The sequence below is a fragment of the Ktedonobacter racemifer DSM 44963 genome (assembly GCF_000178855.1).
Lineage (GTDB): Bacteria > Chloroflexota > Ktedonobacteria > Ktedonobacterales > Ktedonobacteraceae > Ktedonobacter > Ktedonobacter racemifer.
Map to the genome: position 1 here is coordinate 114,258 of NZ_ADVG01000005.1, position 57,671 is coordinate 171,928.

General features: G+C 53.4%; 53 protein-coding genes and 4 pseudogenes (1 of these 57 only partly in view). 25 read left to right on the forward strand and 32 right to left on the reverse strand.

The window, feature by feature from the left end; genetic code table 11:
- The 5 genes and pseudogenes from KRAC_RS54550 to KRAC_RS54565 form a co-directional block, all read right to left on the reverse strand.
- Positions 1–172, reverse strand: a pseudogene (locus KRAC_RS54550) (transposase family protein) (its annotated part extends 59 nt beyond the left edge of the window); the annotation flags it as partial.
- A 518-nt stretch (positions 173–690) separates the two neighbouring features.
- Complete coding sequence (locus tag KRAC_RS54555) at positions 691–1,074, reverse strand: hypothetical protein (protein WP_420795886.1); 384 nt, start codon at positions 1,072–1,074, stop codon at positions 691–693.
- Complete coding sequence (locus tag KRAC_RS77715; RefSeq protein ID WP_244422608.1) at positions 1,065–1,298, reverse strand: hypothetical protein; 234 nt, start codon at positions 1,296–1,298, stop codon at positions 1,065–1,067. Before KRAC_RS77715 ends, KRAC_RS54555 begins: the two co-directional genes overlap by 10 nt.
- 26 nt (positions 1,299–1,324) lie before the next feature.
- Positions 1,325–1,720, reverse strand: a complete 396-nt coding sequence (locus tag KRAC_RS54560; RefSeq protein ID WP_007921867.1) for an IS1/IS1595 family N-terminal zinc-binding domain-containing protein — start codon at positions 1,718–1,720, stop codon at positions 1,325–1,327.
- A gap of 56 nt (positions 1,721–1,776) precedes the next feature.
- Positions 1,777–3,036: a GAF domain-containing sensor histidine kinase gene (locus KRAC_RS54565; RefSeq protein WP_007921869.1), complete on the reverse strand. Its 1,260-nt coding sequence runs from the start codon at positions 3,034–3,036 to the stop codon at positions 1,777–1,779.
- Positions 3,037–3,344: 308 nt separating this feature from the next.
- Here KRAC_RS54565 and KRAC_RS54570 point away from each other — a divergent pair, with 308 nt between their 5' ends.
- A complete protein-coding gene (locus KRAC_RS54570; protein ID WP_007921871.1) occupies positions 3,345–4,037 on the forward strand; it encodes a restriction endonuclease in 693 nt (230 codons plus the stop codon).
- A gap of 359 nt (positions 4,038–4,396) precedes the next feature.
- On the opposite strand, the gene KRAC_RS54575 is transcribed toward KRAC_RS54570, so the two are convergent.
- The 10 genes from KRAC_RS54575 to KRAC_RS54625 all read right to left on the reverse strand — a co-directional run bounded on the left by KRAC_RS54575 (position 4,397) and on the right by KRAC_RS54625 (position 12,232).
- Positions 4,397–5,257 carry an SDR family oxidoreductase gene (locus tag KRAC_RS54575; protein ID WP_007921873.1) on the reverse strand — a complete coding sequence of 287 codons (861 nt, stop codon included), beginning with the start codon at positions 5,255–5,257 and terminating at the stop codon, positions 4,397–4,399.
- A complete protein-coding gene (locus KRAC_RS54580; protein WP_157508244.1) occupies positions 5,245–5,472 on the reverse strand; it encodes a hypothetical protein in 228 nt (75 codons plus the stop codon). The genes KRAC_RS54575 and KRAC_RS54580 overlap by 13 nt, the downstream gene beginning before the upstream one ends.
- Positions 5,473–5,691: 219 nt before the next feature.
- Positions 5,692–6,501: a DUF4386 domain-containing protein gene (locus KRAC_RS80560; RefSeq protein ID WP_007921875.1), complete on the reverse strand. Its 810-nt coding sequence runs from the start codon at positions 6,499–6,501 to the stop codon at positions 5,692–5,694.
- A 384-nt stretch (positions 6,502–6,885) separates the two neighbouring features.
- Positions 6,886–7,863 (reverse strand): NAD(P)-dependent alcohol dehydrogenase, encoded by a 978-nt coding sequence (locus KRAC_RS54590; RefSeq protein WP_007921877.1) that lies wholly within the window; start codon positions 7,861–7,863, stop codon positions 6,886–6,888.
- Between the two features lie 259 nt (positions 7,864–8,122).
- Positions 8,123–8,446, reverse strand: coding sequence for a DUF4389 domain-containing protein (locus tag KRAC_RS54595; RefSeq protein WP_007921880.1), 324 nt, complete (start codon positions 8,444–8,446; stop codon positions 8,123–8,125).
- A 12-nt stretch (positions 8,447–8,458) separates the two neighbouring features.
- Positions 8,459–9,582 (reverse strand): IS630 family transposase gene (locus tag KRAC_RS70445; RefSeq protein ID WP_420795783.1). Its coding sequence is split into 2 segments (ribosomal slippage): positions 8,459–9,168 and positions 9,168–9,582, totalling 1,125 coding nucleotides; the frame shifts between segments, so codons are not numbered across the junction.
- Between the two features lie 85 nt (positions 9,583–9,667).
- Entirely contained in the window at positions 9,668–9,946 is a 279-nt protein-coding gene (locus KRAC_RS54610; RefSeq protein WP_007921883.1) for a hypothetical protein, read from the reverse strand.
- Between the two features lie 75 nt (positions 9,947–10,021).
- Positions 10,022–10,729 carry a DUF4386 domain-containing protein gene (locus KRAC_RS54615; protein ID WP_007921885.1) on the reverse strand — a complete coding sequence of 236 codons (708 nt, stop codon included), beginning with the start codon at positions 10,727–10,729 and terminating at the stop codon, positions 10,022–10,024.
- Between the two features lie 120 nt (positions 10,730–10,849).
- Entirely contained in the window at positions 10,850–11,431 is a 582-nt protein-coding gene (locus tag KRAC_RS54620; RefSeq protein WP_007921886.1) for a hypothetical protein, read from the reverse strand.
- 504 nt (positions 11,432–11,935) lie between these two features.
- Positions 11,936–12,232: a hypothetical protein gene (locus KRAC_RS54625; protein WP_157508246.1), complete on the reverse strand. Its 297-nt coding sequence runs from the start codon at positions 12,230–12,232 to the stop codon at positions 11,936–11,938.
- Positions 12,233–13,138: 906 nt separating this feature from the next.
- On the opposite strand from KRAC_RS54625, the gene KRAC_RS73250 reads away from it, so the two are divergent.
- Complete coding sequence (locus tag KRAC_RS73250; protein ID WP_007921890.1) at positions 13,139–13,642, forward strand: hypothetical protein; 504 nt, start codon at positions 13,139–13,141, stop codon at positions 13,640–13,642.
- 229 nt (positions 13,643–13,871) lie between these two features.
- On the opposite strand, the gene KRAC_RS54640 is transcribed toward KRAC_RS73250, so the two are convergent.
- Together KRAC_RS54640 and KRAC_RS54645 are read right to left on the reverse strand one after the other, a co-directional pair.
- On the reverse strand, positions 13,872–14,021 hold the full coding sequence (locus KRAC_RS54640) for a hypothetical protein (protein WP_157508250.1): 150 nt from the start codon (positions 14,019–14,021) through the stop codon (positions 13,872–13,874).
- Positions 14,022–14,150: 129 nt separating this feature from the next.
- On the reverse strand, positions 14,151–14,867 hold the full coding sequence (locus KRAC_RS54645; RefSeq protein ID WP_007921892.1) for an IS6 family transposase: 717 nt from the start codon (positions 14,865–14,867) through the stop codon (positions 14,151–14,153).
- A gap of 176 nt (positions 14,868–15,043) precedes the next feature.
- On the opposite strand from KRAC_RS54645, the gene KRAC_RS74235 reads away from it, so the two are divergent.
- Genes KRAC_RS74235 through KRAC_RS54670 form a run of 5 tightly spaced genes read left to right on the forward strand, consistent with a single transcriptional unit; the run spans position 15,044 to position 17,129 of the window.
- Entirely contained in the window at positions 15,044–15,559 is a 516-nt protein-coding gene (locus tag KRAC_RS74235) for a helix-turn-helix domain-containing protein (protein WP_007905169.1), read from the forward strand.
- Positions 15,556–16,035: a hypothetical protein gene (locus tag KRAC_RS74240; RefSeq protein ID WP_244422345.1), complete on the forward strand. Its 480-nt coding sequence runs from the start codon at positions 15,556–15,558 to the stop codon at positions 16,033–16,035. The genes KRAC_RS74235 and KRAC_RS74240 overlap by 4 nt, the downstream gene beginning before the upstream one ends.
- A 14-nt stretch (positions 16,036–16,049) precedes the next feature.
- Positions 16,050–16,391, forward strand: a complete 342-nt coding sequence (locus tag KRAC_RS77725) for a hypothetical protein (protein ID WP_244422610.1) — start codon at positions 16,050–16,052, stop codon at positions 16,389–16,391.
- Positions 16,392–16,396: 5 nt separating this feature from the next.
- Positions 16,397–16,597, forward strand: coding sequence for a hypothetical protein (locus KRAC_RS75045; protein WP_040448482.1), 201 nt, complete (start codon positions 16,397–16,399; stop codon positions 16,595–16,597).
- 4 nt (positions 16,598–16,601) lie between these two features.
- Complete coding sequence (locus KRAC_RS54670) at positions 16,602–17,129, forward strand: transposase (RefSeq protein WP_007921896.1); 528 nt, start codon at positions 16,602–16,604, stop codon at positions 17,127–17,129.
- Between the two features lie 145 nt (positions 17,130–17,274).
- On the opposite strand, the gene KRAC_RS54675 is transcribed toward KRAC_RS54670, so the two are convergent.
- Positions 17,275–19,155 (reverse strand): sensor histidine kinase, encoded by a 1,881-nt coding sequence (locus KRAC_RS54675; RefSeq protein WP_157508254.1) that lies wholly within the window; start codon positions 19,153–19,155, stop codon positions 17,275–17,277.
- A 222-nt stretch (positions 19,156–19,377) separates the two neighbouring features.
- On the opposite strand from KRAC_RS54675, the gene KRAC_RS54680 reads away from it, so the two are divergent.
- A complete protein-coding gene (locus KRAC_RS54680) occupies positions 19,378–19,668 on the forward strand; it encodes a hypothetical protein (protein ID WP_007921900.1) in 291 nt (96 codons plus the stop codon).
- Between the two features lie 82 nt (positions 19,669–19,750).
- Here KRAC_RS54680 and KRAC_RS54685 read toward each other — a convergent pair whose 3' ends face one another.
- Positions 19,751–20,290, reverse strand: a complete 540-nt coding sequence (locus tag KRAC_RS54685) for a DsbA family protein (RefSeq protein WP_007921901.1) — start codon at positions 20,288–20,290, stop codon at positions 19,751–19,753.
- Between the two features lie 423 nt (positions 20,291–20,713).
- On the opposite strand from KRAC_RS54685, the gene KRAC_RS54690 reads away from it, so the two are divergent.
- The gene (locus KRAC_RS54690) at positions 20,714–21,283 is read left to right on the forward strand and encodes an elongation factor P (protein ID WP_157508256.1); all 570 of its coding nucleotides are present in this window, start codon (positions 20,714–20,716) and stop codon (positions 21,281–21,283) included.
- A 186-nt stretch (positions 21,284–21,469) separates the two neighbouring features.
- The gene (locus tag KRAC_RS54695; protein WP_007921903.1) at positions 21,470–21,724 is read left to right on the forward strand and encodes a ubiquitin carboxyl-terminal hydrolase 14; all 255 of its coding nucleotides are present in this window, start codon (positions 21,470–21,472) and stop codon (positions 21,722–21,724) included.
- Positions 21,725–21,848: 124 nt separating this feature from the next.
- Here KRAC_RS54695 and KRAC_RS54700 read toward each other — a convergent pair whose 3' ends face one another.
- From KRAC_RS54700 to KRAC_RS74245, 5 genes are all read right to left on the reverse strand, one after another.
- On the reverse strand, positions 21,849–23,003 hold the full coding sequence (locus tag KRAC_RS54700) for a Kelch repeat-containing protein (protein ID WP_007921904.1): 1,155 nt from the start codon (positions 23,001–23,003) through the stop codon (positions 21,849–21,851).
- A 120-nt stretch (positions 23,004–23,123) separates the two neighbouring features.
- Complete coding sequence (tal, locus tag KRAC_RS54705; protein ID WP_007921905.1) at positions 23,124–24,257, reverse strand: transaldolase; 1,134 nt, start codon at positions 24,255–24,257, stop codon at positions 23,124–23,126.
- Between the two features lie 98 nt (positions 24,258–24,355).
- The gene (locus KRAC_RS64465; RefSeq protein ID WP_007921906.1) at positions 24,356–26,011 is read right to left on the reverse strand and encodes a pentapeptide repeat-containing protein; all 1,656 of its coding nucleotides are present in this window, start codon (positions 26,009–26,011) and stop codon (positions 24,356–24,358) included.
- Between the two features lie 9 nt (positions 26,012–26,020).
- The gene (locus KRAC_RS64470; protein ID WP_338010169.1) at positions 26,021–26,512 is read right to left on the reverse strand and encodes a universal stress protein; all 492 of its coding nucleotides are present in this window, start codon (positions 26,510–26,512) and stop codon (positions 26,021–26,023) included.
- Between the two features lie 343 nt (positions 26,513–26,855).
- Positions 26,856–26,996: a hypothetical protein gene (locus KRAC_RS74245; RefSeq protein WP_007921909.1), complete on the reverse strand. Its 141-nt coding sequence runs from the start codon at positions 26,994–26,996 to the stop codon at positions 26,856–26,858.
- A gap of 351 nt (positions 26,997–27,347) precedes the next feature.
- Here KRAC_RS74245 and KRAC_RS54720 point away from each other — a divergent pair, with 351 nt between their 5' ends.
- A complete protein-coding gene (locus tag KRAC_RS54720) occupies positions 27,348–27,905 on the forward strand; it encodes an Hsp20/alpha crystallin family protein (RefSeq protein ID WP_007921911.1) in 558 nt (185 codons plus the stop codon).
- Positions 27,906–28,052: 147 nt separating this feature from the next.
- On the opposite strand, the gene KRAC_RS54725 is transcribed toward KRAC_RS54720, so the two are convergent.
- On the reverse strand, positions 28,053–28,739 hold the full coding sequence (locus tag KRAC_RS54725; protein ID WP_007921912.1) for a BON domain-containing protein: 687 nt from the start codon (positions 28,737–28,739) through the stop codon (positions 28,053–28,055).
- A 129-nt stretch (positions 28,740–28,868) separates the two neighbouring features.
- A pseudogene (locus tag KRAC_RS80565) lies at positions 28,869–29,640 on the reverse strand (aldo/keto reductase).
- Between the two features lie 440 nt (positions 29,641–30,080).
- Here KRAC_RS80565 and KRAC_RS54735 point away from each other — a divergent pair.
- The 10 genes from KRAC_RS54735 to KRAC_RS54780 all read left to right on the forward strand — a co-directional run bounded on the left by KRAC_RS54735 (position 30,081) and on the right by KRAC_RS54780 (position 45,946).
- Positions 30,081–31,754 carry an FAD-dependent oxidoreductase gene (locus KRAC_RS54735; protein WP_007921913.1) on the forward strand — a complete coding sequence of 558 codons (1,674 nt, stop codon included), beginning with the start codon at positions 30,081–30,083 and terminating at the stop codon, positions 31,752–31,754.
- Positions 31,755–31,823: 69 nt separating this feature from the next.
- Positions 31,824–33,803 (forward strand): outer membrane protein assembly factor BamB family protein, encoded by a 1,980-nt coding sequence (locus KRAC_RS64475; RefSeq protein WP_007921914.1) that lies wholly within the window; start codon positions 31,824–31,826, stop codon positions 33,801–33,803.
- An 838-nt stretch (positions 33,804–34,641) separates the two neighbouring features.
- The gene (locus tag KRAC_RS54745) at positions 34,642–35,298 is read left to right on the forward strand and encodes a nucleotide exchange factor GrpE (protein ID WP_007921915.1); all 657 of its coding nucleotides are present in this window, start codon (positions 34,642–34,644) and stop codon (positions 35,296–35,298) included.
- 147 nt (positions 35,299–35,445) lie between these two features.
- The gene (gene dnaK, locus KRAC_RS54750; protein ID WP_007921916.1) at positions 35,446–37,344 is read left to right on the forward strand and encodes a molecular chaperone DnaK; all 1,899 of its coding nucleotides are present in this window, start codon (positions 35,446–35,448) and stop codon (positions 37,342–37,344) included.
- Between the two features lie 158 nt (positions 37,345–37,502).
- Positions 37,503–39,425, forward strand: a complete 1,923-nt coding sequence (locus tag KRAC_RS54755; RefSeq protein ID WP_007921917.1) for a DUF505 domain-containing protein — start codon at positions 37,503–37,505, stop codon at positions 39,423–39,425.
- Positions 39,426–39,479: 54 nt separating this feature from the next.
- Positions 39,480–40,472 carry a DnaJ C-terminal domain-containing protein gene (locus KRAC_RS54760; RefSeq protein ID WP_007921918.1) on the forward strand — a complete coding sequence of 331 codons (993 nt, stop codon included), beginning with the start codon at positions 39,480–39,482 and terminating at the stop codon, positions 40,470–40,472.
- A 15-nt stretch (positions 40,473–40,487) separates the two neighbouring features.
- Entirely contained in the window at positions 40,488–40,844 is a 357-nt protein-coding gene (locus tag KRAC_RS64480; protein WP_007921919.1) for a chaperone modulator CbpM, read from the forward strand.
- 79 nt (positions 40,845–40,923) lie between these two features.
- Positions 40,924–43,542, forward strand: a complete 2,619-nt coding sequence (gene clpB / locus KRAC_RS54770; RefSeq protein WP_007921920.1) for an ATP-dependent chaperone ClpB — start codon at positions 40,924–40,926, stop codon at positions 43,540–43,542.
- A 176-nt stretch (positions 43,543–43,718) separates the two neighbouring features.
- Positions 43,719–44,378 (forward strand): pentapeptide repeat-containing protein, encoded by a 660-nt coding sequence (locus KRAC_RS54775; RefSeq protein ID WP_007921921.1) that lies wholly within the window; start codon positions 43,719–43,721, stop codon positions 44,376–44,378.
- 320 nt (positions 44,379–44,698) lie between these two features.
- Complete coding sequence (locus tag KRAC_RS54780; protein ID WP_007921922.1) at positions 44,699–45,946, forward strand: IS110 family RNA-guided transposase; 1,248 nt, start codon at positions 44,699–44,701, stop codon at positions 45,944–45,946.
- Positions 45,947–46,410: 464 nt separating this feature from the next.
- Here KRAC_RS54780 and KRAC_RS54790 read toward each other — a convergent pair whose 3' ends face one another.
- Complete coding sequence (locus KRAC_RS54790) at positions 46,411–46,650, reverse strand: hypothetical protein (protein ID WP_007921923.1); 240 nt, start codon at positions 46,648–46,650, stop codon at positions 46,411–46,413.
- 551 nt (positions 46,651–47,201) lie between these two features.
- On the opposite strand from KRAC_RS54790, the gene gad reads away from it, so the two are divergent.
- Positions 47,202–48,698, forward strand: coding sequence for a glutamate decarboxylase (gene gad, locus KRAC_RS54795; RefSeq protein ID WP_007921924.1), 1,497 nt, complete (start codon positions 47,202–47,204; stop codon positions 48,696–48,698).
- 384 nt (positions 48,699–49,082) lie between these two features.
- On the opposite strand, the gene KRAC_RS54805 is transcribed toward gad, so the two are convergent.
- The gene (locus KRAC_RS54805) at positions 49,083–49,928 is read right to left on the reverse strand and encodes a class II glutamine amidotransferase (RefSeq protein ID WP_007921928.1); all 846 of its coding nucleotides are present in this window, start codon (positions 49,926–49,928) and stop codon (positions 49,083–49,085) included.
- Positions 49,929–50,425: 497 nt separating this feature from the next.
- Here KRAC_RS54805 and KRAC_RS54810 point away from each other — a divergent pair.
- Positions 50,426–51,550, forward strand: a pseudogene (locus tag KRAC_RS54810) (IS110 family RNA-guided transposase); the annotation flags it as partial.
- 153 nt (positions 51,551–51,703) lie between these two features.
- Here KRAC_RS54810 and KRAC_RS80570 read toward each other — a convergent pair.
- Positions 51,704–51,915 (reverse strand): annotated as a pseudogene (locus KRAC_RS80570) (transposase); the annotation flags it as partial.
- A gap of 548 nt (positions 51,916–52,463) precedes the next feature.
- On the opposite strand from KRAC_RS80570, the gene KRAC_RS54825 reads away from it, so the two are divergent.
- Positions 52,464–53,039, forward strand: coding sequence for an HdeD family acid-resistance protein (locus KRAC_RS54825; RefSeq protein WP_007921932.1), 576 nt, complete (start codon positions 52,464–52,466; stop codon positions 53,037–53,039).
- 605 nt (positions 53,040–53,644) lie between these two features.
- Here KRAC_RS54825 and KRAC_RS54830 read toward each other — a convergent pair.
- Entirely contained in the window at positions 53,645–54,607 is a 963-nt protein-coding gene (locus KRAC_RS54830; RefSeq protein WP_052569380.1) for a PAS domain-containing sensor histidine kinase, read from the reverse strand.
- Entirely contained in the window at positions 54,549–55,325 is a 777-nt protein-coding gene (locus tag KRAC_RS54835) for a PAS domain-containing protein (protein ID WP_040448489.1), read from the reverse strand. Before KRAC_RS54835 ends, KRAC_RS54830 begins: the two co-directional genes overlap by 59 nt.
- 84 nt (positions 55,326–55,409) lie before the next feature.
- On the opposite strand from KRAC_RS54835, the gene KRAC_RS54840 reads away from it, so the two are divergent.
- On the forward strand, positions 55,410–57,059 hold the full coding sequence (locus KRAC_RS54840; protein ID WP_007921934.1) for an ISL3 family transposase: 1,650 nt from the start codon (positions 55,410–55,412) through the stop codon (positions 57,057–57,059).
- A 137-nt stretch (positions 57,060–57,196) separates the two neighbouring features.
- Here the strand turns inward: KRAC_RS54840 and KRAC_RS54845 are convergent, their stop codons facing one another.
- Entirely contained in the window at positions 57,197–57,631 is a 435-nt protein-coding gene (locus tag KRAC_RS54845; protein ID WP_007921938.1) for a GNAT family N-acetyltransferase, read from the reverse strand.
- Between the last annotated feature and the right edge of the window lie 40 nt (positions 57,632–57,671).

A 57,671-nucleotide genomic window follows, 5' to 3' on the forward strand; every position in this document is an offset into this window, starting at 1 on the left:
CTTTGACCATCCGACGATACCGGCTGTGCAGGCGGGTCGCTGGCTGCTGACACAGCGGACACAAAGCGCTCGGCGAGGTCGCGGTGACGTGGAGCACGAGTTGATCCTCGTGCCGTTCCATCTGGGTTAGCTCCAATCCCTCGCCCAATGGGAAGAACTGAGGTGTTTCCATGCCAGTATGGTTCTCCTTCTCTCCCTTTTTGAGAGAAAACGAACCACCTGGCAGACAATCTTACTCATCGCTTCCCAGATATATTGATGACTTTATCCCCAAAGCTGTGTCAGAGCCATCTTATGGGTCAAAACAGCAAAGTGGTCCATTGGCCTGATAAGCTGCTTGAGACAGTAGAGCTACAATCGCTGATGCGAGATGAAACCATTCTGTCACATGTTTAAGCTCGGACCAAATGTGGTCTTTTCGTCGTTTTGATCCATATCCTGTCCGGTTTTGACGAATTGCTGTTCTCATAGTCCATCCAGAAACAAACAGGACAGTGCATTTTCGTGCTGATGGACCAATGGACAGTAATTCTGTCAAAAATTGCGCCACAGTCATGTTTATGCGTCAAAAGCTGAACAATAACAATTTTAGGCATAGGTCTCAACTGGCCTGTAGAGCCAAGTGCTGGACAGGATATCCGTCAAGAGTTCGGACAAATCGATTGTCAAATCACAAAATGGGTAGTGACTCTATTGAGGAGTGGTGTAGAGAGAAGTGGTCAAGAACGCGATCCAGGACCAGGGATGGTCGGTGAGTCCCAAGGCCATGGCAGGAGTGCGTGGCTGATAGCGTCGCGACTCCGCAGGCATTGAGAGACGTAATGCGCGATGAGGGCGTATCCAGTTGTGTTCAAAAAGCTGCAGGTGGACCAGGGCATCCCAGGTAGCGTCCCGTTTGGCAAAGGCATGGGTCTTGCGGGTGAGGGCATTGAGCCGATCGCGGAGCATGCCGTTGACCCGCTCAATATGGACGGTTCCGGGTTGGGTGATCACCTCGCCCAAGGCGGCACGGATCTCAACGGAGAGCAGTTTCCCATGCTCATCACGATGCTTGATGGTCTGCGTCAAGCACACATCTGGAGGGACGACCAGTGGGGGCCGACCAGCTTCCCCGAACGTAGAGGCTGACGATAGGCTCGAGTGAGGATGGCGGCATACCCCCGCCAGCCATCGCTGCACCAGTGCAATGGGCAACCCTGCGTGCGCACTACCGTGAGGGTGACCGCTCGCTCGATGAGATCGTCACCAATGCGTCCAGTAGCGCAGGCGGCAATGAAGCGGCTGGGGCGATCTTGCACGAGGCATCCCCAGCGTTCACCAGCATCTACTTCATCGGGGGCTCCGTTTTTTTGTGCACGAAGGACCAAAACTCGTCGATTTCGACCGTCGAGAGGTGCAGGTCCTGCGTGAGGATGGCCGTCAAGGCTTCCGCATGCATGCTTGCTCGCCGCAACCATTCGCCAATCGTTTCATACTTATGGCCCGTGATCTCTTCCGCCGCCCGCAGACTTCCCCGACGCATCACGACCAGGAGCGCCTGGGCCACCTCGGCTACTGGCGTATGGAGGCGATACATCGGCGTGCCTTCCGTTTCACCAAAGAAGCGGCCACATCCACGGCACTCGTAGCGCCGTCGTCCTTTGCTGCTGCCATTGCGAATGACGTGGGGCTGTTCACATGCAGGGTTGGGACATGCTGGCAGGGATGGTATGGGTGTCATGGTTCGTCCTCCTGACCTCTATTTTACCACTTCTCTCAAGAGTCACTACCAAAACATCATGGTTTCGGAGAAACGGACAAGTCACAGGGAAGAGTAAGCGTCATTATCATCTGCGTCATCTTTTCCCCTTGTGTTTGCGCCGTCAGCGTTCCCTGGTGGGCCAGCGCGATCTGCTGAGCGATATAGAGTCCCAAGCCTAACCCCTGCGACTGCGCTCCTCTCGCAAATGGTTGGAACAAGGATCGGATCTGCTCTGTTGACATGGGTTGTCCCTGGTTTGTGATGGTGATCACGGCCCAAAGACCATCAGTGCGCTGCTCCTGGGTGATCTTGAACCGAATCGGGGTGTTCGGTTTCGCATGCGTGGTCGCATTGGAAAGCAAATTTTCAATCACTTGTTGCACACGATCAGGGTCTACCGTGGCCAAGAAGCTCGCAGGAGCTTGAACCCGAATAGGATGCTCTGACGTGTTCCAGATGGGGATCACATCTTCGATGATCTGGACCAGATCGACTGGCTGGCGATGGAGGGCAAACACCCCTTGCTTGAGGCGCTCCACATCCATCAGGTCGGACACCAGGCGATTCAAACGCAAGGTGGTCTGATCGATCACTTCTAGCTCACGGGCAAGCGTCTCCTGCCCCTCTCTCCGGGCACGCCGCCTCAGGAGATCGAGTCGTCCTTTGAGGGGAGTCAGATAATTGTGCAGATCATGGGCCATGATGGTCATTAACTTTTCCGCCTCCATCCGACGAGCGTGATCGGCAACCTCATTGGCGTAGTCCTCGCTGAGTTCCGCTCGCTGAATGACCATTCCCACCCAGTTGGCAACGGATTCCAGCGCACGCAGATCTGGTTCCTGGAAGGCATGGGGCGCGCTGGAGGAGACGAGCAACACGCCTCGACGTTCTGTCCCTACAGAAAGCGGGACGGTAATCTCTGATTTGATTCCCAACGATTCTTTCATTCCAGCTAGTTCGTGGGGATCATGCTGTGCCTGGCCCGTCAGGTACGGCTGCCCAGTTTGATAGACGTCTACGGCGCGCCCGCCTTGCTCTAAGGGAATACGATCAAGCCCAATCGCCTTTTCGTGGATGCCCATCGGCGTGACACTGGTTCCGAAGGCGATTAAGCTCTGGCTCCCGGGATCATAGAGGAACACATCGACCTTTTCCGCGTTGAATGTCTGGGCGATGAGTTGTGCGGTTTGATATATGACTTCATTTACCTCCATAGCTGGCATGGCAAGTAATTGCTGTAACAGTTGGAACAGCACGTCGGACCTGGATTGTTCGGGGAAGGGAGTTGATGACATGGCAACCTCTCCAGAGAATATTTCGCTGGTAATAAGATACTCTCTCCCTCAATCTCACTCTTTCTCCAGGCCTCTGTCGTCTTGCTTCAGTTTGTGGCCCAGCGTAAACGTAAGGTAAAAATCGGAGATATATCTGTTGAAATGGTGTCTGCTGAGGAGTTGATTATGCGAACACAGCTGACTTGCAGGAAATTTTATAGATGAGATAGCGGCCGAGGAACCTTATAATCTAAGAAGAAGTGAGAAGCATTTTTTGTTGCGCCTCAATATGTTGGGAGACTTCTCTCACGATATTTAGGAAGTTCTCGATGAAAGACGAGGGATGCTCTCGTTTCGGGGCGAATTGCCCGCCCAGAGGGCAAAAGCTGCTCACTTCGTGGATCTGGCTCACTCTTGATACTGCTCTGGAGATCGGGAAAGGGTGGGTTACCCACGTGCAGGAGGAGAGGATCAGGGACGTGGTGGTGTGCTGGCGCGCATGGGACTGGCGCTCTGGGCGTGTAACGAACAGCCTGGCGCCACCAGGATGGCATTGTTCGATCGAAACATTCTCTCTCGTTCCGCTTCTCGAACAACTCCGCGCACAGCAGATCTCCCTGCATGATCTTCAGTGGTGCCAATTTGAGGAGGTCGTTGCTGAGTTGTTGGACAAGGATGGATTTGAAGTTCAATTGGGACGCGGCTCAAAACATAATGGGGTTGATATCATCGCAATCAAAGCTGACCCCATTCACTGTGAGTTTATGTCTATTTGGCAAGCCAAAAAGCATGAAAGACACAATAAAGTTGAAGTTGGCGTCATTAAAGAATTGGCGTACACCCGTGATCAGCTCAAAGCCACGAAAGGAGTTATTGTAACGACAACGTCTCTTACGAGAGGCGCGATGACCCTCATTGAACAGGAACGCCATCGTCTCCATAAAGTAGATGGCAACGATCTCTTCACCTGGATACAAAAGACACGTTACCAAATTAACCGCAACCGCCTGCCTGATGCATAACGACGCGGTTAAATTCGTATCATAAAGAATATGCTTGTTTTTCTGATGGTTCTTATTGCTCAAGCTCAAATAGAAAATACACTCCAACTCTTTGAAGCGCTCAAAGCTGTGCCTGATCCGTTATTTGACGATGAATAGTGGGCGCTCTATTCTTTGCGCAAAATTGAATTGCGAGGCCCGAGGGCCCAGGAGGGCAGAAATACTCGGCATTGCGGCCCGCTGGGCAAGCACCTGGCAATCGCCTTACGAATCGTCTTCTGGCCGTCAGAGATCACCCCTCGGATCGGTACGGGGAGTGCTTCTTTGACTTCATGCAGTAAAGCAGAGAGGTCTCTTTGCGTACTGCTGAGCAGGGGAACCTACACGTTCACCAGCTTTGCGCTCTGCTCCCACATTTGTCGCTGGAGCGACTCGTCATAGGAGATTGAGGCTGACCGCTTGGGAATGCTCTTCACAAAGTATTGGCCGGTGACGCCTTCCACCTGGGGTGAGGAGGCCAGGTAGATCGATGTTTTCGCCCCCTCTTGCGGGCTCGTGCCAAAGCTCCCGATCCCCTTCACGAGAAGGCGAACAGCGGGCCCTACATCCCTCTGCCCGATATGCGTCGCCACGAAGCCAGGATGCAGGCAGTTGGCCGTCACCCCTGTTCCCTGCAGTCTGCGTGCTAGTTCATAGGTGAACAGCACCACAGCAAGCTTGGATTGCTCGTAGGCACGCATGGACCTGTGGTGTTCCGCCTGCAAATCATCCAGCTGAATATAGCCCGCTTCATGCGAATTAGAACTGACATTGACAATCCGTGCTGGCGCGCTGGCTTTGAGCACATTGAGCAGCAAATGGGTCAACAGGAAAGGTGCCAGATAGTTCACGGCGAACGTCATCTCCAATCCATCCATGGTTTCTCGCCGCCGTCCAGTGAAGGCCGCTCCCGCATTATTGATCAGCACATGCAGGTGCGTGTAGTGGTGCTGAAAGTTCTCGACGAGTTGTCGTATGGACTGTTGCGATGACAGGTCTGCTTGCAGGAGATCAACCGTGTTATTCCTGCTTTTCGTGGTGATCTCGCTTCTGGCTTCCTCGCCTCTGGCACGGTCCCGGCAGACCATGACGACGGTTGCACCCATCTGTGCCAGCGCCAGCGCGGTTGCTTTCCCGATACCTGAATTGGCGCCGGTCACCATGCAGATCTTCCCTTGCATACTGCTATTCACTGTTGGCATGATGCGATCCTTTCATAGCTCTCTTTCATCCGCACCACCGGTGACGTGCTGGCCTGCTCTGCCATGATCTCCTGGTCAAGCAGCCCAAAACCGCTCTCAATCAGTTCTTTCAGCCGCGTAACGAAGCCTGCGACTGGCACGCCGTCGATGATATCGTGATTCAGACTGACGGTCAGACACCGATACTTGCGGATGGCGCTGTCATGACCTTTCACCGTTTCAAATACTGATGCAGCGAAAAGAATGCCAGACACTTGATAGACGCCGAGTCTGAGGTGATCTTCTCCTTCCTGGTCGCCTGGCTGTGGCGAGGCTCGGGCTTGAACCTGGTCCAGATCATCGGGGCGGCCATTGTGCTCGTGGGCATCATCCTGACCCAGACGGCCCGCGCCAATAAGGTTATTGACGCGGGCCTTGCATACCGAACTTCGCCGCTACCGTGCGACGGGCATTCTGTCACTGGCGGTCACGTTGAATCCCCTCGCGAAGAGCCAGATCGGCAGGAGGAGTTCGAACAGGCCTCCGGGAACGAGCCCGACCAGTCCCAGGCCAGCCACCGTGTCGATGAGGCCCAGCATGTCCAGCACCGCTACCAGCAGCAACGCCACGTAGCCGATGAGACCGAGCACCGACAGCCCTCGGGGAACGAGCCTGGTCCTGAGCAGCATGTAGCTAAGCATCAAGCCGCCGACGGCGGTGTAAAGGTAGACGAGCATCAGTGTCCAGTGGCGCAACGCGACGAGAAGGGTGCCGAGCGTTTCACTATTCGCCCCGTTTGCGGTCGTTGTACTCAGGGTCACCAGCAAGAGCCCACCGAGACCAAAACCGACGACAGCTATGGCGAGTTCCGCAATCCTCATGCCCGCGTAGCCAAGAGCGAGCGCCGGATGCTGCTGTTTCAGGATCGGATACAGCGCGACTGTGATTCCGACGGTGGCGGTCCCTTCGATGAGCCCAATCAGCGTTGCTGCGATCATGAGCTGCGAGTGGTCGCTGACCTCGGCCAGGAAGTTGTGGGAGCCCAGGAGTGGTGTGATCAGCGCATTGCTGAGGATGAATGTCGCGGTCGAAATGAGAAACAGCGCTCCCACGAGCACGGCGGTTCTTCTGCTTGGGTTCATGCCTTCCTCTTTTCGTTCAAGAACATCGGGTGAACCATGTGTGTGAGAAACAATCGCTTTCATGTGTGTCTCCTCCTTCATCATGCCTTTGGGTGAAGTGGTTTGTGTTTTCGTTTGTGTCATGCGTGTTCTCCTTCTTCACGTTCTGCTGCGATGTTTTCTTGAGACATCGCATACCTACTTTCTTCCATCAAACGCCTGTGGTGAGAGCGACCGCCTTCTGGACACCCGCCGCGATCGGGTCAGGTAGCAGCAAGAGGGAGCTCTCTGTCAACGCATCATCAGGGCTTTTGGCAAACCTCAAGTATGCCTGCCAAGACTGGGACAGGAAGCATTGATGTGCGCTCAAAACGAAGGCCAACACGCTCAGTCTTGATGGTCAAGGGTGAAGAATGCCCAACATGTGGCTTCTTCCATCGACGCCTTGTACATTGGTATTCTTTTGGAAGAAAGACAGGGAGGAGCAATGGTCAGCAACTCACGCGGAGAACGGTGGGCGCGTTCAATTTATGCCACTGTGATAACGACTTTTCCTTGGGCGTGTCCTTTTTCAAGATACCGGATAGCCTCAGCAGTCTCACGTAACGGGTAACGTCTATCGATCACCGGGAAGACTTTTCCAGCTTCAAGAAGCTCTTTCATGAAAACCAAATCCTTCTGGTTTGGTTTCGCCACCCCCATGGAACCCATTTTCTGTCTCCCAATCATTGAAATCAATGGCCCCAGGAGCATGGCTTGGAATAAATGAGCATTGGAACCTCCGACCATGACATACATTCCCCTAGGGCTTAATGCACGCCTATACTCTAAAATCGAATGATATCCGTTCACGGCCAGAATCAGATCATACCGCTGCCCATTTTTGGTGAAATCTTCCTGGGTGTAATCAATGACCTGGTCTGCCCCAATCGAGTGCACCATGTCCACATTCCTCGTGCTGCACACGCCAGTCACTTCAGCCCCGAACGATTTGGCAATCTGCACCGCAAACGTCCCCACACCACCACCCGCACCATGAATCAACACCTTTTGTCCTGGCTTTATCTGTCCTTTAGCGCGAAGACCCTGCAGGGCGGTGACGGCCGCGAGAGGGACAGCCGCTGCTTGCTCGAATGTCACATTGGCTGGTTTCAACGCCACTGCATCTTCACGAGCACACACATACTCGGCAAAAGTGCCCCAACCACACGTAGTCAAATCCCCGAATATCTCATCACCTGGCTGAAGCTGCGTGACGTTCCTGCCAACCGCTTCCACTCGCCCCGCCATGGCAGCTCCGAGTATCTTGTTTTTTGGTTTGAGAAGCCCAAAGCCCATGAGGCGCATCAAGAACGGTTTCCCTCTCAGGAGATGCCAGTCAGCTGCATTGACGGATGCCGCATGAACTTGTACCAGGACTTCATGGTCCTGGGGAGTAGGTCTTTCTACCTCTTTGAGCTGAAGAACATCCGGTGATCCGTAGTGTGTGTGTACAATTGCTTTCATGGTGGCTCCACTCGCGACCTGAAACGCTTCACGGTCTCCTTGAAACTGGTCTGCTCGTGGGGTCTTTGGATCGGTCTGTGTCATAACTATGCTGCTCTTTCTACTGCTGCCAGGTCACTTTTCCTGTCCAGCAGCATTTCCAATACGACGTGAGTATTCGGCGAGAAGGCTCACTAAAGGTACGTCGATGCCTACCACGAACCCTCAGCCCGGGATGCCCGCCGACTCATACTCTCGTTCTTTGAACGCCATCTCCAGCTCACAAACTCAACCGAAAAGGTGGGTACTGGTCGGTGACCAGGACGAGTGCGTAGGCAGCGACCCGGCTATTCCAACGGATGACGCCCTCCACGAAATCGAACATCCTCCTGGGATAGTGCCCAGTGAACAGGATGGCGAACCAGGCGATAATCACCACCACGACCAGCGCAATGTTCAGGAAGAACAGCATCACGTAGTGAGGGATAGCTAGGAACCACTTCACCAGAGGAAGCCACCTGTTGAGCTCGCGCTCCGCGTCGGGGTAAGCATAGTCCAGATGCACGGACTGGTGATCGGTGGTGGAGGGGTACCGATCGTCCATCAGGGCTAGTAGTCAGTCCAGTTTGTTATTGATGGCAGGATAGAGATCATGGAGCGTGTCCCGAGCATCGTTGCAGGTAAACCGCCACGAAATGGTACAACGCAGAGCATTGCGCTCTGCCTGCAATGTCGCGATGCGCTGGCGCAACTCCGTCAGACTTCGCACTCGACGCGAGAGGCAGCCACGAGCAAAGATACCGATCTCAATTTCTGCCATGTTGAGCCAACTTCCATGTTTGGGCGTGTAATGAAACTCCACCCGCTGCAAAATGCGCCTGGCCTCTGCGGGCTCAAAGGCTTCGTAGAGAGCCGCTGCGGTATGGGTATTAAGATTATCCTGCACGAGGCGAATGTACTCGGCGTGCGGATAGACCTCATCGACCAACCATCGGATGCAGTGCGCATAATCAATCTTCGTCCGCCGCTGGGTCATCTCGACGTGACGCCAGCCCGCAAGCGGCTCGACAAAGAAAAACAAATTGGCGGTGCCCAAACGCTCATACTCATAATCGATGCGTTCAACGTGCCCTGGTTCCATCGGCAGAGGAGGCCGCACGTCGGCCTCTGGGGCCACCAGTTTCTCGTCAAAACAAACGGTTGGATAGCGTGGATCGTAGTCTTCCTCGTACAGATCGAGGACGTCTTCCATGGCCGCGACAAACTCGGCTCCTACCGTTGGAATGCACCAGTGCTCGTGTTGCCAGGGTTTGAGTTCGTTTTTTTCAGGAGCTGGCGAATGGTTTCTGGCGAGATCGATTCGACAAAGCCCAGTTCAACGACTTTGCCTGCCAGCAAGCGCAGCGTCCAATGGTCATGTCCATCAGGAACTGGACTGCACGCAATGGCAATCAAATGGGCGGCTTGTCCTCCCGTGAGTGCCTGCCGATGGCGCTGCTGCCGCTTGTCGTGCAGAACCGCTTCGAGTCCTCCTTGTAGGTACAACTGTCGAACACGAATGGAGGTATTGCGGCTGATATCGAAGGCGTCACAGATCTGTTGGTCGGTCCAGCCTTCAGCAGCTTTGAGCAAGACGCGTGCCCGGGTAAACGTGCGAGCATTGGCTTTGCCTGCATGGATGAAGGTTTGCAGCGAGGCGCGATCGGATTCGGACAACGCGACGGGAATGGGATGCTTCATGGCGGGCTCCTTGCTTTTCCATCAGTATCTCACTCCTGTCAATTCCAATTTGGACTAATCACTAGGTAAGCACCCACCCGGTTGCTCAACCGCTGCAGTTCGAGGTTCCAGTCGAATTACCAGCTGGGTACTTCCGCCGAAACACGATCATCAGCAGGGGACCGAAGAACAGCAGACCGCCAGCACTGGCCGCGACCGCTGCAGTGCTACCGTTCGACGTCCATTGCCAGGTTGCCCCGGCCACGGCCCCCAGCACGATCGCGATAGAGATGACTATGAAGATGCGGAAGAATGTGGTCAGCCGGCCAAGCGGTCGATCTGGGTAGTCGACCGAGAACTGGACGGGATACATCGCCTGTTCCATAATTGCTCCTCCTTCGTGCCCTCACTTCCAGCGAGTGGCATTATTTCACGTTGGGATTTACACTCTGGCTCCTCGTCACATCGACCGAGTGATGGGTGAGGGCTTAAAGCCTTTGACGACCAGCCAGACGCCCAGGGAAAACTCCCATAGCGCGATCGGGAGTGCGAACAGCCCTGCCAGAGGGGCATGCTGCCCGATGAGACCGAACAGCACGGCGAGGTCGCTAGCAACCAGAAGGGGCGCTCCGATGAGTCCGAGCAGGGGAAGAACCCGCGGCACCAAGCGCGACTGGTACAACAGGGAGCCCAGCAACAAGGCGTTCACGGCAGGAATGAAGCTTTGGCTGAGGAGGAAAATCCGGTCATACAGGGCGACCAGCGCATGGCCGGTGACCAAAGCATCTGCTCCGGCTCCGGCCTGCCGCAAGGTCACGACCGCCAGGAGGCACGCGACGCCAGCGAGGATGGCGCCGCCTTCCAGGACTCGCGTGCCGACGAAGCCCATCGCGACCCCTTCGTTCTGCCTCTTGACCACTGGGTACAGCGCGACGGCGGTGCCGATGCCGGCGAGGGCCACGATCATCTCCAGGATGGCGCCGAAAATAACGCCAGTATCCGGGCCAGGCCCGACGATGTACTTCGGATCATGCACCGGAACGTAGAGAAAGAGGGTCGGGATCGAGACAAAGCTGAGCAGGTAGAGCGCGCCCGCGACAAGTGCGGTCTTCCTCAGTGAGTCCATCGGGACTCGTTTCGTTGCTGTGGTTTGGTCGGTGATGATCATGTCGTTCTCCTTGTGTGGATTGGTGAGCGCCTATCGAGTGCTCCATCAGTGCCCTCCGCCGAGCAGGCCACCCGCTGGCAGCGGGTGGGGCAACCACTGCCGCCTCGGCATCGAGGCTGGCTACTTGTCGGGGTTAATTCTGGCGATGAACTCTCCCCCCATGTCGATCAGTATGAGGAGCCCGGAGTTTGCGGCTAACTTTATTTGGTCGACCGATGTCAGCCTATGCCCGTTTACCGTCTTGGCAAGGGGTACGATTCCCCCACCTATCGAGGTCATCGTAGGCACGCAGGCACCGCTAGAGATGCCCTGAGCACTGCAGAAGACGAGGAAGCCGTGATACCGAACGTTGAAGTCGCCATGGTTCTCTTCATGGGTTGGCGTGTCTGTGACGTGGTCGTGCAGGAAGGGAGAGAAGGGACCTGCGCCCTGGGGGGTGCCGGTCTGTGGCGCTATTACGTAGAAGTTGGTCGTTGGCGCGGTGGTTGGCGGGGGGGTGAGGTTGATAAACGTCATCTTGAACTGGTGTCCGTCCACCCAGACCTTCTCGAAGCAGGGTGTCGTCCCGGTAACACCGCAATTCGGAAGGCCTGCGGCCTGGGCAAAGGGAGCGGACGCCAAGACGAGTGTCAGGGCGGCGACGGCTATTGCGGCGATACGGACGAGGATAGTATTTGGGGAACGGGTCATCATGCTCATCATGTTTGTGTCTCCTTTCTTGAACGACCGTGAGGAGTTTCACGGTCTCTTTGAAACTGGTCTGCTCGTGGGGTCTTTGGATCGGTCTGTGTCATAACAATGCTCCTTGTTCTCCCGTTGACAGGACACTTTTCCTGTCCAGCACCATTTCCAATAATATGTGAGTATGCGGCGAGTAGGCGCGCCCCATGAGGTGTCTTCCTCACTCAGTGATCACACAGGAGAGGGGAGGACATCGAGGAACAAAGCATTCGTCCCAGTGTCTCTTTCATGACTCACGATTTGCTCCTGTTCTCGGCAGTTCGCTACGAAGTGTTCTGCCATGAGCAGGCGTCGGACCGTCATCACTGAGGGCTCTCAACGAATAGAGGGACACCAATTGTTCGCGCGCGTAGCGGGGCCGGATGGGGCAAGCGGCAATGATTCCTGCTTTGCCTCACCGCCCTCACCTCTCGGGCCCTAGCAATTGCGCTCCTCCTTTCGTTTGTGCATGTCGGTTTCCCGTTTTCAGGAGGAGCTCCCTGTCATCTCTCTGCACCAGGGGTGTCGGAGGTTCCCCGACCTGGGCTTGCGGCTGTTGGTGCCGGATGTGTTGGTCAATCGAATTGAGCACATTGTGTAAGGCCGTATTTTGCTGGATGGCTCTACTGCTGCTGTAATCAGCAGAGGGTGGATGGCTAGCCCAACCGCTCCTATTGCAATCTGATCGACCCAGGTCTGTGCTCCTACTTTCACGAGCAGCCCACCGTTGACACGCTGGAAGGAAATCGCGAGTGCCTTATCAAAGCCTGTGATGGTTCTCAAGGTGCTTTCCTTCTTCAGTTGAATGGTGGTCTGGTTGACATCACCAAATTGTTGTGCCTCGTACCCCTGTGCCTGGTACTCAACCACAAGCGCTTGGGCAATCGGTGGAATAGTGATCTCCTGGGTCGGATAGAATCGTGTTTCTATGGTAGTCCTTTTCCTGTTGGATGTAAGTAAGGGGTGCGTGTGGTTGCTGAGAGATCAAACCATCGTAGTCGCATCTCTTGCTCCTCGTCAAATCGAGCGAGGGGATGTCCAGTGGCATTTACTGGGGAAAACAGAAGCAGGGAAGTGCCGAAGCTGTTCCTGGTGAAAGACAAAGCAGGATTGCTCTTCTTTCTCATTCCATCATGTCACGAATGAATAGGGCTTGTCAAGAGATAAACGAATCTCATTTTTCTGTATGCTTTATGAGATTGGAAAAGTATGACGAACAGAAGAGGCCCTCATGGGACGTACTCTCTCATTCAACGTTTGTATCTGATGTCGATTCCGCTCTCTTTCCCAATTTACAACCGTCGAGTGTAGGAGGCCGCTCCCAGGACGGTTTTATCAAGCAAAGAGGAGCTGTTTGCGGAGGTTGGCCGGCGGGGACTGGTGATTTACGGCAGTCTCTTTGAGGAGTGGCAGAAGTCTGGTGTGATGGCGGTGAGCCGTCGGAAAGGGCGAGGGAGGAAGAAAGGAGTTGCGGGTGGTGGTCGCGGCAGCAGGTGGAATTGTTATGTACGCTCTGTCGCATGAAGCGGGAGCAGAAGCTGACGTCACTGGCGCCGCAATGCAATATCCCCGTCTGGGTTTGGATGTACTGGGGGAGGGATATGGTGTGAGCCTGGAGCAGGTGAAGCGCGCGAGGGAGACGTGGTTCGACTCCGCTATCCTACTCGCGTGCGGGAGGTTAGACCGAGTGTGCGGCACCTGGTGCGCCTTATCGGGAATACTGACGGGAGCTATGAGAAGCGCGAGGCGCAGCGCTGCGTCGAGGAGTGGTTGCTGTCTGAGAATGGGAGTGTGGAAGCGCTGGCCGATAGCCTCGCGCACGTCTATGATGGCGAACAACCGGCAAATGGGCCCAGGGATCTTCGGTTGACTCCTCTGCTCGTGGCACGGCAAATCCAAGGGCGAGTATTGGGGCTCAAGGCATTGTCTGCTGGCCGCACGTTTTCTGACCAATGGTGGTGGTGGGCGCGTCACGCGCACCTGCACAGCGCGGCTGACTTCTTTGCCCACCGAGGCCAATACGAGCGGGAAACGGCGGGGACTGAAGCGGCCAGGCTTTACTCTCTAGAGAATGTCGTGCAGGTGTGTTCCTCGGCATGCCTGTTTCTGGATAGATATGTTCAGGCAACCACGCTTCTGCCTCTCCAGGAGCAAAGATCACCTCATGCGCTAGCAGGGCTCGCCCTTCACTGATCACCTAGCGCGGTGAGCAACGCAAAAGCCCTCGTTCTTCCTTGTCGCATCTCCTCCTCTTGCTCTCTTTCCTTGTCTGTGGAGATGGAAGATGCGCGTCCCCTGCTGAAAGGAGCACGCGGCCCCTCCCTACTTGGTTTTGTGTCGTGTGCCAGCCATGGTGAGCGGCACTCTGCTTGTGTTGGACGACGTGCAAGCCCCATCGAGAGAGAGGGGCAGAGCCTTTGTGTCAGCGAAGCACCTGGGCGAAGATGAGGCAGCAGCGAAGATAGGTATAGTACTGGCGCCATTCTTGTGGAAGGGTCTCCAACACGCGGTCATAGGCGGCGGGTTCGATCTGCAGATGCGTACAGATGGTGGACTTGAGTGCGAGAAACACATTGAGGATATTCTTCTCGACGAGGGGTCCGATGGGTATTGTCAACTTAACGAGGAAATAGAAGAGCTTTTTGAAGAAAAGGGAGAAGGAGGAGGAAAGAAGCGGAATATTGGAGAGGATGGTGTGGGGTTAGGCGACAGTTTTCCCATTGGTCACCTCGTTCCACGCCAGGAAGCGATCCCGTATGAGGGCACGGTAATCTCTGGCAGTGAGGCGATGCCGTTTCAGACGAAAGTGATCCAGGATCGGCCCAAATGCTGAGAGAAACCGTTGGGCCTGTCCTGGGGATTTGAAGCGTCGCATGGTTCGCTCGCGTTGCCGAGTTGGTTGGTGCGAACGCTCTGCGCAATTGTTGAGTCCTTTGTGCTGACGATGTTCTACACTTTGCAGGATCTCCTTCTTCGCTGCAGCGTAGCTGGCCAGTTTGTCAGTGATGATCACCCGTGGCACGTATGGCAAGCCCTTGAGCAGTTTCCGGAAAAATTTCTTGGCTGCTTGTTTGTTCCGTCGGCTTTGCACCAGGATATCCAGGACATTTCCATACTGATCAACAGCTCTCCACAGATAATGAATCTTGCCATTGATCTTGAGATACACTTCATCCAGGTGCCACTTGTCACCCGTTTTTGGGCGACGACGTTTCAGTTCATTGGCATACGTCTGGCCAAATTTCAAACACCACTGCCTGATGGTTTCGTAGGTCAACGCCACCCCACGCTCTGCCATAATCTCTTCAACATCACGGAAACTCAAGGAGAAGCGGAAGTACAACCAGATGCAATGGACAATAATCTCAGCCGGGAAGCGAAAGCCTTTGTAGAGGGATGCAGGTGCTTGTGTTTTCATGAATGTGAGTCTATCAGAAATTGGAGCCACTCAGCAAGTTGACAATACCGCGCGCCGTGCGCCTGGAGAACTTCCGAACAAGCGATTGGGGGATACTCCGTACAGTGGGAGGCACGATCGCACTACCCAGTGCAATCGTCCAAAAGAAAGTAGGAAAGTAGCCGATATGAGAAGGTATGCAACCCATTTTCATTCGACCACTCACCGAATCCGAGCGAGCCCATATCGAGGCTCACTTACGCTCCGGCTCAGCCTTTGTGCTACGCCGTTGCCAGATCCTTCTGGCTTCAGCCCGTGGAGAGCGAGCCATCGCCATTGCGCGGCAGCTGGGCTGCGACGACCAGACAGTGCGCAATGTGATCAAAGACTTCAACGAGCAGGGGCTCGACGTGCTCAAGAAGGAGTCCTGTCGCCCTCATCGGCTACGCACCAGCATTGCCGACGAGAATCTGCCAGCCTTGCGCGATCTGCTCCATCGCAGCCCGCGCGATTTTGGTATCGAGCGCAATCTCTGGTCTCTCCCACTGGTGGCGCAAATCTGCTTGTCACAAGGACTCGTAGCTGCCCCGACCACTGCTGCCAGTGTCCGCCGCGCGCTCAAGCGCTTGGGCGTCAGTTGGAAACGAGCCAAGCACTGGATTACCAGCCCCGATCCGCAGTATGCACGAAAAAAAAGGCTCGTGACCGCTTGATCGCGTACGCTCAACCCCGCTCTGATTGGGCCATTGGCTTCCTCGACGAGGTCTGGTGGAGCCGATTTGCTCTTCCACGCCTTCACACCTGGCAAGATCCAGAGTACCCAGTCCGTTTGGTTGAGCAATCCTGGCAAAAGAATGACCCTGACCCAAAAGCATTGGCTTGCTATGGTGTCCTCTGGCAAAACGGAACCACGGAGGAACCCGTGCGAGAGCAGATGTGGCTTCGTTTTGTCACAGGACGCCCGGTGAGTGAGATCACCATCCAGTTTCTGGACTGGTGTTGTCAGCAATTGGCCGCACAAGGCAAACGTCAGTGGCTCCTCATCTGGGACAACGCCTCCTGGCATGAAAGCCGCGAGAGTGCGCACCTGGATCAGAAAACACAACCTCGCTGTCAAACAAACGGACGAAGGGGTACGGATTTTGCCTTTCCAACTGCCCACCAAAAGTCCCTGGCTCAATCCAATTGAGCCCAAGTGGGTGCATGGCAAACGCAATGTGGCCGAAACCAATGGGCTGCTTTCGGCTCACCACCTCGCTGAGCGAGTCTGTGCCTATTATGGGTGTGCATATGAGCCACATTTATCTCTTCCCGAAAAGGTTTCGTAATCTTGCACCAGGGATGCAGACGGAGTATCTTAACCCCCGTGTCATCTTGTTGCACCTCAATACGAGCACGCCCTGGGGCGAACAAGATGAGGCGTTTTTTGCCGGGTTGCAGGCGCGGGAGTTCTTTCAGCGCTGGGAACCTCTCTACACTGTCCCGCCAGCGCAAAAGCGGGACCGTGACGGTCTACGACCAGGAAACGCCGGAAAAAAAGACTGATTGAATTGGCGTGCGAGCACGCAGAAGCGGATGGGATTGTCCAACTCAATGAAGACGAAGCTGGCCCCTATCAGGCCATTCCCCAGCCTGGGGCCTCCTGGCAACGCGAAGGACATCCCGCGAGACAGCCACATGAGTATGAGCGGGGAGACACCGCCAAACTCTTGACGCTCTGCGCGGCCCGCCACTGGAGAAATCCGCGCTAAAGGGGTGCTCTCGGCTCCCAACGCAGTGTTGCATCCCTGGCTCACCGAGCAACTCACGCAGGTGTTAGCCGAGATCGAGAAGATCCACCCACGAGCAGAACTGCCTCCTGAAGAGCAGCGCCCGACCTGCGCACGCTGGGAAACGTGGCTGGGTTATCCCCCACACAATCCCGAGCCCCCCTTACGCATCGTGCTCGTGCTGGATAATCTGGCGGGGCACCTCTCGTATGATCTGGTGCGTTGGTTCTTCGAGCATGGAGTGATGCCGCTCTACACGCCCATTGGGGGGTCGTGGCTGAATATGGGCGAGTCGCTGCAACGCATCATTGTGCGCCGCGCCCTCGCGGCCCAACATCCCCAGACGGCTCAGCAGGTCATCGAGTGGTTGGAGCAAGCCGTGGCCGGCTGGAATGCTGATCCTACGCTCTTTGTCTGGAATGGCAAGCGCCGCAAGCGTCGTGAACGCGCTCGCCTGCGGCGGTTAGCCGGTTCTGGAGCAGCCATGCAAGTTTGTAAGCCAATTGGCAGTTGACCCACTAGGGGAACACTACCAAGTCTTAAGAGGCTAGAGAGCGACAATGCCTCCTCATATACACTACTCATTTACTACTCAATGATAGTTGGAGCAAGCTATTCTCCAAGCTCGCTCCAACTATCTCCTATCATAGGAGGCTTTTCTAGTGGGACGGATCCAGTTTATCAGCAGAAGACTCGACGATTGGCAGTATAAACCAGAATGTTGTGCCATGACCTGGATCACTTTGCATGCCAACGTGCCCATGATGATACTCAATAAAGGCCTTGCAAATGTAGAGTTCTAGACCTAGGCTAAGATCTAATTCATGTTGTACCGCAACCCCCTGCGTGCGATAAAATCGATCCCATACGTGCTCTTGCTCCTGTAGCGAAATGCCAGCCCCGTGACTATGTACTGAAACACGTGCCAATGCGCCCTCTCTCACGACTTGAGTACGCACGGGGCAATCTCTTGGTGAATAGGTAAGGGCATTCTTCAGGTAAATGAGAAGCACCCGACGAATACTTTTCTCGTCAGCGATAACGGGGATGACTTCGCTAGTAGGCGTAATTTCTAGAAGAATCTTATGATCTAGTATCCGCTCCTGCTGCTCTCGCACAGTTTCTTGAACAATCTGGCTCAGATCGCATCGCCTCATGTGTAACGTAAGTGTATGTGTCTGAATACTAACATCATCTAGCATATTTTGAATCATCCACTCTTGCAAACGCGCACTTTGCGCAGCTTGCTCTAAGGGCTGGCGAAAGTACTCCAATCTCTGCGCGAGTATCTCTGGATGATCCCTAGCTTGACGTTGTAAAACATCTAAACGATGCAGAGCTAACTGGAGATTGCCGATAATGGCGGTTAGAGGCGTTCTTAATTCATGGCTGGCAAGATACAGAAATTCATTAATGATTTTATCTGCTTCCTGGCGCATGAGTGCTTTGCCACGCGTTCCATTCAGTTGATTCAACGCACTGACACACTCAATCACAAATACTATCAAAGTTGCAACAGATTTCGCTAACGTGATCTCTTCAGGAGTATAGGCGTTGTCAGAATCGCTTCTGGCTATAAGCAAAATCCCCGCTAACTGCTTGTCAACAAAAAGGGGGACATGCAGTGTCAACAAGCCATTCCTATCAGAGCGCTCATAAAATGGGAGATGAATACGCGAGTATGGCAAAATGACAACCTCACCTGAATATAGTTTGGCTCTAATCTGCTCGTCATAGAAGTCAGCAAGAGTGTAACGCCCACTGTTCTCGCGCCGAATCTGTTCCTGCTCCGGCTCCAGTCCGCTCACAGCAACGTAATAGAGATGATTCTCAGGCGGCCTAAGAGAGAGAAGCATAACCAACTTACAGCGTAGTATCTGAAGCACCAGATTAGTCAATTGCTGTCCAATGTAATGCATACTTGGAGGAAGCAGGAACGGCCCTTGCTCCTCGCGTGGGAGAAGATCAACAATGGTAGGAAGATAGGTGATTGCAGTGAGCAAAGAAAGCAACGCCTGCAGGGATTGATTGCTTTTTTGATAGTGTAGTTCTTTTTGACGAAGCTCTGTCACATCGTGAAAGACGTGGATCATTCCTCTCTTTTGCTTCCTCTGATCGATCTTTTGCTTCCTCTGATCGAAAATAGGCACAGAACGAACTTGCACATATGCCTTCCGCCCTGAAGGAGTTTTGATAGATATAGTGTGCACGTCACCAGCGTCAGAGGTTTGATCTTGTACCAATGTAGTTGGACATTGATCTTCATTATGAATGACATAATGGGAGAGGAAGTGGTTATAGTCTGTTCCGAGATAGGATGTTTCTCCAGAAATTTCAAACATTGCCAGCGCTGCAGGATTGATTAGCACAATCATATTATCAGGGTCACAAATAATAATGCCATCGGCGATTGATGTGACGGCGGCCTTGAGTAAACTCATTGGCGCAACAATCTTAGATCGTTTCTGCTTTGATATAGCGCTGCAATCGTTATGCTGGTAACCCTTGTCCACTTGAAGTCCCATTCTGCTTTCGCTCATTCAGCGTAGCCATCTTTTACGAAATGAATGAACATCTTTCTATACGCTGTGTTAACAAATGATGCATTGTATTTTTTATGGAGAAAAAGCCAAGAGCTTTCTTCTTCCAGTGTGAACTTCCTACAAAAACGGGGCAATCGTTATTAACAACTGTATTTTGCTGCTGTCAATCCCAGTGTTTTTTCTTTTGCATAGGCTGGTGATAGAAGGGAGTTGAGACAGATGAACTACGCATTGATCAACTTACAAAAAATACAAGCTATCGTTAATACTCTAGCACAATACGCGGATACAGTTGATTCGCTAGAAACAAATATCAAATTGATGACTCAAGGGCCTCCTTCCGAAGACATGTTCGCATCCGCTGAACATGACGTGGAAGGCATGGAAGTGACATTTCGCGAGGCTGAAAAGCTCGCTAGAACCATTCGGGAAGAAATCGACGAACAGCGTTGGAGGATAAAAAAGATCAAAGAGAAAAAGGAAAAAGATAGGAATAAGAACCAGGCTTAAACCTGGTTCTTATTCCTATCCACATTTACCACTACACAACACATAACACGTCTCCCCTATTGCAATTAATGCACTTTCACGTCTATACGACGGCATTGATCGCCGCCAAGAGAGTTTGAAGATCATAAACACCTTCGTAACGTAGACCATTAATGAAGAAGGTGGGTGTGCCGTTTACACCACTTCTCGCTCCGCTTAGGAGATCCTTGATCACGCGATCTGCATACTTGTGCTCAGCCAGTTCCCTCACGAACCTATCCTTATCGAGGTCAAGTGCGGTTGCGTAGAGGACTAAATGCGTATCATCGAGGGCCCGCTGATGCTCGAAGAGGGTATCATGCATTGCCCAGAACTTACCCTGGGCGCCAGCGGCTTCCGCCGCTTCCGCAGCCCGCTCGGCATGGGGATGGATCTGGATGAGTGGGAAATGACGAAAGACTAAGCGTAGCTGATCTCCTAATAGTTGTAGAACCTCTTTAACAGTGAGATGGGCCATGCCACAATATGGACACTCATAATCTCCGTATTCTACTAAAGTCACAGGGGCGCTCTCTGGTCCCAACACGTGATCTTGCTTGCTTACTGGTGGAGTAAGCGTTGTAACTCCTGATCTTTGTATCATGTCGATCTTTCCTTCGTCATTGAGGTTGGATAGTAAAGACACTACACCACTTCCTGACGATTTACGCAAGGACGATTTACGAGATTGGGAGAAACCACTTGAAAAACCTCAACGTAGATCGCTTTACGAAAAGGCGTACGATTACGTGTAGCTGCGAAAGCTGCTCATATACCTTAATTAATTGTGACCTATACATAAAAGTCAGGAGTTACGCACAAAGGATATATTCTAACTCAAAGCCATAGCAGTGTTTGTTTCACCTGATCCTCATGCCCAAATTATTCTCATCTACGACGAATTACTATTTTTGACTTGCCGCTTGTCACACCTTTCTCCATGGTCATTCGTGTTGATGTCAGGAGGTATGTCTTCTACACAACAAATCTTATGAAGACGTTGTATAGTGCGGAAGCGGGGTGCTTCATGATTACAGCAAGTGACATCACCAAGGGGGTCACTATCCAGGTCGAAGGCGAACCCTATACAGTTGTCAATTTGAAGAAGGTTACCAGGGCGCAAGTTGATCCGGACATAAAGGTAAAGTTGCGCCACATACGTACACATGAATTGATTGAGCGAACCCTGGATGCGCATTATCCAGTAGATATCGTCCCGATCGATCGCCTTGCCGTCGTCTTTACCCATTGGGATGGTGAGTTCTATCACTTCGCAGACATCGGTTCCGACAATCCCGACGATCCAGATGAGTTTCAACTCCCACCAGACATGCTGGGGAATGCGGCCAAATTCATCGTTGATGATCTGGAACTCGAGATGCTGCTGCTGAACAGCGAGCCGGTTGGCGTTGAATTACCGTCCTCGGTCATCATGCGTGTGAAAAGCGTTGACATGGTTGGGCGTTTCTGGCGCGCCATCATGGAGGGGCCCGCGAGACTTGAAACGGGCCTGGCTGTCATGGTTCCCCCTATCGTCTCCCCAGGTGACCGCATCCGCGTCAACACGGAAAACGGAGAATACATGGAGCGCGTCTAAGAGATACACACATCGACTCCATCTCCAGGGTTCAGGCGACTGGACGAAGTTGCCTGAACCCTCCTCGCTGCCAAACATCCTGAAATGATGCCTGGAGAGCAGATGACATCATTGATTTATTGCAGCCTTAGTATGGTCGATAGCATACTTCCGTCCCCTCACACCGTTTCTAAGGAGAACAAAGATATGATTGCTTGTACACATCTTGATCTAGTACAAGATGTCGAGCCTCGCTCACGAGGGTGTGAAGAGTGTTTGCAAATGGGAGATACGTGGGTACACCTACGCGAATGCCTCATCTGCGGTCATGTTGGTTGCTGTGATTCTTCAAAGAACAAGCACGCAACGAAGCATTTTCACAAGACATTACATCCCATCATACGCTCCCTGGAACCCGAAGAAGACTGGCGCTGGTGTTACATAGACGAGGTGCTTTTCTAGGAGAGCCGGGGTACATCAAAGCCAAACATCTCTAAAGCCTACCCTAGCTCCCACCCAGGACGAGAAGGAGGCATACAGGCTTATCAAACACATTGTGCCTGCCAATCAGTGCATGGGACACATCTTAACGGGGCATAACAAAGATAAACCTCTCGACTGAAGCCAGGACCTTTCTGCTGGAAAACTGAATCCCGCCTGTAATGAGAACTGTCCCGTCTTGCAGGAGGGTCGCGGTGTGGCAGCTGCGTGCTTCGTTCATATCGCCACCATTTGTCCAGCTTCCGTCCAGGGGGGAGCTATCAGGTAGCATTTGATAAAGTTCCGCTGAACGAAGACTTCCAACATCAGTTGGTGACCCTTTAGAGGTCGTAAAGTAGTTTCCTCCAGCGACCAGTACAACTCCTTCCTGGAGCAGGGTGCTGGTATGCCTATGGCGCCGCTGCTGCATGCTGGCGGTCTGCTGCAGTTTGTGAGTAATAGGATAGTAGCGCTCCTCGACTGGAGTATCTGCGTGCTCAAAGAAACCAGCTAGCGCATTGGCGCTTAATCTAGTGCCCCCGCCAGCCAGGAGGACAGTGCCATCGGGCAGGAGAGTAGCGGTATGCCAGGCGCGAGCATACTTGAGCGGCAATGTATCATCCAGGGCATCATGCCCTGGATCATAGAGGTTAGACGCAAAGACAGGATTCTCCGCCTTGCCGATGAAATTCGAGCCGCTGAACAGGAGCATATACGTGTCCGCGAGCAGTGTACCGGTCCCAGCATAGCGGCAGTTACCCTTTGCCTTCTGGTGCCACGTTTCGGTAATAGGGTCAAACCGCTCGACCAGGTCGAGGCTAATCGCAGGTTCACCGACGACCCCGCCGTTGCCGTTGGCAACGAAAACCTCCCCACCAGGAAGAAGCGTGGCGGCGTGTTCTGCATGAGCGCTGATCATGTCTGGAACTCTCTTCCAGGTGTTGGTAGTAGGGGAGAATAACTCAGCAGATGCAAGGACCGGGATCCCCACACCAGATTGTGCCGCCTCGTATCCACCGGCAACGAGAACCTGCCCATCTTGCAAGAGCGTCGCCGTATGACCCCAACGTGGGTCGTTCATCGACCCAGTATGCGTCCATTCGAGCGTCTGAGGGTCAAAGATCTCGGCGGTTGACCTGGTTGGCCCCACATCCAGCCCATTCCCGCCAGCAACTAAGACTCGGCCATCTTGCAAGAGTGTCGCCGTATGGCCCCAGCGTGTCTCATTCATTCTGCTGACTGTTTCCCAAAAGCCCGTCATAACAGCTCTCCTTCTCGTTTCTTCGCTTCTATCGAGGAAAATGGATTGAACTACCTATCGACCAGTGTTCAAAAATAGACCCACTCATACTAGCCAGCAACAATATCCGCAGGCCCTCATTCACGGCCGCCCCATTACACTTTGTTTGTCTTGAGTTCCTTTATACATTGCACAGTACGAAGCAGCAAACTTCTGTATGCCCTCCTCTTGGAGTTGCTGTGTGACCTTCTCATAAGAGATGCCTATCTGCGCCAGCGATGTAAGTACATTGCTCGCCTGGGCAAGATCCCGCTCGATACTTAAATGCACTTCCCCATGATCACGAAAGTGCTCTATAGTTTCCAGCGGCATGGTATCTACGGTGTTTGGCCCGATCAGTTCTTCCGCGTACAAAACATCGCGATATGCGGGGTTCTTCGTACTGGTACTGGCCCACAGTGGGCGCTGCAACTTTCCCCCTGCTCGCGCAAGCGAGGCAAAACGTGCTGAACTAAACACCTGTCTGAACTCCTGATAGACCAGACGCGCGTTCGCAATTGCAGCTTTCCCGCTCAATGTGGCGATTTTGTGCTGCTCTAAGGGATCTCGTGTGTTTTTGATCTTCTCTTCAAGCAATGAATCAATCAGCACATCCAGGCGGCTGACAAAGAAGCTAGCAACGGATGCGAGATGTTTTATATCCAGGCCTCGCTGCAGACGAATCTCTAAGGCGCTCACATAGGCTTCCGCCACCCGGCGATAATTCTCCAGAGAGAAGATAAGCGTCACATTGACATTGATGCCCTCCGTCAATGCCTGCTGAAGCGCGGCAATCCCCTCCGGCGTTCCTGGTATTTTGATCATGAGGTTTGGGCGTGCAATCATATCCCAGTACCGACGCGTATCCTCAAGCGTTCTCGCGGTATCGTGAGCAAGTTCAGGCGAGACTTCCAGGCTGACATATCCATCTTGTCCACCCGTTGACTCATAGATGGGATACAGCATCTCGGCCACTGTACAAACATCGGTTGTCACCAACGTGTCACAAATATCTTTGGCGCTTTTACCCTCACGCATCAGCTGCTGCATCTGCTCGTCATAGGCATGTCCAGCTCGTATGGCTTTTTCAAAGGTGGTGGGGTTGGCCGTCACTCCTACAACGCCGTCTTCCTCAAGGAGACGGTGAAGTTGTCCAGACTTGATCTGGGCACGATCAATATTGTCATACCACAGGCTTTGTCCCAATGGCCTCAATTGAAGTAATGGATTGCTCATAGCCTCATCTTCTTTTCTGCTTGCTGGACTCCGTCCAAATAAACACGTAGCTCGCTTGTTAGGCGTTTCTCCAAAAAGAGCTTCAGAGTATCAGACTCTCACTTTCCCAAGAAGCGCTGGGTGAAGGTCGCAATAAAGCTGACCTCGATCAACAGACCCAATACTGCTTCTATGGCAGCCAGTCGCGCGAAGGCATCTCCTAATGACATGTTTTGCAGCAAGAAGCCACGTCCATGAAAACTGACCACGCTCAAAACGAGTGCCTCGTCCCAGCTAAGATGGGCAGAGGGGATAAATAGATAGAGACAAGTGAAGCAGAAGATAACGATGAGATAGGCAAGCAGGCTCCTTCCAGGCTTATATCCGTAGCCTGCAAGCAGGTCAAGGCAGGTTGAGAAGAGGTATGCTCCAAGCTTACTTTGCCGCCGCAAGACGATACGTTGCAAGATTTGCGCGCGGTAGGCGAAGCGCGCCGCCTCCTCATCGAGTCCCTGTGCCCGCAACGCCACGGCGAGCTGACGATTGGCTCGCACCGCTGCCTCATACTCCTCCAACCGGGTGACCCTATCTTTTCTCTTCCCCGCGTGTAGGGCCTGTCGTGCTTCGTATTCATCACCAAGCATGTCTATTTGTGCCCACTGCACGACCGCGAGATTAACGTTGCCCCATTGTGCGTCTGCCAGCGAAGGGCCAATGCGCGGCTCACCGCTTTGCGAAACATTTTTCAGTTGTGTGTCCACACCATGTGATCCGCTGAGTTTGACCCCCTCCAGGTGGGCTTTATAGAGAAACGTCCGCTCCAGGTGAGCCTTATACAGAGATGCTCCCTCCAGAAATGCCTCGTTGAGGTATGCTCCCTCCAGATGAGCCCCACTCAGGTTTGCCTTCTGCAAATAGGCCCCACTGAGGTACCCTTCCTCTAGATGTGCGAAACTGAGATTGGCTTGCTCTAGATAAGCCGAACTTAAATAGGCTTTTTCCAGGCGGGCTGCGCTCAAGTCAGCCTTCGTTAAATGCGCTCCATTAAGGTATGCCCCCTCCAGGCGCGCTGCTACGAGGTTAGCATTTTGTAAATATGCCTCGCTTAGATCGGCTTTTGCTATGTTAGCTTCCTTCAGGTTGGCATTCTTTAGAAATGCTCTAGCGAGGAATGCACGCTCCAGGTAGGCTCTGGCGAGGTTTGCCTGTTCCAGGTGCGCTTCATACAGTGAGGCACTCTCCAGGTGGGCTCCGATAAGATCAGCTTGTTCCAGGTGAGCCTCACTCAGATTGGCTCCCGTGAGCAGGACTGCGGCGGCGGCACGTTGTTCCGCGGTGGCTTCATCCCACTCTTTGCTGGTAAGACTACCGCGCAGGCGTGCCAGTGGAAGGGCGTGCAGGTCTTCAAACTTTAGATCCGCACCTCGTAGATCCAACCCCAGGTGGGGCTCTCGACCCTCATCATTGCCTTCACAGGTCCCCCTCCCTTTCATGGATATTGAAAGCAGCCACTCGACGTCCGCACGACTCAGTTTTACCCCTTTGAATGGATAACGGCAGTGTATGATGTCCGGAACTGTTGCAAGATAGCGGGATAATTGTTCCTGGCGTTCCTGCTCAATCTCGGGCTCAATATTCCAGGGTTCCTGGTGCTCTTGCCTGGTTGTATCCTTCAGGGGAGATGTAGAGAAGATAGCGTCTCGCGCTGCATTCCGCTGATTGTCACTCGCCCTTCTCGCGTCTGCTTTTTTTTCGTTTTCCTTATCAGTAGGCATGGTTCTTTCCTAAGTAACAGAACTTTCCTTCGCGTTCTCTCTTTCCTGTGTAATTATGGTTGCTTGTCCTGCACTGAGTACCAGGACCTCACAGGGCGCATTTTTCAGAACGTACTCTACAGCTGGGTCTAATTGATACCCACCACCACGTATACGCGCCGGGCTATTTGCTATCAGGATCATATCTATGGCCTGCTCTTCCGCTTCGCGTACGATTGCCACACCTGCCTGGCGTGCTTTGAGGATGCGCTTTGTTACCTTGGTGATATAGCGTTTGGCAATGACTTCAGCGCGATCCAGCAGTTCGAGTGCTCGTTTTTCATCTTCCTCGACACGAGCATCCAGGGGAAGCCAAAAGGGAACTTCAAGCACTATTAGCAGTTCAACATACCCATCTCGATACTTTGACATTTGGGTTGCCAGTGCTACTACACGATCAGTGAGAGTATCAGCGCTTAAAAGAGGAACAAGAATACGACGCAGGTGGCTCACCGACCGCACTGCTTGCGCAGCAATTCGTGTCCGCTCAGTATCCTTCGGCAGGTGCAAACATCCAACCCAACACGCCCATAATAGAGGCGAGGAACACGATGGCAATCAAGACACCAAAGACATTAATTTGTATTGGGTTCATCATAAGTGTTTTTGCCTCTGTCATTAAGTTACCTGACACTCACCTTTTACGACCCCATCTGTAACCGCAAGTTTGCTTGCGTATACGCACGCAGCTGCACGACCTCTAGAGTAATAAAAGTCAGTCCAAGAACCACGAGCATCCATGCCTGAACTCCAGCCATCATCCCACGAACGAAAATAATGATACCAAGCGGAATAATGAGCAAGCTCACCAGGAGCCGATATCGTTCACGCCATAATAGGAACCCCAGATTCCAACAGCGCGGCGCAGATTGGGACTTTCTTGGGGGGGCCCAGTGGCGGTGGTATTGTTCAGTTGAGCTGTCTCTTGCGTCTCTTCGCCGATCATAAATAAACCTCAAATATAAACGATAATACTAATGATGCATTCCAAGTCTTTTATTAGTATACTACCCTGGTTTATAAAAAATGAGCTGGAGAATAACACAAAATCGAAACAGACACCGTTTGGAGGTAGTAGTCAGGTAGCATCGTAATGAAAGGGGCATAGTGGAGACATGTGCCAGAGATGTTACGTATCCTTTTCTCCAAACGTAGTTTCCATAGAACGAAACACAAGAGAAAGCTCGACATCAGTATTCCTTGAACAAGCAAGGAGCAGGAACTATTCGAGCCTATCTCATTCGTTCTTACGTACCAAGATGAAGTGCAGAAGATTGAAAAGGAAAGGGTTTATCCTATGCTCATTCGCTCAGATCCACTACGCGGGGTGGCAAGTTTACGTCAGGCCATGGATGATGTGCTTGAGCAAAGTCTTGTGCGTCACGGATGGCCGGAAACCTTGCCACAAATGCTTCCTCCTATGGATGTGGAAGAAACTGACCAGGGCTATCACATTCGCTTGTCCGTCCCAGGTTTTAACCCAGAAAACCTTGAGGTCATTGCACAGCCAAACACACTGACTATTCGAGGAGAGATTAAGCAGGAAGAAACAGAACGGCAGAAGCGAAAGAATTTGCTGAGACGAGAAATTCGTACAGAAGCGTTTGAGCGCAACGTCACCTTTGATCGCCCACTTGATCCTGATAATATCACCGTTTCCTACGAGAACGGCATCTTGGAATTAGACATTCCTGCGCGCGAAGAGGCGAGAGCACGTCACATCAGTGTTACCAGTACCAAGCAAGCAAAAGCGATGGGAGCAGGTCAAACTGAGCAGGCAGCACAAGGTGGACAAACGAAGCAGCAGCAAGCGCAAGGTGGACAAACGAAGCAGCAGCCACGTGGACAGGGGTGAGGCTTTAGTTAAAGCGGTGTGGAAATGCGCAAGCATTTCCACATTTGTCTTGCTCAAGGTGATAGAGCTGTTCTCAATAGGCCGCTGTTAGTGGGACTCTCGTCTTATACCCCTGCATAGCAACAATATGGGGTTTCTGACAGGATCTTATCCAGTAATGGGCTCCAAGGCGGGATCAACCTCGATCTGGTTTTCAACTTCGGTGACACCGGGAGCCGACCACGCGCTCTCTTCCGCCACCAGTTTCTCCATATTCGAATGCACCTTACCACGTAGGATAACCTTACTTCCCTTAACCTCAACCTTAATATGCTTTGCGTCCGTCTCCGCATTGCGGACCAGAGCTTCTTCAATCTTTAGCTTCAGGTCACCTGGCACCGGATTGGGTTTGACCGTGATAAGATTGGTGATACCTTTGACCCCTGGTATGCGTTGAACAACATGTTCGGCTTCTCTCTTCTGGAAGTTGTATTCAACCTCACCCTTAAGTGTTACCCAGCCGTTGCTTACCCTCACATCCAGATCATCAATTGGAACGGGCACATGCCAGGCGAGGGTATCTTTCACAGATTTCGCAAGGCTATCATCGGTGCGCTGAGCGGAGCCAGCCAGGCGAACCTCAATTTCATTGATGACATCCCTGACTCCACGAACGCGGCGAGCAGCGGCCTCGGCAGCAACCTTTTGCACATATGAATCGACCCAGCCCAGCAACGTGACGACCCCATCCCTGGTAATGACGCCGATTTCATTTGCGCGGACACGTGGCTCCCACCTCAATTCATTCAGCACATCCTCTTGAATTTCTTCATCAGTACGTGGGCTAATCGCCATGGTGTGTGCCTCTTTCTCCTATTTCCACTGTAGAGTCTTCAACACCTACCGTTTCCGTTCTATCAAACAATAGTTTCAACCTGATCTTGGTGCAGCCTTCAATGCTTGCCATACATGTCATGATCCGCATTAGAGCATCTCAAGCGGCCGCTTCGCGGTTGGTGGCGGAAACGCGCTGTCAAGCATGGCTAGCTCTTGTTTCGAGAGGAAGATTTTGAGCGCTCCGCAGTTCTCCTGGGTGTGCTCTGGTGTACTGGCTTTGGGAATAGCATTCACTCCATCAAGCCGGATTACCCAGGCAATTGCCAGCTGAGTCGGCGTCACTCCGTGACTGGCAGCTACTCTCTGAAGCACGGGATGATTAAGCAGTCGACCCTGCTCAATCGGCGAGTAGGCCATGATTGGAAGATTACGCGCACGACACCAGGGCAACAGGTCATACTCGATACCACGCCGAGTGAGGTTGTAGAGTACCTGGTCGGTCGCGACGTCTGCACCATTGCGCGTGATAACAAGTTCTTCCATATCGAAGACATCGAAGTTACTGACGCCCCCAGTGGCGAATTTTACCGACACGGGCTAAATCAGCGAAAGCATCAAGTGTCTCTCTCAATGGCACAAGGCCGCGCCAGTGTAGCAGATACAGGTCGATGTAGTCTGTTCCGAGGCGCATCAGGCTTCCTTCACAGGCCGCGATTGTCCCGCCCCGTGTTGCATGCTCTGGCAACACCTTGCTGACCAAAAAAACTTCGTCGCGCCGCCCAGCAATCGCCTCGCCAACAAGTTCTTCAGCAGCACCATCAGCGTACATTTCAGCTGTATCTATCAGTATCATACCGAGATCGAGGCCAAGGCGTAATGCCGCGATCTCGTCATCTCGATGTCGCGCGTCTTCCGCCATGCCCCAGGTCCCCTGTCCAAGCACTGGAATTGCCTTCCCGGAGGGAGCTTTATCGTGCGCATGGCAACAGGCATGGTAATTCTCCTTTGTCTGGTAGACAAACTTCGCTAAGGCACTGCTGAAGAGCCTTTCTACTCTCCTGGCTTTATAAGATTCTGGTAACCAACCTTGCAGGGCGATGAAATCTTCATTCCCATCTTTACTATAAACGCATGTATATTATTTATTTACTCAAATGACAGATATCATAAATGTAAATCTTTGTCAAAGTCATAAATAGAGAATTTTCCTAAAGAGAGACCATGACTCGTGTAAGAATCGAACCTCCTAAGATCTTCAGATGCGAAAGGGAGAAACCTCTTTTGGCAACCAAGCGTGTAGTAGACTGAGAGAGAGCGATTTGTAGAGCATTAACACTATTAGTTGAACTGGGGTCAGATATGACTAAGCCTGCTCTCGTTGTAGTGGATGATTCGCCCACCACTTTGCATCAGCTTGAACATGATCTCCAACAGAAATACGGAAACCGCTTTCGCATCCTTGAAGCGACCTCGTGTCAACAAGCCATCGATCAACTTCGAGAGATGAATGTGCAAAACGAGCCAGTTGCCGCTCTCCTGGTTGATGCGGACATGCCAGAGATGCAGGGCTCAGAGTTTCTACAAATCGCACGCGCCCTCTATCCCAAGGCCAGGCGCATCTTGCTCACCACCTACGAGGATAGCCGAGCAGCCATCCAGGCCATCAGCTCCGCACTCATCGACTATTACATCATGAAACCATGGGAACCACCAGAAGCCAATCTCTATCCCGCACTCGACGATCTCCTGGCTGACTGGCTGGCTTTCTATGAAACCTCCCAGAACCAGCTACGCCTTGTAGGCCATCGCTGGTCACCCCAGATGCATGAGATTGGCGACTTCCTGGCACGTAACCGCATCCCCTACCAATGGCTCCATGTCGAAAACAGCTCGGAGGCGAATCAGGTACTGACTCAGCTAGGTCTCAGTCTGAGGAATTTGCCTGTTGTGATTTGTCCAGATGGCTCTTACCTGGTCAAACCCAGTTTAGTTCAGCTTGCGGAGAAAATCCACCTCAAGACGCATGCAGAGCAACCTTTCTATGACCTCATCATCATTGGCTCGGGGCCTGCCGGACTTGCAGGGGGAGTCTACGGCGCCTCAGAGGGGCTGCACACCCTGCTCATAGATCAGGAAGCAGCAGGGGGACAGGCTGGAACCAGTTCGAGAATCGAGAACTACCTCGGTTTTCCAGTGGGATTATCGGGAAGCGATCTCGCCTGTCGCGCCGTTATCCAGGCCAAACGCTTTGGGGCGGAGATCATCACGCCGCAAAAGGCCACAAAAGTGCGCCTGGATGGACAGTACCGTTGTGTTGAGCTAGGTGACGGCACAGAATTACGTTGCCATGTCCTCGTGCTCGCCTGCGGGGTCTCTTACCGCAGATTGGATGTACCAGGAATTGGACACCTGACGGGGAAGGGAGTCTACTATGGCGGCTCCGTTACTGAGGCCATGACTTGTATAGATGAAGACGTGTATATCGTAGGTGGCGCGAACTCGGCTGGTCAAGCCGCCATTTACTTTGCAAAATACGCTCGTCATGTGACCATGTTGGTACGTGCCGACTCGCTTGCAAAAGACATGTCCAGGTACCTCATTGATCAGATTGCGAGCACACCCAACATCGAGGTCAAAACGAGTACGCACGTCATTGCCGCCCATGGCAAACAGCACCTCGAAAGCATCACAATCTTCAATGACATCACCCAGGCTGAGCAAACGCTGCCCGCAACCTCACTCTTCATCTACATAGGAGCTGAGCCTCACACGGAATGGCTACAAGGCATAGTGCAGGTGGATGAGAAAGGCTTTATCCTGACCGGTTCGGACCTTATTCACGAAGGGCGGCTTCCAGAGGATTGGGCGCTTGATCGCGAGCCATTCCACCTGGAGACAAATGTACCTGGCGTTTTCGCCGTCGGCGACGTACGCCACGGTTCTGTCAAACGCATCGCCTCCAGCGTCGGCGAGGGAGCCATGGCGGTCATGTTCGTACATCTTTACCTGGATAACATCGCCCTCAGAACGTAGTGGTTTTCATCCAATTGTTTACTGCTCATGCGAGAAAAGTCGCTCCAGGTGCGGCTAAGGAGAGGGATCATGGAACATTCCATATTTTATAAGGAAAATGTCCCCTACCTGAGACCGGTTGAAACGCTTCAGATTGGCGATACCCCGCTATGGCCGCCGCTTCTGAATGACGACATGCTCTACATTGCTGCGCGCAACCACACGCTCTATGCCCTGGATAAGCATACACACAAGCCACTTTGGAGCTATAAAGCACAGGGAGATCTTCTATCTGCACCAACTCTGCTTGACGATGTCCTCTATATCGCATCCTCTGATCGCACAGTCTGCGCACTCGAGGCCAGGACCGGCGGTGTATTATGGTATTACCAGGCCCAAGGGGCATTACTATGCGCGCCCACCATAGCTGAAGGTGTTGCCTACTTTGTCGCAGGCCAAACACTCTACGCTTTAGACGCCGGATTAGGTGACGTACTCTGGTCTTATGACTTGCAAGAACGTGCACACGTACCTTTGACGGTAAGTAACGGCATTATCTACATAGCGGAGAAAAGCAGGCTCTACGCCCTTGATGCCATTCGCCGGGTCATCATCTGGAGTTATGCAACTCAGGATACAGTGCGCGCAGCGCCGGTCGTCGTAGATGAAATGGTGTACCTCAGTTCGCAAGATCACACGCTCTACGCGCTCAATAGTGAAACCGGGCAAAAGCTCTGGAGTTATACCACTCGGGACGCCATTCTCGCCTCGCCAGCCATTGCCTATGGGATGGTCTTTGTTGGCTCCAATGATTACACACTCTATGCTCTGGAGGCTAGATTTGGCACGCTGCGGTGGCAGTATGCGACCAACGGGCCTCTTCTCGCACCACCCGCCTTCTCAGATGAAACACTGTTTGTGGGCTCTTTCGATCACTCCTGCTATGCTCTGGACGCCCTCACAGGAGAGAAGCTCTGGAGTTACGGCACCAGAGGACCAATAGATACGTCGCCGAGCATCGCGGAAGGCATCTTGTATGTCTCTTCCACCGACACTTACCTCTACGAGTTCGCCAGCGACCGCCGATGGACCTTTACTACCGGCAATGCCATCGAATCCTCGCCAGCGACTGCAAATGGCATGGTCTACTTTGGCTCAACGGACCATAACGTCTACGCGCTTAAAGGGGAGGCTGGTGAAGTGCAGTGGAGCATAGAAACCGGCGAGGAGATCTTCTCCTCTCCCCTGGCGAATAGCACACGCGAGGTCATCTACATCGGGTCAAATGATTTTACGCTTTACGCCCTGGCCGCAAGCACAGGAGCTATCCTGTGGGATTTCCTTACCGCGGGACACATCATCTCTTCGCCTGGCGAATGGAGTGGCATGGTCTATGTCGGTTCAGCTGATCATTGCGTCTACGCCCTCGATGTAGAGACAGGCGAAGAAATCTGGCAGTATGAAACAACTGGAAACATCACTTCCTCGCCCTGCATTGTTGATGGTGTTCTCTACATAGGTTCACTTGACCAGCAAGTTTATGCGCTCAATGCCTGCGATGGAAAGCTCATATGGTCGTACATGACCGGAGGAGGGGTCCATTCTTCGCCCACTGTAGAGCAAGGACTCCTCTATGTAGGCTCACGCGACTATAAGCTCTATGCTCTGGATACCAGGACAGGAACAAAACGCTGGGAGTTCGAGACAGGCAACATTGTGGATTCATCTCCTACCGTTGCCAATGACATTGTGTATGTTGGCTCACACGATCACCATCTCTACGCATTCGATGCGCCATCGGGGAAAAAGCGTTGGCAATATAGAACAGGTGGCGCAGTAGCCTCCTCACCGAGAATAACCGATGGAACAGTTTATGCAGGCTCGGAAGATGGTAATCTCTATGCACTCGACATTCATTCAGGGGAAAAACGTTGGTGTTACCATACAGGGGGTGCGATCCATGCTTCAGTCGCAACCGATGAAGACCTTGTCTACATCGGCTCCTCTGACCACACCTTGTATGCCTTGCAGCGCATCCTCCTCCCAACGCATATTCACCTGCCAGGCTGATGTCTCGGCTATTTGGCGCCGAGACAATGGAATTCGGGAAATAGTAGAACAGAGGCATCATGTTGACGACGCGCAAGGCGATGATGCCCTGTGATCAATGAATGTGGGAAATGGGGTCGGGTCTCTCTTTCACAGGCACTCGATTTGTCACGCGCAAGGTGATGCTCCTGAAAGGGATTTTCTCGGCCTTCCTCCTCAGCACCTGCGGCGCTTCGCATGGGGTAAGGGGGTGTGGTAGCGAGAAGTCGCTTCCTCATAATATCCCATATTAAATAATTAGAAGCCATGCTATTTATAGTGGAATTATGGGTTTTGCAGATCAGCACATTTAGACACTTTATTTATGTTACTACTGACAATAATTCATAGAGATGTTTTTCATTTTATGCTATCTTTCATTTAATGAAAGGAAAAGGGCAACAGCATGGCATAGATAAATACTGATCAGTCAATTGGTGCAGGTCTCATTCCGAGGAACTATAAGGGCGATCATTGTGACACTCTTGTTTTCCAATGAACCGTCGTAACGCAGGTCCTCTCTTTTAAGACCCTCAATGACGAGAGATGCACCTAAATTTCAGTATCTAGATGGATTGCCGCGTCATCGTTATCGCAACCTCAAAGGTATTTCGGCGTAACACACAATCAAGTGAGCGAAGCTGCCAGGAAGGCGACCAAGTGCGCTTCTAAGAGACGAATATCTCAAGGGTGAGATATGGCGGCACCGTCAGCCATTACGAAGCGGTGCTCACGGTTGCTTTTTCATAGCTTGTTTGTTGTTTGGCAAGATGCCGCTGATAAGAGTCAAAAACAGTGCTCAAAAGAAGAGGGTCATGCTATGCAGTCAAACAATCCGGAACAACAGAAGGCCACAACTGGAACCACGACAGCCACCCAGGCAACCCAACAGGGTCAACCAGGGCAACAGCAGGCTCCGCCTGACGCGACGACAGCCATCCAGTCAGTTCCCCCGAGCGAAGCAGAACAGGAAGAGCATCGCAAAGCGGAAGAGTACCTGGATCAACTGCGCAGGACGCAGGCAGACTTTGCCAATTATCGACGTCGCATGGGCAAGGAACAGGTCGAGGGGCGCATCGCGGCCCAGAGTAGCTTGCTCTATCAGATGCTGCCGGTCCTGGACGATCTTGAAATAGCTCTGCGCTCGGCACCTACGGAGATGTGTCCGCATTCCTGGGTGCAGGGTCTGTTTCTGGTCGCGCGCCGACTCGAGTCAACGCTTGACCAACTGGGTGTGCAACGTGTTGGTGCCATCGGCGAACAATTCACCCCCCGCTGGCATGAGGCCATCGCGACCGAGGCTCGAAGAGATGCGCCAGAGGGGACCATTCTCGATGTACATCAACAAGGGTATATCATCGAGGACCACGTCATTCGTCCAGCCAGGGTGAGTGTCGCGGGCATCCCTCCTCAAAGACAAACGCCCACGGCGCAAGAAGGGACTGATGATGACAACAGGCAAACGCAAGCCGAATGATCAGCGGCCACGCCTCATAGGAATCGAAGGGGCGAGGTAAAAAGACAGCCTCTATGGCATTCAACAGTTCACATGAGCAGGCGACATCCGCGCTCAAGCTCCTTGTCGAGAGGAGTTGTGGACATACTACAAGAGAGTTAGGGAACAATGGCAAAGGTACTCGGTATAGACCTGGGAACAACAAACTCAGTCATGTCAATCATGGAGGCAGGCGAGCCCACCGTTATTGAGAACAGGGAGGGTGCGCGGATTACGCCCTCTGTCGTCGCGATTACCAAGAGTGGCGAGCGCCTGGTGGGGCAGGTCGCTAAACGCCAGGCTGTGACCAACCCGGAAAATACTGTCTTCTCCATTAAGCGTCTCATGGGGCGTAAGTTCGATGATCCCGAAGTGCAGCGCACGATGAAAATGGTCCCCTATAAGATCGCCAGTGCCGCGAACGGTGATGTCCGCGTTGTGATGGGAGGGCGTGAGTATAGTCCGCCAGAAATTTCGGCCATGATCCTGCAAAAGCTGAAGGTCGATGCGGAAGACAAATTGGGGGAACGCATTTCGCAGGCTGTCATCACGGTCCCCGCCTACTTCAACGACTCACAGCGCCAGGCTACCAAAGACGCGGGCACCATCGCAGGACTTGAAGTCTTGCGCATCATTAATGAGCCAACCGCGGCCTCGCTTGCCTATGGGCTGGACAAAAAACACGATGAGATCATTGCCGTCTATGACCTCGGCGGTGGCACCTTTGATATCTCCGTCCTGCAACTGGGGGAGGGTGTCATTGAAGTCAAGGCGACCAATGGCGATACCCATCTGGGTGGCGACGACTTTGACCAGCGTATCGTGGACTGGCTTGCCGACGAGTTTCGCAAGGATCAGGGCATTGATTTACGCAACGATCGCATGGCGCTCCAACGCTTGAAGGAAGCCGCCGAGCGCGCCAAGATCGAGCTCTCCTCATCGACCCAGACCGAGATTAACCTCCCCTTTATCACGGCTGACGCCAGTGGGCCAAGACACCTTGTGATGACACTTACACGTGCCAAGCTAGAAGAACTGGTGGGCGATCTGATCGAGCGCACGCGCGGCCCGGTCATGCGTGCCCTGGAGGATGCGCAGGTCAAGCCAAGTGACGTCAACGAGGATGTGCTGGTGGGCGGGCAGACCCGTATGCCAGCCGTAGTTGAGTTTGTCAAAAACATCTTCGGCAAGGACCCGCACAAGGGCGTCAATCCCGATGAGGTGGTCGCCGTTGGCGCGGCTATCCAGGGAGGTGTGCTGGGAGGCGAGGTCAAGGATGTCTTGCTCCTGGATGTTACCCCGCTCTCACTTGGCGTCGAGACATTGGGTGGCGTGACAACCAAGCTCATTGAGCGCAACACAACCATTCCTACACGCAAGAGCGAGACCTTCAGCACAGCCGAGGATAATCAATCAGCGGTAGATGTCCATGTACTCCAGGGTGAACGTGAGCTGGCGCGCGATAACAAGAGCCTGGGACATTTCCGCCTGGAGGGGATCAGTCCTGCGCCGCGTGGCATGCCACAAATCGAAGTCACCTTCGATATTGACGCCAACGGCATTCTCAACGTGACCGCACGCGACAAGGCCACGGGCCGTGAGCAAAAGATTACCATTACTGCTTCCAGTGGTCTCTCGCAAAGCGATGTCGACCGCATGGTGAGTGAAGCGGAGCAACACGCTCAGGAAGATCGCCAGCGCCGCCAGGAGATCGAGACACGTAACAATGCTTCCAGTGTGGCCTACCAGGTAGAGCGTACTCTCAAGGAGAACACGGAGAAACTCTCACCCAGTATGCGCAATGAAGCCGAGAGCAAGGTCAAGGCTGTGCGCGACGCCCTAACTGGGAGTGACATCGCACGTGTGCAAAGCAGCATGGCTGAACTGGAGAGCACCTATCAGCGCATGCAACAGGAGATTGCCAGCTATACAGGCGCTCCGGCTGGCAGCGAAGCCACTGAAGCAAGAGCGCAAGCCAGTTCTGGCAGCGAGCCAGGGACCGTCGAAGGAGAATACCGAGAACTCTAGCGACTCACCTGATTCACTTATAGATATCCTGGGGGCTGCCTCTCTAGCTTTGGAGCACCTCCAGGATAGCAAGCGCACCGTTACAGTTACAACTGAATGCAGACATACAAGATTGCTCTCTATGGATGCACTCAGGAGAGCAGGAAAGGATGTGCACTATGCTCTTAGCTTCAGCGCATCTCATCGCGTTACAAGAGCTGGCTGCCGAAGAGGCTGCGGGACACGCAACACATTCATTGGCAGAAGATGATTCTCAGGAACACATTTATCGCGAACTTGAATTGCAGGGCCTTGCCCTTCTCCAGCCTCCTCGCGCCTACCAACTCTCCTATGCCGGGCGTGAGGCGCTTGACCTCATGAGAGCAATGCATGCGGAGAACTTACTCCCTACAATAGATCGTCTCGAGCACAACTGGCGTTTTCTTGGCTCAGATATTCTGGCCGCTTTACACGCAGCAACGTTAAAAAAGGGGCAGGTTGGTCCAGTAACCGTAGATATGCTGCGTGCACGCGGCTTCACAAAGCAGGTGCAGGATACACTCGAAAAGCGTCAGCTTACCTGTCTAAATCGTTATGGCGAGGCCTGGAGGGATTTCGCTGAACACCATCGTCCACGTCTGGAGATTTATGGCGATCTCGCAAATGCGATCCGTCACATGCATCCTGGCTATGCCCAGAAACCAGCCGCTCAAATGACCGCAGAACAACTGGCGCTCATGGAAGCCATGAACCTCCTGGCCTGGTCGATTCCTGAAGGGGATAATTATGTCCTAACGGCATTAGGCCAGGCCGTCTATGATGCTTTGCGTAAAGAAGGCTATAGCCCTCTAGATGTGGCTCTTGATGAGCCATTGCTCCAGGTACTAGCAGAGTTAGCTGATAAGGGAAGCTCCGTTTTAACGCCTGAACAAATAGCCAGCCTCCAATTGCTGGGCTATGTCGATGCGGATGAAAAACTGAGCGCAGCAGGTTATGCAGCGCTCAAAGCATATTCTCTTCTACAAAAAGAGGTACCAGAAAAGACGCGTACATTCGCGATCACCGAACCTGAAGTTGAATTACTCACGACCATCGATCACCTGGTTCAGGAACATAAACCCACCAATAAAGAGGCCCTACATCGCGTGCTAGTTAATCGTATGGTCAAACGCTATCGCGCCCTGGAAGGACGCCGTGGCCGAACCTTACGGGAGAGAACGCCGTTGAAGCGTCAGGCTGTGGCGCTGCTAGAGCAGGTAAAAGAGCACGATGAGTGGTTTAACACCAATTGGGATCTCGAGGAGCTCCTCGTTGGCCTGGAGGCCTTTGACTTGCTAAGAGCTGAAATGGAAGGCCGTAATATGGGCTATCGCCTGACGTTCACAGGTCAAAAAATTGTGGAAGAGCAGGAGGGGAACACACGCGACATCAGCGCTACAGCGGTTAAAGCTCTAACGATTGCCGAAACCCACCTGGGCGTTCCTGCGCAGTGGTGGATTGAGCAGGCACGTGAAGAAGAGCTTATTGGCACTGGAGGGATCACTGCATCGGGCCGCTTTTACGCCAATCTCGCCAACCACTGCATACGAAGGCTTGCACTTACTCGAGAGGAGGCCGAACTTTTGGAGCAACTCCCCGACACCGAAGGGGAATCATGTGGTTTTGGCAGCAACAGCCGAGAAGGGCTCGACGAAGAAAAACGCAACTGGGCGCTGGAAAAGCTCGAAGCACGCGGCTTTATTGACAGACTTGTTGATTGTCAGATGATACGTACGGAGGCGGGGCAACTCCTCACCAGAGCTGTGAGCGGGGCTATGCACCTCGGGCATCCCATTACGCCAACCCTCGTGCGCGTGCTCGCCGCTATCCGGCAGGTGGGGACATTATATGTGAAAGAGCGCAAGGTCCGTATGCAGCCTCACCAGTGGGAGGAAGCAGAGCGCCTGAGCGGTTTAGGGGAATCTGAATTTCGCGAAATGCTGCACGTTGCCCGTATGGGTCAGTATGTCGGGGAAGCAACGCTCACAGAGGCAGGTCTAGATCTCCTGGCTGTCCAGGAGCTCATTGACAAAGAATATAGCGTTGCTGCGAAGAGGCCTTAGGAGGTCGATATCATTCGGATCCTCTAAAACTCCTCTTCCAGGGAGAAACAACCCATGGCTGTTGATTATAAGGACTACTATAAGACGTTGGGCGTGGACAGGAACGCAAGTCAGAAGGATATTCAAAAAGCCTTTCGCAAACTCGCGCGCCAATATCACCCTGATATCAATCCAGGTGATAAGGCAGCCGAGGAGAAGTTCAAGGAGATCAACGAAGCCAACGAAGTGCTCTCCGACCAAGAGAAACGGAAGAGCTACGACGAGATGGATAGATATTACCAGCAGTACGGGAGCTGGCCAGGTGCAGGCTATGCGGCTGGAACGGGGGCAACAGGCGCTGGTAGAGGACGCACCCACTATCGTACCGTCAGCGAAGAAGACTTAAACGACCTCTTTGGCGGCGCGTCTCCGTTCTCGGATTTCTTCGAGACCTACTTTGGTGCAGGTCCGGGAACCAGGCGATCGCGTACGGCTGGCCATACGCGCGCAGAGGCTCGAGCCCCAGCCCGCCAGGATGTCGAGGCTGAAGTCACCGTGACACTTCCAGAAGCCTATAAAGGCGCTACGCGCGTTTTAGAACTGGCCACTCCAGATGGCGGCACACGTCGGTTGGAGGTAAAAATCCCCCCTGGGGTTGACGAGGGTTCGCGCATACGGATAGCCGGTCAGGGCAGAGAGGGTCCCGCCGGACGAGGGGACCTGTACCTGCGCGTGCATATGGTACCTGATCCTCGCTTCAGACGGGAAGGGACAACACTACATACACGCGTCGATGTACCGCTCACCGAGGCTGTATTAGGCGGAGAGGTACAGGTGCCGACCCCGGATGGTCGCCACCTGCTGCTACGGGTTCCACCCGGGACCGAGGAGGGTACCGCGTTGCGTCTACGGGGCCAGGGCATGCCTGTTATGGGAGAATCCGGGAAGCGGGGCGACCTCTATGCCGATGTGCACGTGGTCATACCGAAGGACCTCACTCCAGAGCAACGTCAGCTCTTCGAAGCCTTCGCTCATTCACTTGGCTACGTTCCCCAGGCAAGCCGGTAAAAGAAAGGAGCAGCCATGGATAACCCACACATCACACGTATCGTAATACAGCCATTCCCTGTACCGCGCTCATATAGCGCGCATGAGGCTGTCACCGCGAGCCACCTCAACATGCGTGCGCTGCATTCCCTGGAAGCATTGGGCCTGGCCCAGGGCGAAGGCAGCAGTAGAAACCGGCGCTATAGCGAAGAGGATGTGCGACGCCTGCGGCGTATTCGCCGCTTGCAGCATGAATTAGGAGTGAATTTGGAGGGTGTCGAAGTCGTTCTCCACTTACTCAAGCGCCTGGCAACATTGCAGCAAGAACTGGAAGAAACGCGAAGCCAAGTGGCTCAGATACAATCTTCATCATGGCAATTTTCTGGCGACTGAGAAAACTGACTCGTGGTCATTGTAGTGCTCAACCGACAAGAATCGTTCATTTGTACACCAACAAGGGAAACGAGAGAGTATGAACATTGAGCGTTTCACCGAAAAAGCTCGTGAAGCCATCAATGAAGCTGGCCAGATCGCGAGAGCAAACAATCATAGTCAGGTTGATGTAGAGCATCTCCTTGCGGCTCTGCTCAGTCAAGAAGGCGGAGTGGTACAGCAAGTTATCGCGAAGGCAGGAGGCAACCTTGAGGCAGCGCAGCGCCTGGTTAGCCAGGAACTTGAGCGCATGCCAAAGGCGTATGGTGGAAGTGAGCCAGGCATTTCACCTCGCCTGCGCACGCTCCTGGAAGATGCATTTAAGGAGATGGGAGCCTTTCACGACGAGTATCTCAGCGTTGAGCACTTGTTGCTGGCCATGTTTAATATAAGCGATGGTGTAACGCCAAAGGCGCTAGAAGCGGCAGGGCTGACACGTGACAAGGTGTTACAGGTTCTCACGTCCATCCGAGGAGGGCAACGCGTGACCGACCAGAATCCCGAAGGGAAATACCAGGCGCTCGAAAAATATGGCCGCAATCTCACTCTGCTGGCAGGGCAAGGAAAGCTCGACCCGGTCATCGGCAGAGACGCGGAGATCAGGCGTGTCATCCAGGTCCTAAGTCGCCGCACCAAGAATAACCCGGTCCTAATTGGAGAGCCGGGCGTCGGCAAGACCGCTATTGTCGAGGGATTAGCCCTGAGGATCATGCGCAGCGATGTGCCAAAGACACTGGTCGGCAAACAGATTATCGCTCTCGATCTCGGCGCACTCATCGCTGGCGCCAAGTATCGCGGTGAGTTCGAGGAACGACTTAAAGCCGTGCTCAAAGAGGTAATCGACTCCAACGGCAACATTATCCTCTTCATCGACGAGCTTCACACCCTGGTCGGCGCCGGGGCGGCAGAGGGGGCCATGGATGCCTCCAACATGCTCAAACCCTTGCTGGCCCGTGGCGAGCTCCACTGCATCGGTTCGACCACACTGGAGGAGTATCGCAAATATATTGAAAAAGATGCCGCGCTAGAGCGCCGCTTCCAGCCCGTCATGGTTGATGAGCCAACCGTTGAGGATACCATCAGTATCCTGCGCGGCCTCAAGCAGCGCTATGAGACCCATCATGGCGTACGCATCACCGACAGCGCCCTGGTCTCCGCAGCCGTTCTCTCCAAGCGTTACATCACCGACCGCTTCTTACCCGACAAGGCCATTGACCTGGTGGATGAGGCAGCCAGCCGGAAGCGCGTCGAGTTGGATAGCACCCCTACCGAGATCGACGCGCTGGACCGCCGCATCAGGCAGTTGCAGATTGAACATGAAGCCCTGAAAAAGGAGTCTGATCCTGGCAGCCAGGAACGCCGTGCAAAAGTTGAACAGGAGATCGCCAATCTGCAAGAGCAGCTTAATGCCATGAAGCTCGCTCTAGAGCGCGAACGCGGCCCTGTCGAGACCATGCGCAATATACAGCAAGAACTCGAACAGGCCCAGATAGAGCTGGAGAAAGCCGAGCTCGAGTACAACTTTGCCCGCGCAGCTGAACTGCGCCATGGCGTCATTCCCAGGCTGGAGCAGCAACTGCATGAGATGGAGGAGAGGCTCGCCAATATCAAAGGCGCTCGTATGCTTAAAGAAGAGGTGGATGCCGAAGATATTGCTGAGGTTATCTCGCAATGGACCCATATTCCCGCGACCAGGCTCATGGAGGGTGAGATAGAGAAGCTTGTCCATATGGAGGATAACCTGCGTAAACGCGTTGTCGGGCAGAACCACGCGCTACAAACGGTCTCCGACGCTATACGTCGCGCGCGAGCGGGACTGCAGGACCCCAACCGGCCGCTGGCCAGTTTCCTCTTCTTAGGTCCAACAGGCGTGGGTAAAACCGAGCTAGCGCGAGCACTCGCTGAATTCCTCTTTGATGACGAGCATGCCATTATCCGCATCGACATGTCCGAGTATATGGAGAGGCATAGTGTCGCACGCTTGATAGGCGCGCCTCCTGGCTATGTCGGCTATGAGGAGGGAGGTCAGTTGACGGAGACCGTACGCCGTCGGCCCTATAGCGTCGTGCTCTTCGACGAAATCGAGAAGGCCGCGCCAGAGGTCTTCAACATCCTGCTCCAGGTGTTCGATGATGGTCGCCTGACTGATGGGCAGGGCCGCACTGTTGACTTCAAGAACACCGTCCTGATCATGACGAGTAACGTCGGGGCACTCTGGTTGCCTGAGCTTGAGAAACTGGAAGAGGATGAGGTCCAGCGCTCAGTCCGCCAGCGCTTGCGCGGGGAAGGCTTCCGTCCCGAGTTTATCAACCGCATCGATGAAATCATCGTCTTCCACCCGATTTCGCGCGAACAGATGCGAGATATCGTCAATATCCAGCTGGATCGCCTGCGCCTGCGCCTGAGTGAGCGTCACATTACGCTCCAACTCACCAGCACTGCCCGTGATCGACTGGCCGAAATGGGATACGACGAGGAATTTGGTGCTCGTCCACTGAAGCGCGTCATTCAACGGGAGATCGAGAACCGCATCGCGCGCGAGCTGCTTGACGCCACGGTGCGCGACGGCGATACCGTCGTCATTGATGTGAAGGATGGCAAGTTTACACTTGAAGCGGTCAGGGTTGAGGTCCCTGAGGAAGTTCATGCGCGCAGGTAGCGGTTGTCTGCCTTGAGCAAAACCACATGGAGGGCAGAGAGGTGCTTGCCAACGATGCATCTGCTTTGCCCTCCTGTCGGGTTCGAGACAGCAAGTAATTGTCTTGTTTTATCTCTCCTGGCTTTTCAGTGTACAACAAGCGGATTGCTATGCGTCATGCGTGCTGGAGGAATAAGATGCAAAGACGATTTTCGATGTGGTGGCCATCTATACTGCGGCATAGGGCACTCAGTGAAGGGATAGTCATTGCGCTAGTCGTCTCCATTGTCGCCGTTGTGGCTGGCTACCACCTGAACTGGACTGGTTTTCAAGGGAGAACGCTCTGGGACTGGCTCAACCTTCTTGGCGTTCTGGCAATTCCAGTAGTAGTCGGCGTGGGAACAGCATGGATTAGCACTGAGCAGGCGCGAGAAGCCGCCCTCCATGGCTACCTCGACAAAATGGCGGATCTCCTGTTGAGCGAGAATTTACGCCAATCAAAAACCAATGCGGAGGTGCGCGCTGTTGCCCGCACACGAACCTGGACCATATTACGGCTCTTAGACCCCGGTCGCAGAAGCATCCTCTTCGCGTTTCTAGCGGAATCTGACCTGATTAACATCATCGATTTGAGCAAGGCCAATTTCAGCGGGGCCGATCTCAGCGGAGCAGACCTGCGCAGTGCCGATCTGCGCACGGCAAACCTGAGCAACGCTAATTTACGCGGGGCCAAACTTGATGGGCTTAATCTTCTGGCAGCAAATGTTACTATGGCACAACTTCTTCAAGCCAAATCACGTGAAGGAACAATCATGCCAACCCAGACTGAGGCTGAAACAACGAGAGACATCCCATAATTACTGCAAGGGTTATCAATTTCTGGGAGAGGTCTAAGGGATTCAATCTCGTTGTTAGGATGTTGTCATGGGGTGCGTCGCGTGCTACCCTACCAGTGTTCACTGGCGGGGACGCTGCCGTGGTGCGTGGTGTCGGGGCTGGCCGTGGTTTGCGCATGGGACACTGAGCCCGTCTCGGTGTTTGGTCGCCCGCCCGAATACCTGAACTGAGATGACCCGCGTGGTCAAACTCGTATTGGTGAGTGATTTCCCATAAGCCCGAATGACGCGCCTCATCCACCCGGATTGTTTGCGTAATGTGGAGAGAGGAGGATCATGAGATGCCTACGACAGAACTCCCGCATGCGCTCGCCACACGTTTCGTGGCTCTGGATGTCCATCGTCAGTACCTAGTGGTCGGAGCGGTGGATCTCCAGCAACACGTCGTACTCTCCCCTCGGCGTTTTGGCTTTGCGGCCTTTGCTGAGTGGGCTACTACCCATTTCACCCACGCAGATGCGGTGGTGCTTGAGGCAACATCCAATGCATGGCTGTTGTATGATCAACTCCAGCCTCTGGTCGCCGAGGTGGTTGTCGCGCATCCGCAAGCGGTCAAGCTGATCGCCGCTGCACGCGTGAAGACGGACTCGCGTGATACGATTAAACTGGCCAGTTTGTTGGCGGCCAATCTCATTCCTGCAGTGTGGGTGCCGCCACAAGAAGTACGTGAACTGCGTGCTCTGGTGACGCACCGCAACCGACTGGTGCAACAACGAACCCAGGCCGCTAATCGTCTGCACAGCGTGTTGCAACGGCATAATATCGATCCACCCCCAGGCACACCGTTTGCTGTCCACCAGAGGGAATGGTGGCTAGCTTTGGATCTGCCGTTTGCCGAGAAACTCCGGGTCCAACAGGACCTGAGCTTGTATCAAACCCTGGAAGCGCTGATTCAGGAGAGCGAAGCAGAACTCGGTCGGCTTTCCACCTGCGACCCCTGGGTCCAACAGGTGCCGTTTCTGGTGCAGTTGCCAGGGTTGGGAGTCCTTTCCGCCATGCGTCTCCTGGCCGCCATTGGGGAGATCACCCGTTTTCCTTCGGCCAAGCATCTGGTGGGCTATGCTGGTTTAGGGGCCAGTGTCCACCAGTCTGGGGAAACCAATCGAGGCGGTCGTATCACCAAAGAAGGACGCAGTGATCTGCGTGGAATCATGGTTGAGGCAGCCTGGGTTGCCGTCGAACATCACCCGCACTGGAAAGCCCAGTTTGAGCGCTTGGCCGCGCGCATTGGCAAACAAAAGGCGATCGTGGCCATTGCCCGCAAGCTGTTGGTGACCATCTGGCATGTCCTCAGCCAGCAGGAATCCGATAGCCATGCGCAAATCGAGGCTGTGACGCGCAAATTGTTGAACTGGATTAGTCATACAGGAACCATTCCCGGCAAGAAACGCGACCGGCTTCTGCTCTTGTATGACTATCTTGACCAGCTGGGCTTGAGTGAAGAGGTCGAGCAGGTCAACTACCACGGCTCAACCTATCGGCTGTCTGAGCGACAGAAGCAACTTCGAGCGACACAACAAAAGGGATGATCAGACGCACTCGTTAGGCCACCCCTTGTTTCTCGCCGCTGGTATTCCCCGTCAAGGTGAGATGGTGCGTGGATTCGCTCCCTTCCCTTCGCCTTGACGCAGGATGAGTGTGTGCTGTTTTTGGTCCTGAGACGTGCTTGGCCAGCACCACCAGTGCCTTTCTGTCAGCCAGGAGCGTGGGCGATCCCGCCCTTGACTGGGGTGGGTGGGCGCTGGGTGCCGAGAGCGAGCGAGGCCCTGCATTGAAGAGCGTCACCTTCTCTCGCTCGCTCTCGCTCTGCTAGTTTTCCCACCCCAGTCAAGGGTCGCTGCTCTCGGGATCGCTTGTTCCACTCTCCTGGCTGGAACGGGCATTTCAGCAACCTCTCCCAAGCCTCAAGCTCGCAAAGATGCTTGATGAGCCTGCGGCTCGCCTCCTCCCAAGGGGTTGACAAGTAGACACATTGGTGCGCAACCCGTGGGACTTACCGACTGGTCGACTCCATCGGACTCAGCACCACTACTTGCCGATCCACAATCTCCATACCTGGACGCAACCGAATGGCGTACGTCCGGCTGTTGATCTCACCGAGCACTTGCCCCTGCTCTCCTATACTCGAGAGGGACCATTCGCTTCCTTGCCCAGCAAGAGATGACAGATGCTCTACCTCCCATGGCAACGTAGAATGGACTGTCACGCGCTCTTGCGTCTTTCTCAACCGCATGTCTTGTGCGAGCCTTCCTTAATCCTTAATATGGATAAAATATGAATAAATTCCTTCTCCATTGTACCGCATGCCAGCCCGCTCCTGATTCACCTCTCCCAACAACAAGAGCTCGTCCACTGATCCATATCAGGAAAAAAAGAAGAATGAGCTACATGTCGAGAAAAAAATGCTCTACGAGAGCAGCGATGAACAAGGGAAGGCGTAGTGTACGCATTGGTAAAAGGGAGACGATACATGTTCTCCCTCTCGGCCCGATAAAGCGTTCAACTTGCGTGGCTGCCAAGTTGGCGTGAGGAGAACGGTAGAGGATGTAGTGCCTTCTCCAGACAATTCAGGTCTGGAGGCATTGAGGGCATCACGCATGCTTGCTGACACGCAAGTTGAACGCTTCATCGGGCCTTTCTGTTGCTCTAACCAAGCAACCTTTGAGCATTTCTTTGCGTGATAAAAAAAGAGAAACGCCTCTACTGTATCAAGGGCTTTTATCTCAACCGTTCATTATCTTCGTGTTGAGCGAAAAGGTTAATACATAAAAAGGAGTTCATCACATGCTTTGCACACAAAAACATGGTCGTAGCCCCGTTGCACAGGAGCCCTCTCTGTTCCCGCTCTATGGGAGGACATCGCTCAATGCATCCCTGCCCCGCTACGAGTTTCCCGAATGCGTGATGCTGCCCCAGACTGCCTACAATATGATCCATGATGAGCTGATGCTGGATGGCAACCCCCAACTCAACCTGGCGTCCTTTGTCACAACCTGGATGGAAAACGAGGCCCGGCAACTCATGGCGGATACCTTCGATAAGAATATGATCGATAAGGACGAGTATCCCCAGACCGCCGAGATCGAGTCGCGCTGCGTCAATATGCTGGCTCACCTCTGGAACGCACCGCGCGAGGACGGCATGACAGGCTGCTCAACCATCGGCTCCAGTGAGGCCTGTATGCTTGCCGGTATGGCGATGAAATGGCTGTGGCGTAAGCCCAGGCAGGCCAGAGGTCTTCCCGTGGACCAGCCCAATCTCGTGATGGGCATTAATGTTCACGTCAGCTGGGAGAAGTTCTGTCGTTACTGGGATGTCGAGCCACGCCTGGTGCCCATGGAGGGCGAACGCTACCATCTGAGTGCGGAAGAAGCGGTCAAGTACTGCGATGAAAACACCATCGGTGTGGTGGCGATTCTCGGCAGCACCTTCGATGGCAGCTATGAGCCAGTGCAGGAGATCGCCCAGGCGCTTGACCAATTGCAAAAGAGCAAGGGCTGGGATATTCCCGTCCATGTCGACGCGGCCGGTGGCGGTTTCATCGCCCCTTTCCTTCAGCCTGACCTGAAGTGGGATTTTTGCGTGCCGCGTGTAATGTCCATCAACGCCTCGGGACACAAGTATGGCCTGGTCTATCCCGGCGTGGGCTGGATCATCTGGCGCGATCAGAGCAAACTACCGGAAGAGCTTATCTTCTCCGTCAATTACCTGGGCGGCTCCATGCCAACATTTACGCTCAACTTTTCGCGCCCGGGAAGCCAGGTAATCGCGCAATACTATATGTTCCTGCGCCTGGGCCGCGAAGGCTACATCCATGTCCAGCGCTCCTGCCAGGAGATTGCGCTCTACCTCTCCAGCGAGATCGCCAAACTCGGTCCCTTTACGCTCATTACGAGTGGCTGCGACCTTCCCGTTGTCACTTTCAGCCTCCAGGAGCCCTCTAACTTCTCGGTCTTCGATTTCTCAAAACGCCTACGTGAGCACGGCTGGATCATTCCGGCCTATACCTTTCCGAAGAACCGCGAGGATCTCTCGGTCTTACGCATCGTGGCTCGCGACGGCTTGAGCCATGACATGGCCGATCTGCTCATCCGTGATATGCGCCACACCCTCGATTTCTTTGCCTCCCAGCCAGATTACCGCGCCAGCGCCCATGGAGGTGGCTTTAATCATGGCATTTCCACGAAGGCGAAGAAGGAGTCTCATGCACAATCAAGCAAGCAGCGGGAAGAAGGGCAAGTGGCCCGTGAGCACCAGGGAAGAAGGAGGCGGAACAATTGAACAGGACATGCCCTCGCCTAGGGCATCTGCAATGGCAGTCAGTTCCTCACGCATGTCCTGGGAGGTGGAGTCAACAAACGGACAAAGGCGAGATAGGCTTCTTCCACGTGGAGTTCCCCCGGGAGGAGAAGGCGGCTCCCCTTTACAATAATCTGATCGATCAGAACGAGCACCAATAGACGGGACTCTCCGCCCACTTTGGCTGGAAAGAGGCCGAAGGGTGAACAAAAAGACTGCGTTGGGAGCCTGTTGCGGCGAGCCGCTCTTTGGGAGCAGTGGCTGGGCGTGGAGCGCAGTGTCTCCGATTTCGCCTTCCCTTCCTCTCGATCGGCATGGGTACAGGGCCCGTGCTCGGCCCTCGCGCGCCTGAGCACGGGACGAGGCTCACCTTCTCCTTTGGGGGCGGCGAGGAGTGAACTCGTAGAACTCGTCCGGGCCCGGCTTGACGATCCCGATGGACGACTCGGGCACACACTTCCATGCTTCGACGAGATCTCCGAGCGGTTCCGAGACGATCGCGTGCGCCTCGTCTGAGAGCCCCTGAACCTCCTCGATGTTCGGGTGTTGCGCCTTGAGAGCCAGCGCACCTGTGCTGAAGTAGAGGGAGCGCGACTGCCCTTCACTCGAATAGCGGACGGCGATGATCTGCTCGCCGTCGGTCGTCGCAACAGCCATCTGCAGCGGATGCTCGACTCCGTGGCGCTCGCCGACCTCCTCGACAAAGCCCGCCATGAGCGCGAGCGCTGTGAGGGGGGCGTCCTCGAGTCCGAACGTGAGCGCGAGGAGGAAGAGAACTTCTGAGTCAGTCGAGCCCTCGAGCTCCGGAATCAGCTCCGAGTCGATCGCGAGCAAGAGATCACGACGCACACATGGAAACTCGCGCACAAGCCCATTGTGCATGAAGAGCCAGCGGCCGTGCCGGAAGGGATGGGTGTTCGTCTCCTGGACGGCTGTGCCGGTGGATGTTCGGATGTGCGCGAAGAAGAGTGGCGCCGAGATGTGCGCCGCAAGCTCGCGTAGGTTGCGGTCGTTCCAGGCTGGCCGGATGCTCTTGTACAGGCCCGGCAGCCCTCCTAGCTCGTCGTACCAGCCGATACCGAAACCGTCGCCGTTCGTCGTCGTCGCTCCCTCGCGGGAGTGCAGGCTCTGGTCGATCAGCGAGTGCTGGGGCAGCAGGACGAGAGCCTCGATCGGAATCGTATCCCCGTAGTAGGCAAGCCAGCGGCACATAGGATCCCCCCTTCAGTCGGAACGCGCCTGTGCGGAACTCGACGATGTCGGCCACCGGAGCGTCCAGATGCTCGCGCCAGCCGGAGAGAAAGTCTTCTAACCTCATAGGAAACCTCAAAAACTCTTTCCTTAGTAGGAAAGGTAACTATGGCAGCTCCTAATAGCACACTAAAAGGCTTAAGACAACCACTTCCCTGATTATAACACTCGTCAGTCACCCCCGCCTTCCAGTCGTGGGCTTGTGTCAGTGCTCCACCGCAATTCACGGTAGCGTTGCCGCCCTCACGCTTTGGCTTCCTCGCACGACACATCAGGAGATACCGGTAGGGTAGACCGCCAGCGAGGTACCCTCTCTCTTGTACATTACCAATTGAGTGTGGTCCTTTTTCAACGCCCCCACTCGGAGGGGAGTGACCATCACCCAGATTTGTGGAAGTTCCAAAGTTGGTCATCTCAACGATGGGGGAAAGGCTTATTCATAGACAAGATCTTTCGAGAATTCTCGTGAAGGGTTCCGCTCACTCATTGACCGCATCAAGACATACGTGCCACTCGTTCAGGTCCAGGTCCTGCTCGAAGTCACGGGTCACTATCATCGAGCCTTGATGCAGTACCTGCAAGATCTCGATATTTCGGTGTATATTATCCATGTGCAGAAGCGGCGGGAAGGACTCCTCAAATCAGATAAACGCGATGCGCTCGGCCTGGCCAACCAGCTGTACAATCAACTAGAGAGAGGCATCCAGGTGGACGATCCTCTCCAGGCTGTTCGCCGGCTTGCTCATCCTACTGAGGCTGCCGCCCAGTTGCGTGGAATGGTTCAGCATCACGCAGAGCTGGTGGTCGAGAGTACCCGACGCAAAAACAAGCTGACCTCAATCTGCGATGAACTCTTTCCAGAGTTTACTCGTCTCTTGCTCAACCCCAATCTGCCGACAGCTTTGGCTCTCCGTTCCCAGTTTCCAACACCAACTCTGCTGGCTCAGGCCAGTTTCGCCCAGTTACGCGAGGCACGAGGCAAAACCTGTAGCGTCTCGGATGCAAAACTGAGAGCCTTGCAGCACCTGGCAGCGCAGAGTATCGGGATCAAAGACCCTGCTCGCGTCAATGCTCTCGTCTTCGAGCAGAAACAACTGATTGCAGAGTTGCATCTGTTGGGGGAACACCTGGAACAATTGGAGAAGAATATTGCCCAGATTGTTGAGCACAGCCGAGAAGGCAAGATCCTGACTTCTATTCCTGGGATCGGATCGCAGGCCGCCGCAGCGCTGATTGCAACCATTGGCACCATTGCGAATTTTGAGCGTCCAGCGCAATTGAAATCCTACTTTGGCTGGGTTCCTAAAATCGCTCAATCTGGATCGACACTGAGCTGGAGCCGCCTCACCCCACGTGGAGTGCGCTCCATGCGACAAACCATGTACTTGATTGTGTGGCGAGCGATTCAATGGGACGCAGACTGGAAAGAGGCCTATGATCGTCTGATCGCACGCAAATGTCATGTCGATGAACGGACAAGGCGGCTCGTTGGCCGAGAGAAGGTGATTGGCCAGCTGGCGGGGCAAATGACCTCAGTGATCTTTGTCCTGCTTAAAAAGACCTGGAAATGCTTTCTCATCTAGCACCTGGAGCTATACCACCGGCGCCTCAACTCTATAATGCGGCTCTGCATCGAAAGCATCGAATGGAGCAATACCAGTCATCGAACTCAGGGGATAAGCGATGGGGGGAGATTCAACTTTCTTCAGGCTAACTCATCAGGAAGAAATCCTATATGAGTTTTTTAGGATATCACGCTCTTGGCGCAAGATATCCACTTCTCGCTTTAATTGACGATTTTCTTCTTCCAGAGGAGTCTGGTGTCCACTGCCAGGAAGGCATTATTGCCGTGTTCTTCCAGCTCCTTGCGCCATGTGGACAGGGTGCTGTCTGCCACGCCCAAGTCGCGGGCAATCTGTGCCTGTGACTTCTGGCTCGCTTGGACCAGGTGGACCGCTTATACCTTAAATTACTTGGTATACGTCTTTTGCTCTTTTGTCATGATACTCACGCTCCTTGGTGAAGTTCTCTCTTCCGAGTTTACTCCCTCCACAAAGGTGGGCCATGATCAGACTTCAAAAGACAGATAGAACAGCGGTTGGGCAAAGCGTTTCCAAAGACCTGGGAACAGGCTGTGCATATCCTTGAGCATACCAATAAAGATACTTTAGAGTCACAAGGGAATTTTTTTGAGCACGTGTATAAACCTCACAGTGATGAACTTGCAAAAGAATGGTCAGCCATGAGTAAACACGAAAGCTAATACGTACATGTCTGTTAATTTCGCACTGATAAGCCAAGAGTCCATGAAGGTGTCAAACAAGGATACTGAGTTACCTTTTCACTAAAGGAAACGTGCTGCGGTAGACCCCCTGGAGAGGTCTATGAAAAGCCACTATCAAACAGAAGACGTGCAAGAGAGCGCTGCCGCAGGTGAGTTCTGTAGCAGTCGCGAAGTTTCTCAAAGGTTCCCTTCCAAGAAAGGAGAGTGACCACGTGAATATACTTGCAGAACCCCGACTCATGCGGCAACACTGGTGGATGCTTTTGATTCGTGGGATCGCCGCAGTACTCTTCGGATTAGCGGCGCTGTTCTGGCCTGGTCTAACGCTGCTTGTGCTCGTTACCCTGTTTGGGGCGTACGCCCTGATCGATGGGATCGCCGCGGTGATTGGAGCGATACGGGAACGCCATGTCGCTCCACGCTGGTGGGTACTGCTGCTAGAAGGTATCGTTAGTATTATTGTTGGTATACTCACGTTCATCTGGCCCGGCATTACTGCCCTGGCTCTGCTCTTCCTGATCGCGGCCTGGGCCATTATCACAGGTGTCGTTGAGATTGTAGCGGCCCTCTCGATGAACCGTGCCCTGGCGCTAGAGTGGACGCTGGCCCTTGCCGGTATTCTCTCGCTTCTTCTGGGTGCTTTTCTGATCTTGCAGCCTGCCGCAAGCCTCCTGGGCCTCGTCTGGGCCATCGGCGTGTATGCGCTCATTTTTGGAGTGCTGCTAATAGTACGTGCCTTCCAGTTTCGCTCGCGAACAAGGGGTCCACAACTCTCCGGCAGCAGGTGACAGCAAAGAACCCGCCACAAGCTGCTGGATTTGCATCCAAGGGGTCAGGCGGGTTTTCTTGGGCAACTTTTCGCAGGCTCCGCAAGCCTGGTGGGAGTTTTTGTCTATTTTTGCGTAAGGACTACCGATAAGCCAATAATGCATCCATAGTTCTTGCCAAACAGTATTTGACCCTGCCCCAGTTTGGTGGTTCTCCGTCATCTTCCGTGCTAAACACAACTATAAGCAGAAGTGCTCTGCCCCCTTGGCTCAAATAGCCAATCTGTCAGACATAATGGTTTCAGGCAGCACCTTATTGCACGGAAGATGATGGAGATGGTAAATTAACTGAAGGGTGGACCGATTTTGCTCTGAAGAGTGGGATTTTGCTCTGAATCATGGGGATTGACGCTTCGATGCCTGGGAAATCCCCTCCCCATCTAACTTCTTCCATCGACATCTTGTAAATTGGCCTCCCAACATCATTCCCTCTCTCCATCCCGCTAAGAAGAAATTTATGTCGTGAGGCCTCATACACACAAGCGCGCCTGGATAGATCGCCTCCAACGCGTCCAATTCAACTGCCCCAGCTCCATCCTACTCTCCAACATCGGGCTCGCCGTCGCTCACTCTCCTTCATGGGGCGGCGCGGTAACTACTACGGTCCCACATGCTCTCCCGTCAACACCAGGGAGAGAGACTGTGAACGTTGTTCCTCTTCCTTCCGCACTTTCCACCGTGATCGTCCCGCCATAATGCTTGACGATTTCTTTGGCGATGTATAACCCCATGCCCAGACCGGGAAAAACCTTCTCACTCGCGCCGTAGCTCCCACGATTGAAGCGTTCAAAGACCGTACTTTGAAGTTCCTCTGGGATACCAACGCCATAATCCTGTACCCTGATCACAGCGGTATTCTGCGATGCACTTACCCAGATATCAACGCTGTCCGCTTGAGGCGAATATTTGATGGCATTACTGATGATATTGGTGAAGACTTGCGCGAGTCGGCGTTTATCCGCCACGATGCACTGATGGACTGCTCCATGCAGGCGCAATGTCTGTGTGGTCGTTGTTTGCTGGAGCGTTTCTACAACCTCTTGGATCACGGTATCAAGATCAATCGGTTCGTCAGCGTAGTCAAATCTCCCCATCTGGATTTTGGAGACATCCAGCAGATCATTGATCAATTGCGTTAAGGTCGTGACTTGTGCCTCCATACGAGAGAGGATGCGCGTGACGTCCTGGTACTCTTCTTGTTTCGACTTCTTCCTGAGCTGATAGAGAAGCATTTTGAGGGCGGTTAATGGCGTTTTCAGTTCATGACTTGCGAGAGAAACAAACTCGTCTTTCCTTTTCTCAAGTTCTTTTCGCTCCGAGATATCTACAATAAAACTTATAATTTTCCCGTCTGCTTCTGCAAGCCGGGCTGCCCCTACGATGACAGGAACGCGGCTTCCATCTTTTCTCTGGTATTCCTTTTCAAATGGATGGCAAACACCTAACTCTTGAAGTTCTTTGAGCGCTTTCTCATCGAGGTACCGATATTCTGGGGGGGGTAATGGTATCCCAACGTATGAGACCTGCACGTATCTCTTCCTGGGTGTAGCCGATCATGCGCGCAAATGCTTCATTGGCTTCATATATGTGCCCATAGATATCACCCAGGGCCAGTCCAATAATGTTGGAATCTAACAACCGTTGGTAACGAGCTTCGCTGAGACGCAAACGGGTTTCTGTTTGCTTTTTGTCATGAATATCGGTGAACGTCCCAAACCACCTCACAATGTTACCCTGCTCATCTTTAAACGGCATGGCTCTGGCAAGGAACCAGCGGTATTCCCCGGTTCTGCCGTTGCGGAAGCGGAATTCCGCTTCATAGGGCGTGCCAGTCTGAACTGAAGTATACCAGGCTTCCAGCACTCGTTGACGGTCCTCTGGGTGGACGAATTGAACCCACCTGTCACTAAATCCCTGTTCGGGAGTCGTATTGGTATAGTCATACCAGCGTTGATTATGGTATTCGCTCAAGCCATCGGCACGCGCAACCCAGACAAACTGAGGAATGGTCTCCGCCAGGAAACGAAGTTCGGCTTCGGCCCGCTTGCGCTCAGTGACATCAAAGCCTGTATAGAGGAGATACGTGACGTTGTTGTCCGCATCAAGATGTGGAGTAATGGTGACCTCAAGCTCACGCTCTCCTTCTTTTTTCCCATAGACTCTGGCGTCAAAACGCACAACCTCCCCTTTGCCCGCTTGCGCAATTGCGTCACGTAACCGTTGTTGCATCACTGAGGGATCTGGCACACTTTTGGTGATGCTTGCTGCTCTTCATCCATCGAAAGATCGTTCTACATGAATAAAATACTTTTGTAGAAGGATCTAGTGAAGATGAAAGTGAAGCCAGTGCTTGCTCTCCCGGAGGGATTAGAAGTAACCGATATCGAGATGATTGACGAAGTGCTTACCATCACGGCGGTGTCCACACAAGTACACCCTTGTTGCCCACTCTGCAGCACACCTGCGCTGCGGGTACATAGCCGCTATACGCGCCAGATCACGGACCTGCCCTGTAGCGGACAACAAGTACGTCTCCTGGTGCAAGTGCGCAAGTGCTTTTGCCAGGTGCCCGACTGCGCTCGAAAAATCTTTATGGAGCGCCTCACGCCTTTCGTCCAGCCGTGGGCACGTGTGACGCAGCGTCTGTATCAGATCGTGCAGATCCTTGGCTTGGCTACTGGCGGTAGACTGGGCATCCGAGTGACGGATCGCTTAGGGATACAGACCACGCGCCAGACCATTCTCCGACGCATCATGGCGCTGCCTACAGAGCCGGTCGGACCGGTGTCGGAGCTGGGAATAGATGATTTTGCTTTCCGTCGTGGGAGAAAGTTTGGCACGATCCTGGTAGACATGCAAAGCCACAAGGTGCTTGACCTCTTGCCTGATCGCAAGGCAGAAACAGCAAAAGCTTGGATGATTTTGCATCCAGAAATCGATCTCGTGAGCCGTGATCGAGGGGGAGATTATGCGGCAGGAGCGCGTGAAGGTGCTCCACAGGCGACACAGGTTGCCGATCGTTTTCATATCTACAAAAATCTGACAGAAGCAGTTGAGTTGTCATTAGCTCGTTGTCGTGCCGAGATCCGCAAAAATGCTGAGGCAGCTTCATGTCAGGAAGTCTCTCCAGAAGCGCGGCAAGCACTCGTAGAGAGTACCAAGGCGTTTCCCATGAAAACCTGGAAACCCACACCAGACCCCTGCACTGAACGTGCTCGTTTAACACGGCGCGCGCAGCGCTATGATCGCTATCAACAAGTGGTTGCCCTTCACGTGCAGGGCTTCGAGCAGGCAGAGATCGCTCGTCGTGTGGGTTTGAGCACACGAACCATTCAAAAGTGGCTCAAAGCGGGAACATTTCCCGAAGCGAAGCGGCGGCGAAAACGGCAGAGCAAGTTTGATCCCTATGCTTCCTATGTGCTCAAACGGTGGAAAGAAGGATGCAAGAATGGTTCGCAGCTCTACCGAGAGATCAAAGAAAAGGGGTACACAGGAACTGAACGACAGGTCCATCGATTTCTCCTGCCCCTGCGAGCGCAATTGCCGCTTGCTCAAACCGTTGAGGCTCCTCAAACACCTGTCCAAGATTTTTCGGCAACGGAGGCCGTTTGGCTCTTTGTTCGCAATCCATCTGATCTGGATCAGACGGAGCAAGTAACCTTAGCTGCCGTATGTCAAGCCAGTGAAACAGCCAGGACGATCTACCAACTTGTCCAGGAATTTCGGCAGATACTGCATCACCGTGAAGGAGAAAAGCTTGATGATTGGCTGGAGAAAGTCCGAGCCAGCCAGATCTGCGAATTACAGAGCTTTGTGGTTGGGGTTGAGCGAGACAAGGCAGCAGTGGTGGCAGGACTGACCCTTCCCCAAAACAACGGATTGGTTGAGGGAAAAGTGAACAAGCTCAAGCTGATCAAAAGGATGGGGTACGGCAGAGCTGAATTTCCCTTGTTGCGTCAGCGCGTGCTTCATGCTCTTTAAGCACAACTGAAAGGACCATTTTACATGCAAAATCATCAGATTCTGATAAACAAATGCGCATCACCAAAAGTGTGCCAGATCCAATTTATGCGTCAAACCGGAAAAGTTATTCGACAATCGACATTAATTGATGGAAATTAAAGTTTTTTACCAAAACACCATGAATGATTGTCATAACCATTACGCTTATAAAAAGCATGCGCATTTATACGCTGTACACCACAACATAAGTAAATATTTACTATGCCTTTATCTTGTGCGTATTTCTCGATAAACTGAATCAACTTTGTTCCAATGCCTTTATTGTTTTTATCGCTTTTAACTGCAATACCAGTAATTTGCATCTGTTGTTCCTCAAAGCCTATTGCATAAGTTTGTACGGAAGCAACAAATCCAACAACATCATTATCAATTACAGCTACAAATGTTTTGTAATTATCATCGTTTTTTACTCTGTCATAATGCGGAGCGATGTTTTGAGCAGTCACCCATTTATTGCCAATCTCATCATTCCACAAAGACAAAACCGCAGGGTAGTCTTTTTTTTCAATTTCACGGATAAATACTTCCATAGCAATCTCAACTCCTTAAAATATTTATACTGCGCTTAAA

What these genes read in the sequence shown, in the direction of transcription:
- KRAC_RS54615 (WP_007921885.1), bottom strand. Translation starts at nt 10,729, where the DNA reads ATGATCATCACCGACCAAACCACAGCAACGAAACGAGTCCCGATGGAC.
- KRAC_RS54805 (WP_007921928.1), bottom strand. Translation starts at nt 49,928, where the DNA reads ATGTGCCGCTGGCTTGCCTACTACGGGGATACGATTCCGATCGAGGCT.
- KRAC_RS54760 (WP_007921918.1), top strand. Translation starts at nt 39,480, where the DNA reads ATGGCTGTTGATTATAAGGACTACTATAAGACGTTGGGCGTGGACAGG.
- KRAC_RS54690 (WP_157508256.1), top strand. Translation starts at nt 20,714, where the DNA reads ATGATTACAGCAAGTGACATCACCAAGGGGGTCACTATCCAGGTCGAA.
- KRAC_RS54610 (WP_007921883.1), bottom strand. Translation starts at nt 9,946, where the DNA reads ATGGAACAGGCGATGTATCCCGTCCAGTTCTCGGTCGACTACCCAGAT.
- KRAC_RS54720 (WP_007921911.1), top strand. Translation starts at nt 27,348, where the DNA reads ATGCTCATTCGCTCAGATCCACTACGCGGGGTGGCAAGTTTACGTCAG.
- KRAC_RS64480 (WP_007921919.1), top strand. Translation starts at nt 40,488, where the DNA reads ATGGATAACCCACACATCACACGTATCGTAATACAGCCATTCCCTGTA.
- KRAC_RS54685 (WP_007921901.1), bottom strand. Translation starts at nt 20,290, where the DNA reads ATGATACAAAGATCAGGAGTTACAACGCTTACTCCACCAGTAAGCAAG.
- KRAC_RS80560 (WP_007921875.1), bottom strand. Translation starts at nt 6,501, where the DNA reads ATGACACAAACGAAAACACAAACCACTTCACCCAAAGGCATGATGAAG.
- gad (WP_007921924.1), top strand. Translation starts at nt 47,202, where the DNA reads ATGCTTTGCACACAAAAACATGGTCGTAGCCCCGTTGCACAGGAGCCC.
- KRAC_RS77725 (WP_244422610.1), top strand. Translation starts at nt 16,050, where the DNA reads ATGGCAAACGCAATGTGGCCGAAACCAATGGGCTGCTTTCGGCTCACC.
- clpB (WP_007921920.1), top strand. Translation starts at nt 40,924, where the DNA reads ATGAACATTGAGCGTTTCACCGAAAAAGCTCGTGAAGCCATCAATGAA.
- KRAC_RS54575 (WP_007921873.1), bottom strand. Translation starts at nt 5,257, where the DNA reads ATGCCAACAGTGAATAGCAGTATGCAAGGGAAGATCTGCATGGTGACC.
- KRAC_RS54620 (WP_007921886.1), bottom strand. Translation starts at nt 11,431, where the DNA reads ATGATGAGCATGATGACCCGTTCCCCAAATACTATCCTCGTCCGTATC.
- KRAC_RS54745 (WP_007921915.1), top strand. Translation starts at nt 34,642, where the DNA reads ATGCAGTCAAACAATCCGGAACAACAGAAGGCCACAACTGGAACCACG.
- KRAC_RS54780 (WP_007921922.1), top strand. Translation starts at nt 44,699, where the DNA reads ATGCCTACGACAGAACTCCCGCATGCGCTCGCCACACGTTTCGTGGCT.
- KRAC_RS74245 (WP_007921909.1), bottom strand. Translation starts at nt 26,996, where the DNA reads ATGATCGGCGAAGAGACGCAAGAGACAGCTCAACTGAACAATACCACC.
- KRAC_RS54675 (WP_157508254.1), bottom strand. Translation starts at nt 19,155, where the DNA reads ATGAGCGAAAGCAGAATGGGACTTCAAGTGGACAAGGGTTACCAGCAT.
- KRAC_RS54700 (WP_007921904.1), bottom strand. Translation starts at nt 23,003, where the DNA reads ATGACGGGCTTTTGGGAAACAGTCAGCAGAATGAATGAGACACGCTGG.
- KRAC_RS54570 (WP_007921871.1), top strand. Translation starts at nt 3,345, where the DNA reads ATGAAAGACGAGGGATGCTCTCGTTTCGGGGCGAATTGCCCGCCCAGA.
- KRAC_RS64465 (WP_007921906.1), bottom strand. Translation starts at nt 26,011, where the DNA reads ATGCCTACTGATAAGGAAAACGAAAAAAAAGCAGACGCGAGAAGGGCG.
- KRAC_RS54790 (WP_007921923.1), bottom strand. Translation starts at nt 46,650, where the DNA reads ATGCGGTTGAGAAAGACGCAAGAGCGCGTGACAGTCCATTCTACGTTG.
- dnaK (WP_007921916.1), top strand. Translation starts at nt 35,446, where the DNA reads ATGGCAAAGGTACTCGGTATAGACCTGGGAACAACAAACTCAGTCATG.
- KRAC_RS54735 (WP_007921913.1), top strand. Translation starts at nt 30,081, where the DNA reads ATGACTAAGCCTGCTCTCGTTGTAGTGGATGATTCGCCCACCACTTTG.
- KRAC_RS54695 (WP_007921903.1), top strand. Translation starts at nt 21,470, where the DNA reads ATGATTGCTTGTACACATCTTGATCTAGTACAAGATGTCGAGCCTCGC.
- KRAC_RS74235 (WP_007905169.1), top strand. Translation starts at nt 15,044, where the DNA reads ATGCAACCCATTTTCATTCGACCACTCACCGAATCCGAGCGAGCCCAT.
- KRAC_RS54845 (WP_007921938.1), bottom strand. Translation starts at nt 57,631, where the DNA reads ATGGAAGTATTTATCCGTGAAATTGAAAAAAAAGACTACCCTGCGGTT.
- KRAC_RS54595 (WP_007921880.1), bottom strand. Translation starts at nt 8,446, where the DNA reads ATGGACGATCGGTACCCCTCCACCACCGATCACCAGTCCGTGCATCTG.
- tal (WP_007921905.1), bottom strand. Translation starts at nt 24,257, where the DNA reads ATGAGCAATCCATTACTTCAATTGAGGCCATTGGGACAAAGCCTGTGG.
- KRAC_RS54565 (WP_007921869.1), bottom strand. Translation starts at nt 3,036, where the DNA reads ATGTCATCAACTCCCTTCCCCGAACAATCCAGGTCCGACGTGCTGTTC.
- KRAC_RS54840 (WP_007921934.1), top strand. Translation starts at nt 55,410, where the DNA reads ATGAAAGTGAAGCCAGTGCTTGCTCTCCCGGAGGGATTAGAAGTAACC.
- KRAC_RS54755 (WP_007921917.1), top strand. Translation starts at nt 37,503, where the DNA reads ATGCTCTTAGCTTCAGCGCATCTCATCGCGTTACAAGAGCTGGCTGCC.
- KRAC_RS54590 (WP_007921877.1), bottom strand. Translation starts at nt 7,863, where the DNA reads ATGAAAGCAATTGTACACACACACTACGGATCACCGGATGTTCTTCAG.
- KRAC_RS54775 (WP_007921921.1), top strand. Translation starts at nt 43,719, where the DNA reads ATGCAAAGACGATTTTCGATGTGGTGGCCATCTATACTGCGGCATAGG.
- KRAC_RS54680 (WP_007921900.1), top strand. Translation starts at nt 19,378, where the DNA reads ATGAACTACGCATTGATCAACTTACAAAAAATACAAGCTATCGTTAAT.
- KRAC_RS54645 (WP_007921892.1), bottom strand. Translation starts at nt 14,867, where the DNA reads ATGAAAACACAAGCACCTGCATCCCTCTACAAAGGCTTTCGCTTCCCG.
- KRAC_RS54725 (WP_007921912.1), bottom strand. Translation starts at nt 28,739, where the DNA reads ATGGCGATTAGCCCACGTACTGATGAAGAAATTCAAGAGGATGTGCTG.
- KRAC_RS64475 (WP_007921914.1), top strand. Translation starts at nt 31,824, where the DNA reads ATGGAACATTCCATATTTTATAAGGAAAATGTCCCCTACCTGAGACCG.
- KRAC_RS54560 (WP_007921867.1), bottom strand. Translation starts at nt 1,720, where the DNA reads ATGACACCCATACCATCCCTGCCAGCATGTCCCAACCCTGCATGTGAA.